Origin of the sequence: Bradyrhizobium canariense (genome assembly GCF_018130465.1) — a bacterium.
Classification (GTDB): domain Bacteria; phylum Pseudomonadota; class Alphaproteobacteria; order Rhizobiales; family Xanthobacteraceae; genus Bradyrhizobium; species Bradyrhizobium canariense_C.
In genome coordinates this window covers 108,462-163,556 of the sequence record NZ_JAFCKJ010000014.1, presented here as the reverse complement: position 1 = coordinate 163,556, position 55,095 = coordinate 108,462, and the positions used below count along the sequence as shown (strand labels likewise).

Sequence of the window (55,095 nt, the reverse complement as noted above, 5' to 3'; positions counted from 1 at the left end):
AACGTTTGAGCAAAGCCCGCGAAGGTGTTGATCGCGAAAAGCTTTATCCGCTGGCGGACGCCATTAAGATGGTCAAGGAACGCGCGAAAGCGAAGTTCGACGAGACCATCGAGGTCGCGATCAATCTCGGTGTCGATCCGCGTCACGCCGACCAGATGGTCCGCGGTGTGGTGACCCTGCCGAACGGCACCGGCCGTACGCTCCGCGTTGGCGTGTTCGCCCGCGGCGCCAAGGCCGACGAGGCCAAGGCTGCGGGTGCCGATGTCGTCGGCGCCGAGGACCTGGTCGAGAAGGTGCAGAACGGCACGATCGATTTCGACCGCTGTATCGCAACCCCCGACATGATGCCGCTGGTCGGCCGCCTCGGTAAGGTGCTCGGCCCGCGCGGCCTGATGCCGAACCCGAAGATCGGCACTGTGACCATGGACGTCACCGGCGCGGTGAAGGGTGCCAAGGGCGGCTCGGTCGAGTTCCGTGTCGAGAAGGCCGGCATCCTGCAGGCTGGCGTTGGCAAGGCCTCGTTCTCCGAGGAGAAGCTGGTCGAGAACATCAAGGCTCTGGCTGACGCTGTCTCCAAGGCCAAGCCGGCCGGTTCCAAGGGCACCTACATCCAGCGCGTTGCGGTGTCCTCGTCGATGGGCCCCGGCGTGAAGGTCGAGCCGGGCACTATTCTCGGCTAAGGTTCGTAAATTGCATGAGGCGAGGGGCGGAATTGGGCAACCAGTTCCGCCCCTCGTCGTTTGTGACGGCGTTCACTGGAAACAAGAACAATGACTGACAAGGTCCTGATCTACTCGCGCTTTCCCAAGACGATGATGGCGCGCTTCGCCGAGCGGTTCGAGCTGCTCGACACCGGCGGCAAGCCGGCGCGCGAGGTGTTTTCGGCCGACGAGCTCGGCGGCATCCGCGCGGTGCTCACCGCCGGCGGCACGCCGCTGGGCGCGGAGGCGATGAACCTGTTTCCGAAGCTCGGCGCCATCGTCTGCTACGGCACCGGCTATGACGGTGTTGACCTGAAGGCCGCTGCTGCCCGCAACATCGCGGTCGGGCATAGCCCCGGCGCCAATGCGGCCTCGGTCGCCGACATCGCGATGACCCTGATGCTTGCGGCGACGCGGCGGCTCCTGGTTGCCGACCAGTACGTCCGAAGCGGCGACTGGGCCGCGTCAAAACCCTCGCCGATGATGCGCCCGCAGGCCGGCATGCCGGGCCGCCGCATCGGCGTCTACGGCATGGGCGAGATCGGCCGCAAGATCGCGGCGCGCTGCGCGTCCTTCGAGAGCGAAGTCGGCTATTTCAGCCGCAGCAGGTACGATCTGCCCTATCAATATTTCCCGACGCTGGAGGCGCTCGCCGACTGGTGCAGCGTGCTGATGATCGCGGTCCGGGCAGGGGCCGAGACCCAGCATGCCGTCAGCGCCGATATCCTCAAGCGCCTCGGGACGGACGGCTATGTCGTCAACATCTCCCGCGGCTCGGTGATCGACGAGAAAGCCCTGGTCGCGGCGCTCACCGAGAAGACCATCGCCGGCGCCGGTCTCGACGTCTACGACAAGGAACCGCACGCCCCGGACGCGCTGACGGCGCTGCCCAACGTCGTGTTCGCTCCCCATCTCGGCGGCCACACCCTGGAATCACACGTCGCCATGCAGAACTGCGTGCTGGCGAATCTGACCGCGTTTTTCGAGGGCAAGCCGCTGCCTTACGGGGTCAAAGGAGCCTGAATCGGCCCTTGTCGGCCCGGGTCAAGCGCCAGCGGCAACGGATTGGAACTGGTGTGAATTTTGCTCTTGGCAAGCCGGCCCCGAGCGGTTAAAGAACCGCTTCCGGACGTGCCGGCCTCGGCTGGCGCGTTCGTGCACGCATTCCGAAAACAAGCGATGGAGATCATTCTTTTTCAGGGCGTCCGTGAGGATTTGCCGGAAAAGGAGGGAAACCCGTCGGGTGTGGGATGCGGGCAGAGGTCGGGCGGTTCGCCGGCTGACCTTGTCCTGTCCAAGACTGCAGGCGCCCGCGAGGAATTTCGATTTCTCAATGGCTTAATCGCATGGCCTGCATAGACGGGTGAAGACCGGATTTCACTTCGTGTCCGCCTTAGGGTCGGTTGCGGAATGGGTTTGGTTCGGACCTCGACACGCCGTGGGCTCTCAGGAGCTCCCGGAGGGCAGGCTTTGAATTGTCGTCTTGCCCGGCGTGTCCGATGGGTTTGGCCCTGAGGTTCAGGTTTGGGCGGGACGATGGGTGCAACCCGGCGGTCCCGCTTTCGCGATGACCGCCAACCGGAAAGAGCTTGCTGTGGAACGAGCGGCAAAAAAGGAAGCGGTCGAACAGCTCAATGGGGTCTTCAAGACCACGAGCGTCGCGGTCGTTGCCAAATATTCCGGCCTGACCGTTGCCCAGATGCAGAAGCTGCGCATGCAGATGAAGCAGGCTGGCGCCTCGGTGAAGGTCTCGAAGAACCGTCTCGCCAAAATTGCTCTTGAAGGCACTGACGTCGTTGCCATCGGCCCCATGCTGAAGGGACCGACCGTGATCGCCACTTCGGACGATCCGGTAGCGGCGCCAAAGGTCGCCGTCGAATTCGCCAAGGCGAACGAAAAGTTCGTCATCATTGGCGGCTCGATGGGAAAGACCGTCCTGAATGTCGACGGCGTGAAGGCACTTGCCTCGCTGCCGTCGCTTGACGAACTGCGCGCCAAGATCGTCGGCCTGCTTGTGGCCCCGGCGACCAAGATCGCTCAGCTCGCCAACGCGCCCGCGGGCAAGCTCGCGCGCGTCATCCAGGCTTATGCCTCAAAGGGCGAAGCGGCCTGACGCCCTTCGCAAAACTCAAACCCGAACCAGACTTACATTCAAGGAAACTGAACAATGGCTGACCTGCAGAAGATCGTTGACGACCTCTCGAGCCTCACCGTGCTCGAAGCTGCCGAACTCGCGAAGCTCCTCGAGGAGAAGTGGGGCGTTTCGGCTGCCGCGGCTGTCGCCGTGGCCGGCCCGGCTGGTGGTGGCGCTGCCGCCGCTCCGGCTGAAGAGAAGACCGAGTTCACGGTCGTTCTTGCCGCCGCCGGCGACAAGAAGATCGAGGTCATCAAGGAAGTCCGCGCCATCACCGGCCTGGGCCTGAAGGAAGCAAAGGACCTCGTCGAGGGCGCGCCGAAGCCTGTCAAGGAAGGCGTGAACAAGGACGAAGCCGAGAAGCTCAAGGCCCAGCTCGAGAAGGCTGGCGCGAAGGTTGAGCTCAAGTAAGCAACGCTTGCTGGCACGAGATCCCGGTGAGCATCAGCGCAACCGGGATCTCGGTCCACTCCCCAAAAGGGTGGGCCAGATGCAAAAGGCGTGCGACGGAACGACCCGACGCAGGCCGAACACGAAAAAGTGTGGGGATTTGAGGGTTTACCCCTCGAATCTGCACTAATGTCGCCCCATATCGGGTCGGCAGCACGAAAGCGCGGTGGGCAGGGATTCCGGATTTCCCTGTAAGCCGTTGGGAGAGCACGCTATTTCGGGCTTTTGCAGTCCGTGAAGAGGTTGGTTGTGACGGGCGGGCGCGCTACTGCGCCCCGCGCGTCGTTTTGCGTTTTGAAGGTCTGAAGAACAGATTCAGGACATTCCTACCTGAAACTGAGTCTCCGGCCCCCAAAGCGGGTTCGAAAAATTCAACCCGGGGAGCGGCGGTAGCCGCGTTCCGGAGGGCGCGCCCAGATCGGGCGACGAAAATGAGAGGCCACGATGGCGCAGCAGACATTCACCGGTCGCAAACGCGTTCGCAAGTTCTTCGGACACATCAAGGAAGTGGCCGAGATGCCGAACCTCATCGAGGTTCAGAAGGCATCCTATGACCAGTTCCTGATGGTCGACGAGCCCCAGGGCGGTCGGTCGGACGAGGGGTTGCAGGCGGTGTTCCGCTCGGTGTTCCCGATCTCCGACTTCTCGGGCACCTCGATGCTGGAATTCGTCCGCTACGAGTTCGAGCCGCCGAAATACGACGTCGACGAGTGCCGCCAGCGCGGCATGACCTTCGCGGCCCCCCTCAAGGTGACGCTGCGCCTCATCGTGTTCGATATCGACGAGGAAACCGGCGCGAAGTCGGTCAAGGACATCAAGGAGCAGGACGTCTACATGGGCGATATCCCGCTCATGACGATGAACGGCACCTTCATCGTCAACGGCACCGAGCGCGTCATCGTCTCGCAGATGCACCGTTCGCCGGGCGTGTTCTTCGACCACGACAAGGGCAAGACCCATTCCTCGGGCAAGCTGCTGTTCGCCGCCCGCGTGATCCCGTATCGCGGCTCCTGGCTCGACATCGAGTTCGACGCCAAGGACATCGTCTATGCGCGTATCGACCGTCGCCGCAAGCTTCCGGTGACGTCGCTGATGTTCGCGCTCGGCCTCGACGGCGAGGCGATCCTCAGCACCTTCTACAAGAAGATCCAATACAAGCGGATCAAGGAAGGCTGGCGTGTTCCGTTCGACGCCAATCGTTTCCGCGGCTACTCGACCATCAACGACCTGATCGACGCCGATACCGGCAAGGTCGTGCTCGAAGCCGGCAAGAAGCTCACCGTGCGCGGTGCGCGTCAGATGCAGGAGAAGGGGCTGAAGGCGCTGCGCCTGTCGGATGCGGAGCTGGTCGGCAACTACATCGCCGAGGACCTCGTCAATCCCAAGACCGGCGAGATCCACGCGGAAGCCGGTGAAGAGATCACCGACAAGTCGATGAAGGCTCTCAACGAGCAAGGCTACAAGGAACTGCCGCTGCTCGACATCGACCACGTCAATGTCGGCGCCTACATCCGCAACACGCTCTCGGCCGACAAGAACATGACGCGTGAGGACGCGCTGTTCGACATCTACCGCGTGATGCGTCCCGGCGAGCCGCCGACGCTGGATTCGGCGCAGGCGATGTTCCAGTCGCTGTTCTTCGACGCCGAGCGCTACGACCTCTCGGCGGTCGGCCGCGTCAAGATGAACATGCGCCTCGACCTCGATGCGCCCGACACCCAGCGCACGCTGCGCAAGGAAGACATCCTCTCCGTCATCAAGACGCTGGTGGATTTGCGCGACGGCAAGGGCGAGATCGACGACATCGACCATCTCGGCAACCGCCGTGTGCGTTCGGTCGGCGAGCTCATGGAGAACCAGTACCGCATCGGCTTGCTCCGCATGGAGCGCGCGATCAAGGAGCGTATGTCTTCGGTCGACATCGACACGGTCATGCCGCAGGACCTGATCAACGCGAAGCCGGCGGCCGCCGCCGTGCGCGAGTTCTTCGGCTCCTCGCAGCTCTCGCAGTTCATGGACCAGACCAACCCGCTGTCGGAGATCACCCACAAGCGCCGCCTGTCGGCACTTGGACCGGGCGGTCTGACCCGCGAGCGCGCCGGCTTCGAGGTGCGCGACGTGCATCCGACGCATTACGGCCGCATCTGCCCGATCGAGACGCCGGAAGGTCCGAACATCGGCCTGATCAACTCGCTCGCGACCTTCGCGCGCGTGAACAAGTACGGCTTCGTCGAGACGCCCTACCGCAAGGTCAAGGACGGTCGCGTCACCGACGAGGTCGTGTACCTCTCGGCGATGGAAGAGGGCCGCTACACGGTCGCGCAGGCCAACGTGCCGCTCGATCCGAAGGGCCGCTTCACCGAGGATCTCGTGGTCTGCCGTCACGCCGGCGAAGTCTTGCCGGTGACCCCGGACAAGGTCGACTACATGGACGTGTCGCCGAAGCAGCTCGTTTCGGTCGCAGCCGCGCTGATCCCGTTCCTCGAGAACGACGACGCCAACCGCGCGCTGATGGGCTCGAACATGCAGCGCCAGGCGGTGCCGCTGGTTCGCGCTGAAGCGCCGTTCGTCGGCACCGGCATGGAAGGCGTGGTTGCGCGTGACTCGGGTGCTGCGATCGCAGCGCGCCGTTCGGGCGTGATCGACCAGATCGACGCAACCCGCGTCGTCATCCGCGCCACGGAAGATCTCGATCCGACCAAGTCGGGCGTCGATATCTACCGGCTGATGAAGTACCAGCGCTCCAACCAGTCGACCTGCATCAACCAGCGTCCGCTGGTGAAGGTCGGCGACATCGTCAAGAAGGGCGACATCATCGCCGACGGTCCGTCGACCGATCTCGGCGAGCTCGCGCTCGGCCGGAACGTGCTGGTCGCGTTCATGCCGTGGAACGGCTACAACTTCGAAGACTCGATCCTGCTCTCCGAGCGGATCGTGAAGGAAGACGTGTTTACCTCAATTCATATCGAAGAATTCGAGGTGATGGCCCGCGACACCAAGCTCGGACCCGAGGAAATCACCCGCGACATTCCGAACGTCTCGGAAGAAGCGCTGAAGAATCTCGACGAAGCCGGCATCGTGTACATCGGCGCGGAAGTGCGCGCCGGCGACATCCTGGTCGGCAAGATCACGCCGAAGGGCGAAAGCCCGATGACGCCCGAGGAAAAGCTCCTGCGCGCCATCTTCGGCGAGAAGGCTTCCGACGTCCGCGACACCTCGCTGCGCGTTCCTCCGGGCGTGCAGGGCACCATCGTCGAAGTGCGCGTGTTCAACCGTCACGGCGTCGACAAGGACGAGCGTGCGCTGGCGATCGAGCGGGAAGAGATCGAGCGTCTGGCCAAGGACCGCGACGACGAGCAGGCGATCCTGGACCGCAACGTCTACAACCGTCTTGCCGAGCTGCTCGAGGGACGGCAGGGCATCGCCGGTCCGAAGGGCTTCAAGAAGGACACCAAGATCACCCGTGCGGTGCTCGAGGAGTACCCGAAGTCGCAGTGGTGGCTGTTCGCTTCGCCGAACGACAAGCTGATGGCCGAGATCGAGGCCATGCGGAAGCAGTACGACGAGTCGAAGAAGGGGCTGGAACAGCGCTTCCTCGACAAGGTCGAAAAGCTGCAGCGCGGTGACGAATTGCCGCCCGGCGTGATGAAGATGGTCAAGGTCTTCGTCGCGGTGAAGCGCAAGATCCAGCCCGGCGACAAGATGGCCGGCCGCCACGGCAACAAGGGCGTGGTGTCGAAGATCGTGCCGATCGAGGACATGCCGTTCCTCGAAGACGGTACGCACGCCGACATCGTGCTCAATCCGCTCGGCGTGCCCTCGCGCATGAACGTCGGACAGATCCTCGAGACCCATCTCGGCTGGGCCTGCGCCGGCCTCGGCAAGCGTATCGGCCAGACGGTCGATGCCTATTTGTCGAAGCAGGACATCAGGCCGCTGAAGGAAACCTTGAAGAAGGTCTACGGCGAGGACGAGACGATCAAGTCGCTCAACGACAACGAGTTGATCGAGCTCGGTCACAATCTGAGCCGCGGCGTTCCGATCGCGACGCCGGTGTTCGACGGCGCCAAGGAAGCCGACATCGAGGAGATGCTGAAGCTTGCCGGTCTCGACGCTTCGGGCCAGTCGACCGTCTATGACGGCCGCACCGGCGATGCCTTCGATCGCAAGGTGACGGTGGGCTACATCTACATGCTCAAGCTGCACCATCTCGTCGACGACAAGATCCACGCGCGTTCGATCGGTCCGTACTCGCTCGTCACCCAGCAGCCGCTGGGCGGCAAGGCGCAGTTCGGTGGCCAGCGCTTCGGCGAAATGGAAGTGTGGGCGCTCGAGGCTTACGGCGCGGCGTACACGCTCCAGGAGATGCTGACCGTGAAGTCGGACGACGTCGCCGGCCGTACCAAGGTGTACGAGGCGATCGTGCGTGGCGACGACACCTTCGAGGCCGGTATTCCGGAATCGTTCAACGTGCTGGTCAAGGAAATGCGCTCGCTCGGCCTCAACGTCGACCTGCACAATTCCAAGGTCGGACCGGGGACGGCGGAAGCGGCCGAGTAACACGACCCTCATGCCCGGCCTGAACGGCCGGGCATCGGCGCCCAGTCCCCGCGTCGCGAGGGCAGGGCGCCCCGCATAGTGATTTTCGAATTTGCTGCCGGAGGCGACCGGCACGCGAGGAGAAGACGATGAACCAAGAAATTATGAATCTCTTTAATCCGACGACGCCGGCTCAGGTCTTCGACCAGATCCGGATCTCGATCGCGAGCCCCGAGAAGATTCTGTCCTGGTCGTACGGCGAGATCAAGAAGCCGGAAACCATCAACTACCGCACCTTCAAGCCCGAGCGCGACGGCCTGTTCTGCGCCCGCATCTTCGGGCCGATCAAGGACTACGAGTGCTTGTGCGGCAAGTACAAGCGCATGAAGTACAAGGGCATCATCTGCGAGAAGTGCTCGGTCGAGGTCACGCTGTCGCGCGTCCGGCGCGAGCGCATGGGCCATATCGAGCTCGCAGCCCCCGTCGCCCACATCTGGTTCCTGAAGTCGCTGCCCTCGCGCATCGGCCTCCTGCTCGACATGACGTTGAAGGATCTCGAGCGAATCCTCTACTTCGAATACTACGTCGTGCTCGAGCCGGGTCTCACCGCGTTGAAGGACCGTCAGCTCTTGTCGGAAGACGAGTATCTGAAGGCGCAGGACGAGTACGGCCAGGATTCCTTCACCGCCATGATCGGCGCGGAAGCGATCCGCGAGCTGCTCAAGGGCATGGATCTCGAGAAGCTCGAGCTGACCTTGCGCGCGGAGATGCAGGAGACCGACTCCGACATCAAACACAAGAAGCTCGCCAAGCGCCTGAAGATCGTTGAAGCGTTCCGCCACTCCGGCAACAAGCCGGAATGGATGATCATGACCGTGGTGCCGGTGATTCCGCCGGACCTGCGTCCGCTGGTGCCGCTGGACGGCGGCCGCTTCGCGACCTCGGACCTCAACGACCTCTACCGCCGCGTCATCAACCGCAACAACCGCTTGAAGCGGCTGATGGAGCTGCGCGCGCCGGACATCATCATCCGCAACGAGAAGCGCATGCTTCAGGAGGCCGTCGACGCGCTGTTCGACAACGGCCGCCGCGGCCGCGTCATCACCGGCGCCAACAAGCGCCCGCTGAAGTCGCTCGCCGACATGCTCAAGGGCAAGCAGGGCCGCTTCCGTCAGAACCTGCTCGGCAAGCGCGTCGACTATTCGGGCCGTTCGGTGATCGTGGTTGGTCCCGAGCTGCGCCTGCATCAGTGCGGCCTGCCGAAGAAGATGGCGCTCGAGCTGTTCAAGCCGTTCATCTACTCGCGGCTTGACGCCAAGGGCCTGTCCACCACGGTGAAGCAGGCGAAGAAGCTGGTCGAGAAGGAGCGGCCCGAGGTCTGGGACATCCTGGACGAGGTGATCCGCGAGCACCCGGTGCTGCTCAACCGCGCGCCGACGCTGCATCGCCTCGGCATCCAGGCGTTCGAGCCCGTGCTGATCGAGGGCAAGGCGATCCAGCTTCACCCGCTGGTTTGCGCCGCGTTCAACGCCGACTTCGACGGCGACCAGATGGCCGTGCACGTTCCGCTGTCGCTCGAAGCGCAGCTGGAAGCGCGCGTCCTGATGATGTCGACCAACAACATCCTGCATCCGGCGAACGGCCAGCCGATCATCGTGCCGTCGCAGGACATCGTGCTCGGCCTCTACTACGTCTCCATCATGCGCGAAGGCCTGCCCGGCGAAGGCAAGATCTTCGGCGAGATGGCGGAGCTCGAGCACGCGCTGCACGCGAAGGTCATCCACCTCCACACCAAGATCAGGTACCGGTGGGAAGGCATTGACGAGACCGGCAAGATCTCCAAGCGTTGGATCGAGACCACCGCTGGCCGTGTCATGCTGGGCAATTTGCTGCCGAAGAACCCGCGTGTTCCGTACGAGATCATCAACAAGCTGATGACCAAGCGCGAGATCTCCGGCGTCATCGACCAGGTCTACCGCCACTGCGGTCAGAAGGAGACGGTGATCTTCTGCGACCGCATCATGGCGCTCGGCTTCTACAACGCGTTCAAGGCCGGCATCTCGTTCGGCAAGGACGACATGGTCGTGCCGCACTCCAAGTGGAAGATCGTCGAGACCACCCGTACGCTGGCGAAGGATTTCGAGCAGCAGTACAACGACGGTCTGATCACCCATGGCGAGAAGTACAACAAGGTCGTCGACGCCTGGTCGAAGGCCACGGAAGAAATCGCCAAGGCGATGATGAAGGAGATCTCCTCGACCAAGAAGACGGCGAGCGGGGCGGATGCCGACATCAACTCGATCTACATGATGGCTCACTCCGGTGCCCGCGGTTCGCCGGCCCAGATGCGCCAGCTCGCCGGCATGCGCGGCCTGATGGCAAAGCCGTCGGGCGAGATCATCGAGACGCCGATCATCTCGAACTTCAAGGAAGGCCTCTCGGTGCTCGAGTACTTCAACTCGACCCACGGCGCCCGCAAGGGTCTCGCGGACACCGCGTTGAAGACCGCGAACTCCGGCTACCTGACCCGTCGTCTCGTCGACGTCGCGCAGGACTGCATCATCACGCAGGACGATTGCGGCACCAAGCTCGGCATCAAGATGCGCGCCATCGTCGATGCCGGCACCGTGGTCGCTTCGCTCGGCTCGCGCATCCTCGGGCGCACGGCTTGCGAAGACGTGCGTGACAGCACGGGCAAGGTGATCTTCAAGCGCGGTACGCTGATGGAAGAAAGCCATCTGGATGCCATCCAGCAGGGCGGCGTCCAGGAGGTGAAGATCCGCTCGGCGCTGACCTGCGAGCTCGTCAACGGCATCTGCGGCAAGTGCTACGGCCGCGATCTCGCTCGCGGCACGCCGGTCAACCACGGCGAAGCGGTCGGGGTCATCGCGGCGCAGTCGATCGGCGAGCCGGGCACCCAGCTCACCATGCGCACCTTCCACATCGGCGGTGCGGCGCAGCTGAACGAGCAATCTTTCGTCGAATCCAACTTCGACGGCAAGATCGTGATCAGGAACAAGGCCATCGCCCGCAACAGCGAAGGCCACCTGGTCGCAATGGTCCGCAACATGGTGATCGCGATCGTCGATGCCGACGGCACCGAGCGTGCGACGCACCGTATTCAGTACGGTTCGCGCCTGCACGTCGACGAGGGCGACATGGTCAAGCGCGGCCAGCGTATCGTCGAATGGGATCCCTACACCCGTCCGCTCCTCACCGAGGTCGAAGGCACCATCGGCTTCGAGGATCTGGTCGAGGGACAGTCGATCTCGGAAACGCTCGACGAGGCCACCGGTATCGCCAAGCGCGTGGTCATCGACTGGCGCTCGATGCGCGGCGGCGGGGACCTGCGTCCCGCCATCGTGATCAAGGGCAAGGACGGCAAGGTGCTCAAGCTCGCCCGTGGCGGCGATGCTCGCTACATGCTGTCGGTCGACGGCATTCTGTCGGTCGATGTCGGAGCCAAGGTCCAGGCGGGCGACATCCTCGCCCGTGTCTCGACCGAAAGCGCCAAGACGCGTGACATCACCGGCGGTCTGCCGCGGGTGGCGGAACTGTTCGAGGCTCGGCGTCCGAAGGATGCGGCGATCATCGCCGAAATCGCGGGCACCATCCGGTTCGGGCGCGACTACAAGAACAAGCGTCGCATCTCGATCGAGCCGATGGACAAGACCGACGAGCCGCGCGAGTACCTGATCCCGAAGGGTAAGCACATCCACCTTCAGGACGGCGACGTCGTCGAAAAGGGCGACTTCATCGTGGAAGGCAATCCGGCGCCGCACGACATTCTGGCGGTCAAGGGCATCGAGGAACTCGCGGCCTATCTGGTCAACGAGATCCAGGAAGTCTACCGGCTCCAGGGCGTGCTCATCAACGACAAGCACATCGAGGTGATCGTCCGTCAGATGCTCCAGAAGGTGGAAGTCACCGACCAGGGCGACACGGACATGATCTCGGGCGAGCAGATCGACAAGATCGAGTTCGACCAGATCAACGAGAAGGCCAAGGAAGAGGGCAAGAAGATCGCCACGGGGACGCCGGTTCTGCTCGGCATCACCAAGGCGAGCCTTCAGACCCGCTCCTTCTTCTCGGCGGCCTCGTTCCAGGAGACCACCCGCGTCCTCACGGAAGCGGCGGTCAACGGCAAGGTCGATCCGCTCGAAGGCCTCAAGGAGAACGTCATCGTCGGCCGGCTGATTCCGGCAGGCACCGGCGCCTCCATGGCCAAGATCCGCGAAGTCGCCGTGAAGCGCGACAAGATGATCCTCGACGAGCGCGAGAAGCAGGCGGCCGTCGTGCCGCCGGCGCCGGAAGTGGAGCCGATGGCGCTGCCACCTGCGGAATAATCGTTCATCCGTAGGAATACCGAGGACAATGAAAAGGCCGGCGCAAGCCGGCCTTTTTGCTGCTTTGTTTCCCTGTTGCGGTGCAGGATCAACCTTTGTTCATCTTTCCTTCAGGCGCAAAAGCGCTTCTGTTATGAGAGCTTAGACCGGGTGGTCCCGTGAAGGGGGCGGGCCGGAGACCACGGAATTTTCATGCTTGATCTCGCAATCGTAGGCGGCGGGCCCGGCGGGCTGATGAGCGCTTGGTATCTGAAGCGCAAGCTCGGCGACCTCTGCCGCGTCACCATCTACGAGGCATCCGACCGGCTCGGCGGCAAGATCGTCACGCGCAAATTCGATTCCGCGCCCGCGATGTACGAGGCAGGCGTTGCCGAGATCTACGACTACTCGATGACCGGGCCGGATCCGTTGCGCGAGTTGATCCAGCATTTCGGCTTGCAGACCATTCCGATGGATGCCGAGCAGGTGCAGTTTGGCGGCGAGCTCCTCAACGACGTCGCGGGCATGCGCCGCAAATACGGCGCCAAGACCGCGGCCGCGATCGAGGGGTTCCGTAAGCGCTGCGCCGAGGCGATGACGCCGATCGAGTATTACGAGGGCGTCGGCGCGCACGACAACGAGAATCCCTGGGCCTACAAGACCGCCGAGCAGGTGCTCGACGAAGAGGTCGAGGACGAAACTGCAAAGCGATTCTTCAAGGTGATGGCGCGCTCGGACCTCGCGACCGAGAGCCACAACACCAACGGGCTCAACGCGCTCAAGAACTACCTGATGGATGTCGACGGCTATATCGGCCTCTATTCCATCCAGAACGGCAACGAGCAGCTCATCGAGTGCCTCCAGTCGGAGGTCAATGCCGACATCCAGCTCAATCACCGCGTGCTCACGGTCGGCAAGGCGCCGACCGGCCGCTATCAGCTCAAGATGATGAACGGCAAGGGGCCGGAGACGCGCGACTTCGACCTCGTGCTGGTCTGCCTGCCGCATTCCTGGCTCGGGACCGTCGGCTGGGAGGGCGAACAGCTCCGCAAGTCGATGGTCAAGCACGTCTCGTACTTCGACCGGCCCGCGCACTATTTGCGTGTCTCGATCCTGTTCGACACCCCGTTCTGGGGCGACAAGATCGCCGGCGCCTGGTTCATGTCGGAGGCCTTCGGCGGTTGCTGCGTCTATAACGAGGGCGCGCGCCATGATGTGGGCAAGCACGGCGTGCTGAACTGGCTGATTCCGGGCTCCGACGCGCTGGCCTTTGCGAATCTCTCCGACCAGGAGCTGATCGATGCCGCGCTGAAATCGCTGCCGGCATCGCTCGGCGATGCGCGCGCGCATTTCATGGAAGGCAAGATCCACCGCTGGCTGTCGTCGGTGAACGCGATTCCCGGCGGCTTGCCCGTGCGCGACGTCATGACCAATCACCGGCCCGAGCCGAAGGAACATCCCGGAATCGTGGTGGTCGGCGACTATCTGTTCGACTCGACGCTGAACGGCCTGCTCGATTCCTCGGACGCGGCGACCGACATCATCTTGACCGAGATGATGCGCCTGCGCCGCGAGCGTTCGCAGGACGACAAGCCGCTCTCGGACAAGATCGATCGCGACTATTTCGACAATTATCGCGGCCAGGGTCCTTACAGCGAAGCATGGCAACACTTCACGGATCCCGACTATCTCACAAAACTGATCGGCATCGTCTGGGGCAAGGCCAAAGGCACGAAGCTCCTGATCGCGGGCTCGGCCAGCGGCGAGCTCGTCGGCGCGCTGCGCGATCGCGGCATCGATGCCTGGGGCATCGAGAACAACCGCGCCATTCACGCCAGAACGCCGAAGGCGCTGAAGAAGTACAACAAGCTCGGTTCGATCACCGACATGCCGTTCAAGGACGGGGCGTTCGACTTCGTGTTCGAGACCAGCCTCTGCCATGTTTCCCCGAAGCAGGTGGTCCGTGCGATCAAGGAGCTGAACCGAGTGGTCAAGACCGGCCTTGTGTTCGGCTCGGTCACCTCGGACATGGCGCCGGCACTGATCGACCGCTACGACCTCCTGCGCGGGGTCAAGAAGCTCGGCACCTGGTGGGAATGGTCCGAACTGTTCTTCGGCAACGGCTTCGACCTGTCGATGCACCGCAAGGACTGCACCGACGCGCTCTGGGAGACGACGCTCGCCGCCAACAAGGGCCCGGGCCAGTGGTACGCCGACGCCGATTCCTTGCGCTATTCCTTTTTCGACAAGGTCGAGGACGAGGAAGACGACTAGCCGCTTGAAGCGGCCGCCTTCGCCAATTGTTTTGCCGAATTCATCCTGATCGCATAGAATCGATGCAATAGCGGTTGCCGCTATTTCCTGCTTTCTCTGCGGTCATGCCGGCCGTCAGCATCGGTTGGTTTCATGGCGTCCAAGCCCCTCCCGCCCGACAAACAGAAGCTCGCCGCGGAAGAGGCGGCCGAGCTCGACGACAAGCTCGTCCCTGCCGCCAAGCCGGACCTCGAAGACGACGAGGACGATGAAGACGAGGAGGATGGCGGGCTGGAGCTCGATGACGACGATGAGGACGAGGACCTCGTCGTCTTTACCGCGCGCGAGGCCGCCGGCGCGCTCGCGACCATCCTGGGTTTCGTCAAGCCCTTCCTGGTCAACTACAAGCGGATGCTGTCCTTCGTGGCGTTCGGCGTCTTCGTCGAGACGCTATTCAACGTCATCATGCCGCTCAGCCTGAAGTACTTGATCGACGACGCGCTCGGCGAGGAGGATTTCCAGGCGCTGTACAAGATCCTCGGCGTGCTCGCGGTCGCCGGCATCTTCACCTCGATCGTCGCGGTCTGGTACGAGCGCTGGGATGCGCGGCTTGCGGCCTGCATCATCTCGGACGTCCGCAAACGGCTGTTCGAGCACGTCCAGGACCTGCCGGCAGCCTATTTCGGCCGCACCAAGCGCGGCGAGATCCTGTCGCGCTTCTCGGTCGACCTCGCAGCCTTCGAGGGCTCGGTCAAGACCTTTGCCAACAGCGCGGCACTGCCGTTCCTGGAGCTGATCGCGGGCATCATCCTGATGGTGTTCCTGAACTGGCAGCTCGCGGTGGTTGCGCTGCTGGTGTTTCCGATCACGCTGATCGGTCCGCGCATGCTCACGCCGAAGGCTGTCCAGGCGAATTACGAGCAGAAGCTCAACGAGTCCGCATTGCTCGGCATGGTGCAGGAGAACGTGGCGGCGCAGGCCGTGATCAAGGCGTTCAGCCTGCAACGCAGGATGTTCGGCTTCTTCACCTTTCGCAACGACGAGACGCGAAACCGGATGGCTTCGGCGGCGTTCCTGTCGACCATGGTGGAGCGGACGGTCACCATCTCGGTGCTGCTCCTGCATCTCGTCGTGCTCGCGATCGGCGCGTATCTGGCGACGAAGGGGCAGATCACCATCGGCACCTTCGTCACCTTCGAGAGCGCGTTCTGGGAGGTGTCCTACAACATCGCCCATGTGATGCATTTCATTCCCGTGTCGATCTCCTCGGCAGCCGCGATTCGTCACATGCAAGAGCTGCTCGACGAGCCCACGCGCAGCGCCGATCGTGCCGGAGCGCCCGACCTGCCGCGCATCACCAACGACATCACCTTCGACCACGTGACGTTCCAGTACGAAGGCAGCCAGACGCCGGTGCTGGACAATCTCAGCCTCAAGCTCAATGTCGGCAAGCGCATTGCCATCGTCGGTCCCTCGGGCTCCGGCAAGAGCACGCTGCTGAATCTGATCCTGCGGCTCTACGTGCCGGACGAGGGGCGCGTCACCATCGACGGCGTCGACGTCCGCAAGGTGACGCTGGATTCCCTGCGCCGGAGCATGGCGGTGGTGTTCCAGGAGAATATGCTGTTCAACATGTCGATCCGAGAGAACATCCGGCTCGGCAAGGAGGGCGCGTCCGACGAGGAGGTGGAGGAGGCGGCCAAGAAGGCCGAGATCCACCGCTACATCATGAGCCTGCCGCAGCGATACGACACGCCGGTGGGCGAGCGCGGCGATACCTTGTCGGGCGGCCAGCGCCAGCGCATCGCGATCGCGCGCGCGGTCATCCGCAATCCCTCCGTGCTGCTGCTGGACGAAGCCACTTCGGCACTCGACCAGACCACGGAAGCTGCGATCAACCGCACGCTGCTGAAGGTTGCCAAGGGCCGCACCATGATCTGGTCGACCCACCGCCTGACCTCGGTGGTCGAGATGGACGAAATCATCGTGATTTCAGGGGGCAGGGCGATCGAGCGCGGCTCGCATGCCGAGCTGCTCGCCAAGAACGGCACCTATCGCAAGCTGTGGAACGACCAGATCCACCAACCGCATGGCGCGCCGGCTCACGTCGACGAGGACAGCGACGATGACGACGAGGATGAAGACGACCTCGACGAGGACGATGAGGAGGAGTGACCGAGGAAGTTCGGCTCCAGATGGAAGGCTTCTCCAAGCGGCCGCAATAGCCCCTGAACCGACCAGGCAATGAAGCGTGCCCAGCGCTGCGCCGTCCAATAAGGGCTCGTCGCAATCGAGACTGAGCGGAAGTCGAACGCCTTCGCCGCCGACCATTCGTCGCACTCGCGCTTGACCGGATCTGCGTAGAAGGCGGCGACCTTGCTTGTATCCATCCCGTCGGAGGCCAGCCACTGCGGGATGTAGAGGTTGCAGAGCCGCTCGACGTCGGTGAAGACCTTGTCGCACCCGGTGCCGGCGGCGGGGCAGGAGGTCGAGAAGGCATCGCCCACCAGCACGAGGCCGGGTTGGCCGCTTGCATCGTTCACATAGAGATCGACCGGGCGGATTTTCAGCTCACCGGGAATGTCGAATGGTCCGGTGATGCGCTTGAGCCGTGGCAGCGCGGCGTTCAGCGTCGCGGCGGGCGCGCGGCTCAACTCCCGCAGCCAGGGATCGTCGAAGCTGCGATAGACGAACAGGTTGGCGCGCATCCGCGTCCCGATCGGAAACAGCGTGAGGTAGGGGATGCGGTCGCTCGGCCGTTCCGAGAAATAGGTCAGCGCCGGGAAGTCGAACGAGTCCCGTCCCGCGGGCACCACGTCGAACCCGATCGAAATCGAATGGCAGGCACTGACGACTTTTCGCGCGATCCCCAGCTGGTGGCGCAGGCCGACGTTGAGGCCGTTGGCGAGCACGACCAGCCGGGCGGAGACCATCTCGTCGTTGGAGAGAGTGACTTTCTGCCGCTCCGCACTCGTCTCGACCAAGACGGCCTTGGCGCAGATGCGCTCGACGCCGGCAGGAATTTCGTCGCGGACAGCGTTGACGAGGGAGTCGTAGAGGATGTTGAACTGCCGGCTTGGCGCCTTGTCGAGAAGGTGGCCGAAGCGCGCGATCCAGTTCTCACCCACAAAGGTCGCGCGGCGCAGCACCGATTCGGCGATTCCCGTCTGCAAGAATCGCCCGACCTGAACGTGACCGCTGAGTTTTTCGACTCGAAAATCCGCCGAATAGCTCTCATGCGGATCGATCAGGATGGTTGAAATACCGGTACGGCCGAGCATCGCGGCGGCGGTCGAGCCGGACAATCCCCCGCCGATAATCGCAATGTCGGTGTACCGCATGGCGCAAATCTCCGCCGAAGGCGGCACATTGACGCTCCAACAGGAAAAAAAGCCTTAGCAAGGGTTATAAAAGTATATTTGACCCGGGTATAAATTGAGTTTGGCGTAGCGGAACCCGCTCTTCATTCCCATATCGGAAGGGCGCAGCGAGGCGGCCAGGAAGCGATTTCGACAGCTGCGGGAAGCGCTTCTGACTGTCGTTTCGCCTTGACTTGACCGACACCCACTTATAGAACCCCCCTCACTTAACGACAGGCGGTGAGCATCGCCAACGTCGGAACGGGCCACCCGTTTGATCCCTCTGGGGGTCGCCAGGACGGGCACCAACCTCGACGAATGCCGCTCAAACGCTGTCGATCATAGCTAGGCAATGCCAGTGCGATTTTAGGTCTCTTGAGCATGTTCTCTCGAGGTCGAATTCGGATGCATGACCTCGGTGCGCGGGCCGCAGCTTCAAGCTGACCGGTCCGAATACTGCGGTCCTCTGTGGCGTCGAAGCGCTTTCCGCTCGTTGATGGGTGGTTGGCGCGATTTCGCTTTGTGCGGATTGTTCCGCGGAAAGCGGCCTCGTCGGGCGGGTAGCTCGAAAGAATTTGCGGACCCGGTGACGGGCCGCGGCAGAACACAAAGGGTAATGCCAGGATGCCGACGATCAACCAGCTGATCGCTCAACCGCGGGAAGTGCAGAAGTCGCGCAAGAAGGTGCCGGCGCTGCAGCAGTCGCCGCAGAAGCGCGGTGTTTGCACGCGCGTTTACACCACGACCCCGAAGAAGCCGAACTCGGCGCTTCGTAAGGTTGCCAAGGTGCGCCTGACCAACGGCTTCGAGGTGATCGGCTACATCCCCGGTGAGGGCCATAACCTCCAGGAGCACTCGGTGGTCATGATCCGCGGCGGTCGCGTCAAGGACTTGCCCGGCGTGCGCTACCACATCCTCCGCGGCGTTCTGGATACCCAGGGCGTCAAGAACCGTAAGCAGCGCCGTTCGAAGTACGGCGCCAAGCGTCCGAAGTAAGCGGGAACCAGGTCCATGTCTCGTCGCCATTCTGCCGAAAAGCGCGAAGTCCTTCCCGATCCGAAGTTCGGGAACATCATTGTCACGAAGTTCATGAATTCGGTGATGTACGCCGGCAAGAAGTCGGTCGCCGAAGGCATCGTTTACGGTGCGTTCGGTCTCATCGAAACCAAGACCAAGCAGAACCCGCTCGGCGTGTTCGAGCAGGCACTCGAGAACGTCATGCCGACGATCGAAGTGCGCTCCCGCCGCGTCGGCGGCGCAACCTATCAGGTTCCGGTCGAAGTTCGCTCGGTGCGCCGTCAGGCGCTGGGCATTCGCTGGCTGATCTCGGCTGCGCGCGACCGCAACGAGAAGACGATGACCGAGCGGCTCTCTGCGGAGCTCCTGGATGCGTCGAACAACCGGGGTAACGCCGTCAAGAAGCGCGAAGACGTGCACCGGATGGCGGAAGCCAACCGCGCCTTCTCGCACTATCGCTGGTAACGGCGACACACGGAATCTAAGGAACACTCCATGCCCCGCGTTCATGCCATAGAGAATTACCGCAACTTCGGTATCATGGCGCATATCGATGCCGGCAAGACCACGACCACCGAGCGCATCCTCTATTACACCGGCAAGAGCCACAAGATCGGCGAAGTGCACGAAGGTGCCGCGACGATGGACTGGATGGAGCAGGAGCAGGAGCGCGGCATTACAATTACGTCGGCCGCGACCACCGCGTTCTGGGAAGGCAAGCGTCTCAACATCATCGACACTCCCGGCCACGTCGACTTCACCATCGAAGTCGAGCGCAGCTTGCGCGTGCTCGACGGCGCCGTCTGCGTGCTCGACTCGAACCAGGGTGTCGAGCCCCAGACCGAGACGGTCTGGCGCCAGGGCGACAAGTACAAGGTTCCGCGCATCGTCTTCGCCAACAAGATGGATAAGACCGGCGCTGACTTCTACAAGTGCATGCAGGACATCATCGATCGCCTCGGCGCAAAGCCGATCGCGATCCAGCTTCCGATCGGCTCCGAGAACAACTTCAAGGGTCTGGTCGATCTCGTCCGTATGAAGGGCGTGGTCTGGGAAGAAGAGAAGCTCGACGCCAAGTTCGTGGACATCGATATTCCCGAGGACATGGTCGAGAAGGCCAAGGAATATCGCGAGAAGCTGTTGGAAGCCGCCGTCGAACTCGACGACGACGTTCTCGCCGCTTACCTCGACGGCAAGGAGCCCGATGAGGCGACGTTGAAGCGCTTGATCCGCAAGGCCGTGCTGACTGGCGCGTTCTTCCCGGTATTGTGCGGCTCGGCGTTCAAGAACAAGGGCGTGCAGCCCTTGCTCGACGCGGTCGTGGATTATCTGCCGTCGCCGGTCGACGTGCCCGCCATCAAGGGCGTCGATGAAGACGGCAACGAGATCGTTCGCCTGCCGGACGACAAGGAGCCGCTGGCTCTGTTGGCGTTCAAGATCATGGACGACCCGTTCGTCGGCACCATCACCTTCTGCCGCATCTATTCCGGCACGCTGCTGTCGGGCACCGGCGTCATCAATTCGACGCGCGACCGCAAGGAGCGCATCGGCCGCATGCTGCTGATGCATGCGAACAACCGCGAAGACATCAAGGAAGCCTATGCCGGCGACATCGTTGCGCTGGCAGGCCTGAAGGAAGCGCGCACCGGTGACACGCTGTGCGATCCCGACAAGGCGGTGATCCTCGAAAAGATGGAATTCCCGGAGCCGGTCATCGAGATCGCGATCGAGCCGAAGTCCAAGGCCGACCAGGAAAAGCTGGGCGTGGCGCTGGCGAAGCTCGCCGCGGAGGATCCGTCCTTCCGCGTGTCGACCGACCAGGAGTCCGGCCAGACCATCCTCAAGGGCATGGGCGAACTCCATCTCGACATCAAGGTCGACATCCTCCGCCGCACCTACAAGGTCGATGCCAACATCGGCGCGCCGCAGGTGGCGTTCCGTGAGCGCGTCACCAAGAGGGCCGAGGTCAAGTACACCCACAAGAAGCAGACCGGCGGTACCGGTCAGTTCGCCGAGGTCTCGATCATCGTCGAGCCGAACGAGCCCGGCAAGGGCTACGAGTTCGAGTCCAAGATCGTCGGCGGTGCGGTTCCGAAGGAATACATCCCCGGCGTCGAAAAGGGCCTCAACAGCGTGATGGGCTCTGGTGTCGTCGCGGGCTTCCCCGTGGTCGACGTCAAGGTTCAGCTCGTCGATGGCAAGTATCACGACGTCGACTCGTCGGCGCTCGCCTTCGAAATCGCATCGCGTGCTGCATTCCGCGAAGCCTTGCAGAAGGGCAAGTCCGTCCTGCTCGAGCCGATCATGAAGGTCGAAGTGGTGACCCCGGAAGACTACACCGGCTCGGTCATCGGCGACCTGAATTCCCGGCGCGGTCAGATCCAGGGTCAGGACATGCGCGGCAACGCCAACGTCATCAACGCAATGGTGCCGCTCATGAACATGTTCGGTTACGTGAATAACCTGCGCTCGATGAGCCAGGGTCGCGCGACCTTCACCATGCAGTTCGACCACTACGCAGAAGCGCCGGCCAACGTGTCGGCAGAAGTCCAGAAGAAGTTTGCCTGATTGTCGTCGGTCTCGAACTGACGATTGAACGGAGAGTCAAATGGCCAAAGCAAAGTTTGAACGTAACAAGCCGCACTGCAACATCGGCACCATCGGTCACGTCGACCATGGCAAGACGTCGCTGACCGCGGCGATCACCAAGGTCCTCGCCGAAGCCGGCGGCGCGACGTTCACCGCGTACGACCAGATCGACAAGGCGCCGGAAGAGAAGGCGCGCGGCATCACGATCTCGACGGCGCACGTCGAATACGAGACCAAGAACCGCCATTACGCGCACGTCGACTGCCCCGGCCACGCCGACTACGTGAAGAACATGATCACCGGCGCCGCCCAGATGGACGGTGCGATCCTGGTCGTGTCGGCCGCTGACGGTCCGATGCCGCAGACCCGCGAGCACATCCTGCTCGCCCGCCAGGTCGGCGTTCCCGCGCTGGTCGTGTTCCTCAACAAGTGCGACATGGTCGACGATCCGGAGCTGCTCGAGCTCGTCGAGCTCGAAGTCCGCGAACTGCTCTCGAAGTACGAATTCCCGGGCGACACCATCCCGATCATCAAGGGCTCGGCGCTCGCCGCTCTCGAAGATTCCGACAAGACGCTCGGCCATGACGCCATCCTCGAGCTGATGAAGCAGGTCGACGCTTACATTCCGCAGCCGGAGCGTCCGGTCGACCTGCCGTTCCTGATGCCGGTTGAAGACGTGTTCTCGATCTCGGGCCGCGGCACCGTCGTGACCGGCCGTGTCGAGCGCGGTATCGTCAAGGTCGGCGAGGAAATCGAGATCGTCGGTCTGCGCGCCACGCAGAAGACCACGGTCACCGGCGTCGAAATGTTCCGCAAGCTGCTCGATCAGGGCCAGGCCGGCGACAACATCGGTGCGCTGCTTCGCGGTACCAAGCGCGAGGACGTCGAGCGCGGCCAGGTGCTGTGCAAGCCGGGTTCGGTCAAGCCGCACACCAAGTTCAAGGCTGAGGCCTACATCCTCACCAAGGAAGAGGGCGGTCGCCACACCCCGTTCTTCACCAACTACCGTCCGCAGTTCTACTTCCGCACCACCGACGTGACCGGTGTCGTGCATCTGCCGGAAGGCACCGAGATGGTGATGCCGGGCGACAACATCGCGATGGAAGTGCACCTGATCGTGCCGATCGCGATGGAAGAGAAGCTCCGCTTCGCGATCCGCGAAGGTGGCCGTACCGTCGGCGCCGGCGTCGTCGCCTCGATCATCGAGTAATTACGAGAATAGGGATCGGCGAATAGCGAATGTGACATTCGCTATTCGCTATTCGCCACCCCACTGAAGAAAGACCACGGCAATGAACGGCCAAAATATTCGTATCCGTCTCAAGGCGTTCGACCATCGTATCCTCGATACGTCGACCCGCGAGATCGTGAACACGGCGAAGCGCACCGGTGCGCAGGTCCGCGGACCCATTCCGCTGCCCACCCGCATCGAGAAGTTCACCGTCAACCGTTCGCCGCACGTCGACAAGAAGAGCCGCGAGCAGTTCGAGATGCGCACCCACAAGCGCCTGCTCGACATCGTCGATCCGACCCCGCAGACCGTCGATGCTTTGATGAAGCTCGACCTGGCCGCCGGTGTCGACGTCGAGATCAAGCTCTAAGATTTTTGGATCACGTTCGCGACTAGCGGACAGAAAGAACAGGAAGCACGCCGATGCGCTCCGGAGTGATCGCACAAAAGGTCGGGATGACGCGGGTCTTTACAGAGGCCGGCGAACATATCCCCGTGACCGTGCTGAAGCTCGGCAATTGCCAGGTCGTAGGCCACCGCACCGAAGAAAAGAACGGTTATGTCGCGCTCCAGCTTGGTTCTGGCAGCCGCAAGACCGTTTACATGCCCAAGGCGGAGCGCGGCCAGTTCGCGGTCGCCAAGGTCGAGCCGAAACGGCAGGTCGAGGAATTCCGCGTCTCTGCGGATCAGATGATCCCCGTCGGTGCCGAGATCCTGGCCGACCACTTTGTCGTCGGTCAGTTCGTCGACGTCACCGGTACCTCGGTCGGTAAGGGTTTTGCCGGCGGTATGAAGCGCTGGAACTTCGGCGGTCTGCGCGCCACCCACGGCGTGTCGGTCTCGCACCGTTCGATCGGTTCGACCGGTGGCCGTCAGGACCCGGGCAAGACCTGGAAGAACAAGAAGATGCCCGGTCACATGGGCGTCGACCGCATCACCACGCTCAACCTTCGGGTCGTTCAGCTCGATGTCGAGCGCGGTCTGATCCTCGTCGAAGGCGCCGTTCCCGGCTCCAAGGGCGGCTGGATCCGTGTGCGCGACGCCGTCAAGAAGCCGCTGCCGAAGGAAGCTCCGAAGCCCGGCAAGTTCAAGGTTGCTGGCGAAGCGGACGCTGCTCCGGCTGCGCAGGAGGCGTGAGATGGAATTGAAGGTCACGACCCTCGAAGGTAAGGAAGCCGGCTCGGTCCAGCTTTCCGACACCATTTTCGGCCTCGAGCCGCGCCAGGACATCATTGCACGTTGCGTGCAGTGGCAGCTCAACAAGCGCCAGGCCGGTACACACAAGGCCAAGGGCCGCGCCGAGATCTGGCGCACCGGCAAGAAGATGTACAAGCAGAAGGGCACCGGCGGTGCTCGTCACGGCTCGGCGCGCGTGCCGCAGTTCCGCGGCGGTGGCCGTGCCTTCGGTCCGGTGGTGCGTTCGCACGCCACCGACCTGCCGAAGAAGGTCCGTGCGCTCGCCCTTAAGCATGCGCTCTCGGCCAAGGCCAAGGACGGCGATCTCGTCGTGATCGACAAGGCCGCGCTGGAAGCTGCCAAGACCAAGGCGCTGCTCGGTCATTTCTCCGGTCTGGGCTTGACCAACGCGCTGATCATCGACGGCGCCGAGCTCAACAACGGCTTCGCCGCTGCGGCCCGCAACATCCCGAACATGGACGTGCTGCCGATCCAAGGCATCAACGTCTATGACATCCTGCGCCGTCGGAAGCTTGTTCTGACCAAGGCCGCCATCGATGCGCTGGAGGCGCGCTTCAAATGACGAAGAACATCGAGCCTCGCCATTACGACGTGATCCTGTCGCCGGTCGTGACCGAAAAGGCCACGATCGCCTCGGAGCACAACAAGGTGCTGTTCAAGGTGGCTGCGAAGGCGACCAAGCCGCAGATCAAGGAAGCGATCGAGAAGCTGTTCGACGTCAAGGTCAAGAGCGTCAACACGCTGGTCCGCAAGGGCAAGACCAAGATCTTCCGCGGCAATCTCGGCTCGCAGTCGAACTCAAAGCGCGCGATCGTGACTCTCGAAGAGGGTCACCGGATCGACGTGACCACCGGTCTGTAAGGTCGTACGACGATGGCACTGAAGACATTCAATCCCACGACGCCGGGCCAGCGCCAGCTGGTCATGGTCGATCGTTCGGCCCTCTACAAGGGCAAGCCGGTCAAGGCGCTCACCGAAGGCAAGCACTCCTCTGGCGGCCGCAACAACACCGGTCGCATCACCGTGCGCTTCCGCGGCGGCGGTCATAAGCGGACGCTGCGTACCGTCGACTTCAAGCGCGACAAGGTCGATGCGCCCGCGACGGTCGAGCGGCTGGAATATGATCCGAACCGCACCGCGTTCATCGCGCTCGTCAAGTACGAAGACGGCACCCAGGCCTATATCCTGGCGCCGCAGCGCTTGGCCGTCGGCGATTCCGTCGTTGCCGGCAACTATGTCGACGTGAAGCCGGGCAATGTCATGCCGCTCGGCAACATGCCGGTCGGCACGATCATCCACAACATCGAGGTCAAGATCGGGAAGGGCGGCCAGCTCGCCCGTTCCGCGGGCACCTACGCCCAGCTCGTCGGTCGCGACCAGGACTACGTGATCATCCGCCTGAATTCGGGCGAACAGCGCCTGGTGCACGGCCGTTGCCGCGGCACGATCGGCGCGGTGTCGAACCCGGATCACATGAACACCTCGATCGGCAAGGCCGGCCGCAACCGTTGGCTGGGCCGCAAGCCGCACAACCGCGGCGTTTCGATGAACCCGATCGACCATCCGCACGGCGGTGGTGAAGGTCGTACCTCGGGCGGTCGCCACCCGGTTACTCCGTGGGGCAAGCCGACCAAGGGCAAGAAGACCCGCTCCAACAAGTCGACCAACAAATTCATTCTCCTAAGCCGCCACAAGCGGAAGAAGTAAGGAACGCCGGACATGGTTCGTTCAGTCTGGAAAGGCCCGTTCGTCGAGGGTTCTCTGCTCAAGAAGGCAGATGCCGCGCGTTCGTCCGGCCGTCACGACGTCATCAAGATCTGGAGCCGTCGCTCGACGATCCTGCCGCAATTCGTCGGCCTGACCTTCGGCGTCTACAACGGTCAGAAGCACGTGCCGGTGGCCGTCAACGAGGAAATGGTCGGTCACAAGTTCGGCGAGTTCTCGCCGACCCGGACCTTCCATGGCCACTCCGGGGACAAGAAAGCCAAGAAGGCTTGAGGATTAAACGATGAGCAAACCTAAGCGCGAACGGAGCCTTGCCGAGAACGAGGCCAAGGCGGTCGCCCGGATGCTGCGGGTGAGCCCGCAGAAGCTCAACCTGGTCGCCCAGCTCATTCGCGGCCGGAAGGCGGCTTCTGCGCTCGCCGACCTGCAGTTTTCGCGCAAGCGGATCGCGGTTGACGTGAAGAAGTGCCTGGAATCGGCTATTGCCAACGCCGAGAACAACCACGACCTCGACGTGGACGATCTCGTCGTGGCGCAGGCCTTCGTCGGCAACGGCCTCGTGATGAAGCGCTTTGCCGCCCGCGGCCGTGGCCGTTCGGGTCGCGTCTACAAACCATTTTCACAGCTGACGATCATCGTTCGTCAGGTCGAAGCCGAAGCAGCGGCTTAAGGGACGCAGGAGAACACGATGGGTCAAAAGATCAATCCGATCGGTCTGCGTCTTGGCATCAACCGGACTTGGGATTCCCGCTGGTACGCCGGCAAGCAGGAATACGGCAAGCTGCTGCACGAAGACGTCAAGATCCGTGAGATCCTGCACAAGGAGCTCAAGCAGGCGGCTGTCGCCCGCATCGTGATCGAGCGTCCGCACAAGAAGTGCCGCGTCACCATCCACTCGGCTCGTCCGGGCGTGGTGATCGGCAAGAAGGGCGCCGACATCGACAAGCTGCGCAAGAAGGTCGCGGACATCACCTCGTCCGACGTCGTCATCAACATCGTCGAGATCCGCAAGCCGGAGCTCGATGCGACGCTGGTGGCCGAGTCGATCGCGCAGCAGCTGGAGCGCCGCGTGGCGTTCCGCCGCGCCATGAAGCGCGCCGTTCAGTCGGCGATGCGTCTCGGCGCGGAAGGCATCCGCATCAACTGCTCGGGACGTCTGGGCGGTGCGGAAATCGCGCGCATGGAGTGGTACCGCGAAGGTCGCGTGCCGCTGCACACGCTGCGCGCAGACATCGACTACGGCGTTGCGACCGCGTTCACGACCTTCGGCACCTGCGGTGTCAAGGTCTGGATCTTCAAGGGCGAGATCCTCGAGCACGATCCGATGGCCCAGGACAAGAGAATGGCCGAAGGTGAGACTGGTGGCGGCGGCGATCGCGGCGGCCGGCAGCGCCGTGACAACGCTGCGGCCTGACGCCAGCACAGAGAATTTGAGGGCTTGAAGCCATGATGCAACCTAAGAAAACGAAGTTCCGGAAGGCGCATAAGGGCCGTATCCACGGCGTTGCGTCTTCGGGCGCGACGTTGGCGTTCGGCCAGTTCGGCCTGAAGGCGACCGAGCCTGAGCGCGTCACCGCGCGCCAGATCGAGGCCGCTCGCCGCGCGCTGACCCGCCACATGAAGCGCGCCGGCCGCGTCTGGATCCGCATATTCCCCGACGTTCCCGTGTCGAAGAAGCCTGCCGAAGTCCGCATGGGCTCCGGCAAGGGCGCGCCGGAATTGTGGGTCGCGCGCGTCAAGCCGGGCCGGGTGCTGTTTGAGATCGACGGCGTCAACACCCAGACGGCGCGTGAAGCGCTGACCCTGGCGGCAGCCAAGCTGCCGATCAAGACGCGCTTCGTCGAGCGCATTGCGGAGTAATGGCCATGGCCCAGATGAAGATCGAAGACATCCGCGCGTTGAGCCCCGATCAGCAGGATGACGCCATCCTGAACCTGAAGAAGGAGCGCTTCAACCTGCGCTTCCAGCGCGCCACCGGGCAGCTCGAGAACACCTCGCGCCTGCGCGAGGCCCGCCGTGACATCGCCCGGATCAAGACCGTCGCCGCGCAGACGCGCGCGAAGAAGAAGTAAGAGGCTTACGAATATGCCGAAACGTACTTTGCAGGGCGTGGTCGTCAGCGACAAGCAAGCCAAGACCATCGTGGTGCGCGTCGATCGCCGCTTCACACACCCGATCTACAAGAAGACGATCCGCCGTTCGAAGAACTACCACGCGCACGACGAGAGCAACGAATTCAAGCCGGGCGACATGGTGTGGATCGAGGAATCGAAGCCGATTTCGAAGTTGAAGCGCTGGGTCGTGATCCGGGGCGAACACAAGAAAAGCGCCTGATCTGTCGGCTTTAGCCGACTGACTTCAGGGAAATGTTGAGCGCCGGCTGGGCTGGCGCAAAGAGAAGAGGACGAGGTGCATCAATGATTCAGATGCAGACCAACCTCGACGTGGCCGACAATTCTGGCGCACGCCGTGTCATGTGTATCAAGGTGCTCGGAGGCTCCAAGCGCCGCTACGCCACGATCGGCGACATCATCGTCGTTTCGATCAAGGAAGCGATTCCGCGTGGCAAGGTGAAGAAGGGCGACGTGATGAAGGCCGTCGTGGTGCGCGTCCGCAAGGACATCCGCCGCGCTGACGGTTCGGTCATCCGCTTCGACCGCAACGCCGCCGTTCTGATCAACAACCAGTCCGAGCCGGTCGGCACCCGTATCTTCGGGCCCGTACCGCGCGAGCTGCGCGCCAAGAACCACATGAAGATCATCTCGCTCGCGCCGGAGGTGCTGTGATGGCTGCGAAGATCCGCAAGGGCGACAAGGTCGTCGTGCTGACCGGTCGCGACAAGGGCCGCACCGGCGAAGTGTTCGAAGTGCGTCCCGTCGCCGGCACCGCGCTCGTGCGCGGCATCAATATGGTCAAGCGTCACCAGAAGCAGACGCAGGCCCAGGAGGGCGGCATCATCTCGAAGGAGTCGCCGATCCAACTGTCCAACATCGCGTATGTCGGCAAGGACGGAAAGCCGACCCGCGTGGGATTCAAGATTCTGGCGGACGGCAAGAAGGTCCGCATCGCCAAGAGCTCGGGAGCTGAGATCGATGGCTGAGGCCGCTTACACGCCGCGCCTGCGCGCGGAATACGACGCGAAGATCCGGACGGAAATGACCGAGAAGTTCGGTTATGAGAACGTCATGCAGGTTCCGCGTCTGGACAAGGTCGTGCTGAACATGGGCGTTGGCGATTCCGTCAACGACCGCAAGAAGGCCGAGACCGCCGCTGCAGAATTGACCCAGATCGCCGGCCAGAAGGCGATCGTGACCTATTCGCGCATCGCCATCGCGACCTTCAAGTTGCGTGAGAACCAGCCGATTGGCTGCAAGGTCACGCTGCGCAAGGCCCGCATGTACGAGTTCATCGATCGCCTGGTGACGGTCGCGCTGCCGCGCGTCCGCGACTTCCGCGGCTTGAACCCGAAGAGCTTCGACGGCCGCGGCAACTACTCGCTCGGCCTCAAGGAGCACATCATTTTCCCTGAGATCGACTTCGACAAGGTCACGGAAGCTCGCGGTATGGACATCACCGTCTGCACCACGGCCAAGACCGACGACGAGGCGAGGGCCTTGTTGACCGCTTTCAATTTCCCGTTCCGGCAGTGAGACGCTGACCTAAAGCCTCTCAAACGCGGATACCCAGGAGCCAAGCATGGCAAAGAAGAGTTCAATCGAGAAGAACAACCGGCGCAAGCGGATGACGAAGAACGCCGCCCCGAAGCGCGAGCGGTTGAAGGCGATCATCGCCGACAAGACGTTGCCGATGGAGGAGCGGTTCGCCGCGACCCTGAAGCTGGCGGAAATGCCGCGCAACTCGTCGGCGACCCGCATCCGTCTGCGTTGCGAGCTGTCGGGCCGTTCGCGCTCGAACTATCGCTTGACCAAACTGTCCCGTATCGCAATGCGGGACCTTGGCTCCAAGGGCATGGTCCCGGGCCTCGTGAAGTCCAGCTGGTAAGGGGGGTCGTTTAGATGTCTACGCACGATCCAATCAGCGATCTGATCACCCGCATCCGCAACGCGCAGATGCGCTCCAAGAACAAGGTCTCCACGCCTGGCTCGAAGATGCGCGAGAACGTGCTCGAGGTGCTGAAGAGCGAAGGCTACATCCGCGGTTACGCAACGCTCGAGCACTCCTCGGGCCGCAGCGAGATCGAGATCGAGCTGAAGTATTTCGACGGCGAGCCCGTTATCCGCGAGATCGAGCGTGTCTCCAAGCCCGGGCGTCGTGTTTACGCCTCGGTGAAGAACCTGCCGCGGGTCAATAACGGACTCGGCATTTCGGTGTTGTCGACACCGAAGGGAATCATGGCCGACCACAGTGCGCGTGAAGCGAACGTGGGCGGTGAAGTTCTCTTCACGGTGTTCTGAGAAGGATTTTTGATCCATGTCACGTGTTGGCAAAAGGCCGGTTGCGGTGCCGTCGGGTGTGACCGCGACCGTCGACGGGCAGACCGTCAAGATGAAGGGGCCGAAGGGCCAGCTTCAGTTCGTCGTCCATAACGACGTCGAGGTGAAGCTCGACAACGGCCAGGTCAAGGTGAACCCGCGGGTCGAGACCAACCGCGCGCGGGCCCTGTACGGGACCGCTCGCGCCCAGGTCGCGAATCTGGTCGAAGGCGTCACCAAGGGCTTCGAGAAGAAGCTCGAAATCACCGGCGTCGGTTACCGCGCCGCGCTGCAGGGCAAGAACCTGCAGCTCGCGCTCGGCTACAGCCACGATGTGGTCTACGCGATCCCGGAAGGGATCACGATCACCGTGCCGAAGCCGACCGAGATCACGGTGACCGGCAGCGACATCCAGCGCGTCGGCCAGGTCGCCGCCGAGATTCGCTCCTATCGTCCGCCGGAGCCCTACAAGGGCAAGGGCGTGAAGTATGTTGGCGAATTCATCTTCCGCAAGGAAGGCAAGAAGAAGTAACGGAGCCGGTCATGTCGAAAGCCAAGGTTACGAATGCCCGGCGCAAGCGCAGTGTACGGCTGAAGCTGCGCCGCTCGGGTGGCGGCCGTCCGCGCCTGTCAGTGTTCCGCTCGTCCAAGCACATCTACGCCCAGGTCATCGACGACCTGAAGGGCGAGACGCTGGCCTCTGCCTCATCGCTCGAGAAGTCGATGCGCGATGGCGGCAAGACCGGCGCCGACATCGATGCGGCGAAGGCGGTCGGCAAGCTGCTGGCCGAGCGCGCCGCCGAGAAGGGTGTCAAGGAAGTCGTGTTCGATCGCGGCAGCTATCTCTATCACGGGCGCGTCAAGGCTCTTGCCGACGCGGCGCGTGAGAGTGGGCTGAGCTTCTAACAGAATTTGAGGATTGAGGCGTAAGCCTCTGAAGGACTGGAAAAACCATGGCAGAACGCGAACAACGTGGTGGACGCGATCAACGCGGCGGCGGACGTGAACGCAGGGAGGAGCGCGACAGCGAGTTCGTCGACAAGCTCGTCCACATCAATCGCGTGGCCAAGGTCGTCAAGGGCGGCAAGCGCTTCGGTTTCGCAGCGCTGGTCGTGATCGGCGACCAGAAGGGCCGCGCCGGCTTCGGTCACGGCAAGGCGCGCGAAGTGCCTGAGGCGATCCGCAAGGCAACCGAGTCCGCCAAGCGCAACCTGACCCGCGTGTCGTTGCGCGAGGGCCGTACGCTGCATCACGACATCGCTGGCCGTCATGGCGCGGGCCGTGTTTACCTGCGCGCAGCTCCGGCCGGTACCGGCATCATCGCGGGTGGTCCGATGCGCGCCGTGTTCGAGACGCTCGGCGTCCAGGACGTGGTTGCGAAGTCGATCGGCTCGTCGAACCCGTACAACATGGTTCGCGCGACCTTCGATGCGCTGAAGCATCAGGATTCGCCGCGCTCGGTCGCTGCCCGCCGCAACATCAAGGTGTCCACCCTTCAGTCCCGCCGTATCGGTGGCGACGCTGAGGCGGCTGCCGAATAACGGAAGCTTTTCGGAGTAGACTCCCATGGCCAAAAGTGCCGTTACGACCGCAAAGACGATCAAGCTCGAGCAGACCGGCAGCGCGATCCGCCGCCATCACTCGCAGCGTTCGACGCTGATCGGGCTCAAGCTCAACAAGATCGGCCGCACCAGCGAACTGCCGGACACCCCGGCGGTCCGCGGCATGATCCTGAAAGTTCACCATCTCGTTCGCATCGTCGACGAGAAGTAAGCAAAGGCGCACGATCCCGAAAAGCGGGAACCCGTTTTCGGTGAAGGTCATGCGCAAGAAACAAGGAGCAGGGCGATGAAGCTCAGCGATATCGCCGACAATGCCGGCTCGCGCAAGAAGCGTATGCGCGTCGGCCGCGGCATTGGTTCGGGCAAGGGCAAGCAGGCCGGCCGCGGTGGCAAGGGCCAGACCGCGCGTTCGGGCGTGCGCATCAAGGGTTTCGAAGGCGGTCAGATGCCATTGCATCGCCGTCTGCCCAAGCGCGGCTTCAACAACATCTTCCGCATCGAGTTCGCCGAGATCAATCTCGACCGGCTCCAGGACGCGGTCGATGCCAAGAAGATCGACGCCGGCAGCGTTGTGAACGTCGAATCGCTGGTCAAGGCCGGCGTGCTGCGCCGCGCCAAGGGTGGCCTGCGGCTGCTCGGCCGCGGCGAGTTCAAGGCCAAGCTCAACATCGAAGTGCACGGCGCCTCGAAGACCGCGATCGCGGCAGTCGAGAAGGCCGGCGGCTCGGTGAAGATCCTCGCGCCTGCCAAGGAAGAAGGCGAGGCGGCGTAACAACTGCGTCATTGGCCCGCGGCTCGCGGGCCTTTACGCATGCGGGACGATGGACTTATCGAAGCCGTAGCCCCAGATAATGTCCGGTGTCCGGTATAATGTAGCCCGGCCGCGGGCATAACGGCGCAAAAGGCGGCGGGAGAAAGTCCAAGATGGCCTCTGCAGCGGAACAACTGGCAGCCAATCTCAATTTCGGTGCGTTTGCCAAGGCCGACGAACTGAAGAAGCGCATCTGGTTCACCCTGGGCGCGTTGCTCGTTTATCGGCTCGGGACCTACATCCCGCTGCCCGGCATCGATCCCAACATCTGGGAGCAGGTGTTCCGGTCCCAGGCGGGCGGCATCCTCGGCATGTTCAACATGTTCGCCGGCGGCGGCATTCACCGCATGGCGATCTTTGCGCTGAACATCATGCCGTACATCTCGGCCTCGATCATCATCCAGCTCCTGACCACCGTCTCGCCGCAGCTCGAGGCGCTGAAGAAGGAAGGCGAGTCCGGCCGCAAGCTGCTGAACCAGTACACCCGCTATCTCACGGTGATCCTGGCCGCGTTCCAGTCCTACGGCATCGCGGTGGGCCTCGAGGGCGCCGGCAACGTCGTCAGCGACCCCGGCATGTTCTTCCGCCTGTCCACGGCGATCACGCTGACCGGCGGCACCATGTTCCTGATGTGGCTGGGCGAGCAGATCACCTCGCGCGGCATCGGCAACGGCATTTCCCTGATCATTCTGTCCGGCATCGTCGCCGAGCTGCCCGCAGCGCTCGCCAACATGCTCGAGCTTGGCCGTCAGGGTGCGATGTCGACCGGCCTGATCCTGGTCGTCATCATCATGGCGGTGGCCGTGATCGCCTTCATCGTGTTCGTGGAGCGCGCCCAGCGCCGGCTCTTGATCCAGTATCCGAAGCGCCAGGTCGGCAACAAGATGTTCGAGGGCCAGTCCTCGCATCTGCCGCTCAAGCTCAACACCTCGGGCGTGATCCCGCCCATCTTCGCGTCCTCCCTGCTGCTGCTGCCGACCACGGTTGCGAACTTCAACGCGGGCAGCGGGCCGGAATGGTTCCAGTGGATCAACACCCAGCTCGGCCACGGCCGTCCGCTGTTCCTGATCATGTATCTGGCGCTGATCGTGTTCTTCGCGTTCTTCTACACCGCGATCGTGTTCAACCCGACCGAGACCGCGGACAATCTGAAGAAGCACGGCGGCTTCATTCCGGGCATCCGTCCCGGCGAGCGCACCGCGGAATATATCGACTACGTGCTGTCGCGGATCACCGTGCTCGGCGCGGTCTATCTGGCGATCGTCTGTTTGATCCCGGAAATCCTGATCTCCTACGCGTCGGTGCCATTCTACTTTGGCGGCACCTCGCTGCTGATCGTCGTCAGCGTCACCATGGACACGGTGGCGCAGGTGCAGGGCTATCTGCTGGCGCATCAGTACGAAGGCCTGATCCGGAAGTCGAAGCTGCGCGGCCGCCGCCGTTAAGCGCGGCGTCCTCGCGGGCGGCGCAACTGCGCCGCCGATTCGCCGCGCGAGCAACGCGCGGCGCCCGTGGGGGCGGCGAGCCGGTTATTCGGTCGCATCGGCAGAGCCGCTCTCACCGTAGCGCAATCACTGATCTCAAAGGCCTTCTTGGCGTGCGGCCATTTGCTCCCCTATGATATGGGTAGCGGTGCGGCGCTGATTATGATTTGCACTGTAATCGGACTTCAAAACACAGGTGCGCGACGAATCGCTCACCAATCCGGGGGCGTACGCCGATGAGAATTATACTTCTGGGACCGCCGGGATCGGGCAAGGGGACCCAGGCGCAACTGCTGTTGCAGCGCTATGGTATCGTCCAACTCTCGACCGGCGAGATGTTGCGCGCGGCCGTGGCGGCTGGAACGCCGGTCGGGCTCAAAGCCAAGGAGATCATGGCCAGCGGCGGCCTCGTGCCCGACGATGTCGTGGTCGGAATCATCTCCGACCGCATAGATCAGCCGGATGCCAGAAACGGTTTCATCCTCGACGGTTTCCCGCGCACCGTGCCGCAGGCCGAGGCGCTGGATGAGCTGCTCAAGCACAAGCACCTCAAGCTCGACGCCGTGATCGAGCTCCGCGTCAACGAGAGCGCGCTCCTGAACCGTGTCGAGACTCGCGTCGCCCAGATGCGGGAGCGCGGGGAGGAGGTCCGGCTCGACGACACTCCGGAGGTCCTGACCAAGCGACTCGCCAGCTACCGCAACCAGACGGAACCGCTGATTCACTACTATTCCGAGCGGCGGAAGCTCTCGACCATCGACGGCATGATGGCCATCGACGAGGTCACCCGCGCCATCCATCGCCTGCTCCTGGCACTCGGGGCGGTCGAGCCCAAGACGCATGGCAAGACCCGGAGCGCGGCCAAGGCGGACCCAGCCAAAAAGGGCAAGACGGCGAAGGAATCGGCCAAAAAGCCGGCGAAGACGGCCAAAAAGGCTGCCAAATCCAAAAAAGTGGCCAAGAAAGCCGTGAAGGGTGCCACAAAGGCGGCCAAGAAAACGGTGAAGAAAGCCGTCAAGAAGGCGGGGAAGAAGAAGGCAGCCAAAAAGACCGCCAGGAAGGCTGTCAAAAAGGGTGCCAAAAAGGCCGCAAAAAAGGTCACGAAAAGGCGAGCTAAGCGCTAGCAGCGGTTGACGAAAGCCCCCTGAATCCCCTAATAAGCCCCGCATCCAAGTCGGATAGTTTCAAACGATGCCGGGCCCCAGGAAGACTAGGGGTGGGCGTCGTGTTCGCGTTTGTGAACACCTGCCCGAGAAACCAAGCACTTAAAGCCCGATTCCTGACGAGGGATCGGCGACAGGAGAGAAGGCCGTGGCCCGTATTGCCGGCGTGAACATCCCGACCAACAAGCGCGTGCTGATCGCGCTCCAGTACATCCATGGCATCGGCCAGAAGATCGCCGGTGAGATCATGGAGAAGGTGAAGATCCCAGACGATCGTCGCGTCAATCAGCTCAGCGACGCTGAAGTGCTTCAGATCCGCGAAGTGATCGACCGCGACTATCTCGTCGAGGGCGACCTGCGTCGTGAGGTCGGTATCAACATCAAGCGTCTGATGGACCTCGGCTGCTACCGCGGCCTGCGCCATCGTCGCGGCCTGCCGGTGCGCGGCCAGCGGACCCACACCAATGCGCGCACGCGCAAGGGCCCGGCCAAGGCCATCGCCGGCAAGAAGAAGTAAGTTTTCGAATCCAAATCACGGCGTGTGGCGAAAGGGGATGACCCGTTCGCCACGCGCCTTTCGTTCCACAGGTGTAGCCGCTGGCATTACGGCGGCGTTTGAGATCTTCAGGAAAGGTAGTCTATGGGCAAGGAAGCCACCCGCGTTCGTCGTCGTGAGCGCAAGAACATCGCCTCCGGCGTCGCGCACGTGAACTCGTCGTTCAACAACACGACCATCACCATCACCGACGCGCAGGGCAACACGATTGCCTGGTCCTCCGCCGGCACGATGGGCTTCAAGGGCTCGCGCAAGTCGACCCCGTATGCCGCGCAGGTTGCCGCCGAGGACGTGTCCAAGAAGGCGCAGGAGCACGGCATGCGCACGCTGGAAGTCGAAGTCGCCGGTCCGGGTTCGGGCCGCGAATCGGCGCTCCGGGCGCTCCAGGCCGCGGGCTTCACCGTCACCTCGATCCGCGACGTGACCACGATCCCGCACAACGGTTGCCGTCCCCGCAAGCGTCGGCGCGTTTGATACCAGATTGCGGGCGCATTGGCGCCCGCGATGACTTTTTGCAAAGCCGTGGGAATGATCTGCGGCCTTTCTCCAACGCCAGTGCCTGCAACAGCAGTTTGACTGGCCTGTATGGGTGAAACAGTGACGATCCAGAAAAATTGGCAAGAACTGATTCGGCCGAACAAGCTCCAGGTGCAGCCCGGCAGCGATCCGAACCGTTTCGCGACCATCGTCGCCGAGCCGCTCGAGCGCGGCTTCGGCCAGACGCTCGGCAACGCGCTGCGCCGCATCCTGCTGTCCTCGCTCCAGGGCGCGGCGGTGCAGTCGGTGCACATCGACGGTGTGCTGCACGAGTTCTCCTCGATCGCGGGCGTCCGTGAGGACGTCACCGACATCGTGCTCAACATCAAGGACATCTCGATCAAGATGCAGGGCGAAGGCCCCAAGCGCATGGTCGTCAAGAAGTCCGGCCCGGGCGTCGTCACCGCCGGCGACATTCAGACCGTCGGCGACGTCGTCGTGCTCAACCCGGACCTGCAGATCTGCACGCTCGACGAGGGCGCCGAGATCCGCATGGAGTTCACGGTCGCCACCGGCAAGGGCTACGTGCCCGCCGAGCGCAACCGCCCCGAGGATGCGCCGATCGGCCTGATCCCGGTCGACAGCCTGTACTCGCCGGTCCGCAAGGTCTCCTACAAGGTCGAGAACACCCGCGAGGGCCAGATCCTCGACTACGACAAGCTGACCATGACGATCGAGACCAACGGCGCGCTGACGCCGGATGATTCCGTGGCCTACGCTGCGCGCATCCTGCAGGATCAGCTCAACGTGTTCGTCAACTTCGAAGAGCCGCGCAAGGAAGTCGCCCAGGAGATTATCCCGGACCTCGCCTTCAACCCGGCCTTCCTCAAGAAGGTGGACGAGCTCGAGCTGTCAGTGCGTTCGGCCAACTGCTTGAAGAACGACAACATCGTCTACATCGGCGACCTCGTGCAGAAGTCGGAAGCCGAAATGCTCCGCACTCCGAACTTCGGCCGCAAGTCGCTGAACGAGATCAAGGAAGTGCTGGCTCAGATGGGTCTGCACCTCGGCATGGAAGTGCCGGGCTGGCCGCCGGAGAACATCGACGAGCTCGCCAAGCGCTTCGAGGATCACTACTGATCTGAACGACAACAGGTTAAGGCGCGAACTCCTCGCGCCTTAACGGGCGAACGCAGGCAGCCCACCTGAGCAACAAGTCCGACGAACCGTCGCGACGAATGGAATTCAAGGAATAGAAAAATGCGTCACGGCAAGGTTCATCGTAAGCTCAACCGCACCGCCGAGCATCGCCGCGCGATGTTCGCCAACATGTGCGCCGCGCTGATCAAGCACGAGCAGATCGTCACTACGCTCCCCAAGGCGAAGGAATTGCGCCCGATCGTGGAGAAGCTGATCACGCTCGGCAAGAAGGGCGGGCTGTCCATGCGCCGCCAGGCCATCTCCGAGATGCGCGACAAGGATCAGGTCAGGAAGCTGTTCGACGTATTGGCGCCCCGCTACAAGGATCGCCAGGGTGGCTACACCCGCATCATCAAGGCCGGCTTCCGCTACGGCGACAACGCCGCGATGGCCGTGATCGAGTTCGTCGATCGCGACGTCGATGCCAAGGGCCAGGACTCCGGTCCGGTGCAGGAAAAGGAAGCCGAGGCGGCGTAAGCCGACCGGCAGAGAGTTTTCAGAAAGCGGCGCCTTCGGGCGCCGCTTTTTTGTATGGCGCGGCGACATCTCATGTCGCGCATCGTTTCGTTGAACGCGATTCCGGCCGGGGGGCTCTCGATGAGGATTGTGTCAGGGATTGCGCTGGCGCTGCTGATGTCGCCGGCATCTGGCGAGACGCTGGTCGAGCGCGGCGCCTATCTCGTCAACAGCGTGATGGTTTGCCACAACTGCCACACGCCGCGAGGGCCGCAAGGGCTCGATCTCTCGCGCGCGCTCTCCGGCGGCAGCCAGGTTTTTGATGAGCCCGCCTTCAAGGTCTCTGGCTCCAACATCACGCCGGACAAGGACACGGGCATCGGCAGCTGGAGCGATGCCGAGTTGAAGCGGTTCCTCGTCAGCGGCATCAGGCCGAACGGAACCAGGGTCGCGCCGATCATGCCGACCGCGTTCTACACGGTGCTCACGGCGCGCGATCTCGATGCGCTCGCGGCTTATTTGCGTTCAGTGCCGTCGGCGCATCACGAGACGCCGGCGCCGGAATACCGGATCGCGCTGAAGCCGGAGACGCCGACCTATGCCGGCAAGCAGGCGAGCGAATCTGAACTGGCCGACAGGCTCGCACGCGGCCGCTATCTCCTGACCATCGCCCATTGCCTGGAATGCCATACGCCGGAGGGCCCGTCCGCCGTGCACAATTTCACAGCAGCGAGCGGCAAGGGCGGTCGGACATTCAAGGGGCCGTGGGGTGAATCCGTCTCTCCCAACATCACCGCGGATACAGCCGCGGGCCTCGGCGGGTGGAGCGACGACGAAATCAAACGTGCGATTACGCAAGGCATCGCACGCGACGGCCACAAACTGAAGCCGCCGATGGCCTATGCTGCCTATGCCAACATGACGGCCCAGGATCTCGATGCCATCGTCGCGTTTCTCAGGACGCTTCCGCCTCGCAACTGAATCCTCACGCGTGGGTGAGGAGCGATTGCACGCGCCCTTGCAGCGCACGATATCTCCGTCAGCTCTAATGGAGACATAGCATGAAGATCGACCTTTCCGGAAAGACCGCCCTGGTGACCGGCTCGACCGCCGGCATCGGCCACGCCATCGCAAAAGGCCTTGCCGGCTCGGGTGCGAGCGTCGTGATCAACGGACGCGGCCAGGACAAGGTCGATGCGGCCGTGCGCAAGCTGGAGGCTGTGGGCGGGAAGGTCCGCGGCATCGCCGCCGATGTCTCGACCGCTGCGGGCTGCAAGGCGCTGGCCGCGGCGCTGCCAGACGTCGACATCCTCATCAACAATGCCGGCATCTTCGAGCCGAAAGACTTTTTCGACATTCCGGACGAGGACTGGAGCCGCTTCTTCGAGGTCAACGTGATGAGCGGCGTGCGTCTCTCGCGCGCGTACATGAAGGGCATGCTCAAGCGCAATTGGGGCCGCATCGTCTTCATCTCCTCGGAGTCCGGCCTCAACATTCCCGTCGAGATGATCCACTACGGCATGAGCAAGACGGCGCAGCTCTCGGTCGCGCGGGGCATCGCGCAGCTCACCCGCGGCACGGGCGTCACCGTCAATTCCGTGCTGCCGGGCCCGACAATGTCGGAGGGCGTGGAGACGTTTGTGAAGGATCTTGCCAAGCAGAACGGCCAGTCAGTCGATGAGGCCGCCGCCAATTTCGTCAAACAGCATCGCCCAAGCTCGCTGCTGCAGCGCTTCGCCAACGTCGACGAAATCGCCAACATGGTGGTTTATATCGCGTCCAAGGAAGCGTCCGCGACCAACGGCGCGGCGTTGCGTGCCGAGGGCGGCATCGTCAACACCATTGCCTGAGGCCTGCGCATGCCGGCCTATGTGATCTCCGAGGTCGAGGTGCGCGACAGAGCCGCGATGGAGGCCTATCGCACGCTGGCCGCAGCAACCATCGCGCACTATGGCGGCCGTTATCTCGTGCGCGGCGGCGCCGCCGAACTCGCCGAAGGCAACCTCCCGGCCAAGACCATCATCATCGTCGAATTTCCTTCGATGGCGCGGCTCAAGGAATGGTATGCCTCGGCCGAGTACGCCGAAGCGCTGAAGCTGCGGCGGACGGCGCTGGAGCGCCGGCTGCTGTTTGTCGAGGGCGTGTTGCCGTCGTAGGCCAGCGCGCGAGCAGGACGAGAGTATTGTCGGTTCTGATTGAATCAGAACCGACGCTTTAGATCCTTGTTGACGCGTCTTCTTCACGCGAGCCGGTAGCCGCTTCGCTCGATAACCCCTCTAGTCTTCCTTGATTCCCGCCGTCTGCGCGATCTGCTTCATCTCCGCGGTCTCCTTGTTGATCGCGGAGGCCCAGTCGCTGTAGCGCGCGAAGCCCGGCTCGAATCCGACTTTGGTGAAGCGCTCGACCACGGTGGGGTTGTTGATGGTGGCTTCCAACGTGGCCGTCAGCTTGTCCCGTATGGCCGGCGGAAGTCCCCCTTCGGCGTGACGACAGCTCCCCAGGACGCGAAATCGATGCCGGAATAGCCGAGCTCCGCGAGGGTCGGCACATCAGGCAGGTAGGGCGTCCGCTTGGCCGAGAACACCGCGAGCACACGCACGGTGCCGGCGTCGGGCTGCGGCTTGACCGCGATCACGGTATCGACGTGATACTGGATGTGCTTGCCGATCAGATCGTTCATCGCGGGCGCGCTGCCCTTGTACGGCAGGTGCACCATCTTGATGCCTGCACTCGACTTGAACAGCTCGCCTGCGAAGTGCGACACCGTCGCGGCACCGAAGGACGCGAGCGACAGCTTGTCCGGATTGGCCTTGGCTTCCGCGACAAGCGCGGCCAGATCCTTGATCGGATTGTCCTTGTAGGTGACCAGCGCCAGAGTGATCTTGCCGACTTGCCCCAGCGGCTCGAAATCCTTGGCCGCATCGTAAGGCACGATTTCCTTGACGGCCGCTGGCAGGGTAAAGGTCGAGTTGGAGCTGAAGAACAGAGTGTAGCCGTCGGGCGCGGCGCGGGCGACCTCCTTGCCCGCGATCGTGGTGCCGCCACCCGGACGGTTCATGACGATGACGGGCTTGCCGAGCCGGGCCTCGAGCTCGCCGCCGATGATGCGCGCGACGACGTCGGAGGCGCCCCCAGGAGGAAACGGCACGACCAATTGCAGCGGCCTTTCGGGATAGTCGTCGGCAAGAGCCAGGTTTGCTCCGCCGAACATCGCGGCAGCCGCGAATGCAGCCGCAAAAATCGTTGTTTTCATCCAGAAGCTCATTCAGCTCACCCCTGACAATCGTCGCCCGGGACAACGGGTGGCGGATCGTAACAGAGCGGGCCGGCCGCTTGGAAGCGGCCGGATGCTGAAAACTACCACCCCTCCAGCACGATCTTGCCGCGCGACTTGCCGCTCTCGAGCAGCGCATGCGCACGCTTGAGGTTGGCCGCGTTGATCGTGCCAAAGGCCTGGTCGAGCGTGGTGCGCAGCACGCCCTTGTCGATGAGGTCGGCGACGTCGTTGAGCAGATGATGCTGCGCGATCATGTCGGCCGTCTGGAACGAGGAGCGCGTGAACATCGATTCCCAGTGCACCGAGATCGCCTTGCCCTTGAACGCGCTCATGGTGAATTCCGGGGGATCGTCGATCAGGCCGAACTTGCCCTGCGGAGCCATGATATCCGCGATCGCCTTGTAGTGCTGGTCGGTGAAGGTGAGGCTCGCCACCAGCGCGACCGGCGGCAGCTTCTCGATCTGCTCCTTCATTGGCTTGCCGTGGTCGATCACCGCATGCGCGCCGAGATCGAGGCACCATTTTTGCGATTCCGGCCGCGTCGCGGTCGCGACCACCGTCAGCCCGGTGAGGCGGCGGGCGAGCTGAATCAGGATCGAGCCGACGCCACCGGCGCCGCCCGTGATCAGCAGCGTGCGCGGATCGACACTCTTGCCGGGCACCGCACCGAGCCGATCGAACAACAGCTCCCAGGCGGTGATGGAGGTGAGGGGAAGAGCCGCGGCTTGCGCGAACGACAGGCTCTTCGGCTTGTTGCCGACGATACGCTCGTCGACCAGATGGAATTGTGAATTGGTACCCTGGCGCAGGATCGAGCCGGCGTAAAATACCTCGTCGCCCGGCTTGAACAGCGTGACGTCGGGACCGACGGCGTCGATCACGCCGGCCGCGTCATAGCCGAGAATCTTCGTCTCGCCCTCGGGCGGGACGGCGCGCTTGCGCACCTTGTAATCGACCGGATTGGCCGAGATCGCCTTCACGGCGACGCGGATGTCGCGCCCCTTGGGCTCGGGTTTTGCGGTCTCGAAATCGATCAGCGCGTCCTGATCCTCGATCGGAAGCGACTTCTTGTAGCCGACGGCCTTCATGGTTTGTCTCCATCAGATGGCGTGCTCGCCTGCCGCTCTAACTGTCGCCATGGCCCCGATTTGGCAAGTACTGTAAATTCGGGGATATAGTCCCTGTTTGGATACTATTGGGAAAAGGCGCATGAAACGGCGGAACTTTGCCCGTCGTCCCGGCTGCTCGGTCGAGGCGACGCTGGATCTGATCGACGGCAAGTGGAAGGGCGTGATCCTCTATCACCTTCAGAGCGGCACCCGGCGCTTCGGCGAATTGCGCCGGCTGATGCCCGCCATCACCCAGCGTATGCTGACCAAGCAGCTTCGCGCGCTGGAGGAGGACGGGCTGATCATCCGTAAGGTCTATGCGGAAGTGCCGCCCCGGGTGGAGTATTGCCTCTCCGAACTCGGCGAGAGCCTGCGGCCGGTGATCGATATTCTCAAGGCCTGGGGCGAGAGTCATCAGCAGCGGCTGTCCTGCGCGCCGGCGTCTGACGCGGAGCCGATCAAGAAGCCGAAGCGCGCGGCGTGATTTCCGGGAGCGGACCGTGCCGCTCCCGGAAGAGATCGTCAGAACGCAAACTGCGTGCGCATTGCGACTGCGTCGAACTTCGAGCCGACATCGGCGGTCGAGGTCGGCGAGGCCTGCTTCGACACCGTGCCATGCAGATAGTCCAGCATGAAGCGGACGTTGCCGTTGGCGTACCAGTTCAGCGCCGCCGTGTAGACGGTCTGACGGCCGCCTGCGATGCCGGTGGCGGTCCCGAGCTGATCGTTGAGGTCGATCGTGGAGAAGCGTCCCGCGATTTCCCAAGCGCCCCAGCCGCCGCCGTCGAGCGAGAACGGGTGCGCCGGCTTGACGCCGCCATAGGCCGCATTCGCCGCGTTATAGCTGCGTCCCTCGCCCGTCAGCACGTAGCCGGCCTGCGCGTAGCCGCCCTGGAATTTGAGGCTCGGCGCACCCAGTGGCGGCAGGCCGGTATTGGCGCTGCGATCGATGTTGTACCAGAAATACTCGCCTTGCAGGATCAGCGGTCCATAGGTGGCGGCCGCTTCGACGCTGTAGACCTGCGCGCCGGAGGCATTGGCGATTGCGCCGGTCGTAGCCAGTGCCGTGGGATCGATGCGCAGTTCCGGACGATCGTTCAGCGCCACCGTCTGCGCGCCTGTCACCAGATTGCGCGTCGGCTGGATCAGCCATTCGGCATTGCCGCCGAGATGGACTGAGTAGTCTTTGCCGCTGACGACCTGGCCGGCGACACGGGCGACCGCGCCGTATTGTTCCGTGGTGCCGTTCGGTGCAACGCTCGAGGCGGAGTGGATCGCACCGGTGGCGGGACCGGTGACATAGGCGCCGGCCCAGAACACGTCATTGTACCAGCGCGTGCCGATCGCCGAACGGAAGTCGCCCGCAGCGATGCTGGTGGCGACGATGCCGGCCGAGGCGCGCTCCATGAACATGATGTCGTTGGAGCTCGTGGCCTCATCGAGGGTGTAGGGCAGGTCCATGATGCCGCCTTCGATGGCCATCTTGCCGCCGAACGGTTTCAGGCCGGTATAGCTGAGATAGGCGTTCTCGACGCCGGAGACGCCGCCGCCGGGCAGCGAACCCGGGGCTGCGCCGCCAAACCCGTCGGAGGAGCCGCCGAAGTCGTAGACCAGCGCGAAATTCCAGTCGTTGAAGAACTTGCCGGCGAGACCGATGCGCGCGCGGCGGACATTCTCGCCGCTGTCGAGCTTTTGCGGCACGGTTGCCGCCGTGTTGGGCCGATAGTCGTAGCCGCCGACGTCCCAATGCACGCGGCCTGTGATCCCGACGCAGTTTGCCCCATCGGCAGTGCAGATGGTCGGCCGGTTGTTCGGCATCGTCACGACGACGCCGGAAGCGGGCGCCGGTCCCTTGAGCGGGATCGCCGCGTTGGCGTTTGCGACGATTGCCTTCGCTTCCGAACGCGCTTCGGCTTTCGCCTCCGCCTTCGCTTCGGTCCTGGCCTTCGCCGTGGCCGCGGTATTCGCGGCGGTCTGGCTCTGGAGCTTGTCGAGCTTCTGCTCCAGCATCTTCAACTGCTGCTTCAGGAGCGCGATCTCCTGGTCGCTGCTGCTCGCTGATTGGGCCTGGGCCTGCGAGGCTGCCAGCGCGCCGGCGAGACCAATCGCCGCGGCCGCAATTCTTGTCCTGCTCACGTCATGACTCCATCGTTTGACGAACTTCCCCAAGTCGCTGGCGGGGAGCCTAGGTATGATCGATGACTGCCCCGCGACGCTGCGCCCGGTTGCGCGGTTCCCGCTGATGTAAATTCGCCGCAACCGAATCCGCCTTGCACCACCATGCAAGATGACGCACATCATGCCAATCCACAGCCCAGGCAAATTGCTATTTCGCACGCAGAGCTTGCAGGCCGGACACACCAAAAGGGGGCTGAATATGCCGCCCGGCGCCCTTCTATTAGGGGGCGAACGCGCCTATATTCCGGCGTCTTTTCCAAGAGGTAGGAATGTTTCGATCGACCTGGACCGCCGTCGTCACGGCACTGTGCATAGCCTTTTCGGCCAACTTCAATCCGGCCGCCGCGCAGGATCGCCGTGTCCCGTCCTCGCCCGCCGAACTGCGGCTGTCCTATGCGCCGATCGTGCAGCGGGTGCAGCCGGCGGTCGTCAACGTCTATGCCGCCAAGGTGGTGCAGAACCGCAACCCGCTGCTCGACGACCCGATCTTCCGCCGCTTCTTCGGCGTGCCCGGCCAGCAGCAGGAGCAGGTGCAGCGCTCGCTCGGTTCGGGCGTGATCGTCGATGCGTCCGGGCTCGTTGTCACCAACGTCCATGTCATCGAAGGCGCCGACCAGGTCAAGGTGTCGCTGTCCGACAAGCGTGAGTTCGAGGCCGAGATCGTGCTGAAGGACTCTCGCAGCGATCTCGCGGTGCTGCGTCTGAAGGACACCAAAGAGAAGTTTCCGGCTCTCGAATTCACCAATTCGGACGAACTGATGGTGGGCGACGTCGTGATGGCGATCGGCAATCCCTTCGGCGTCGGCCAGACCGTGACGCACGGCATCATCTCGGCCTTGGCGCGCACGCAGGTCGGTATCACCGACTACCAGTTCTTCATCCAGACCGACGCGGCGATCAATCCTGGCAATTCCGGCGGTGCGTTGGTCGACATGAACGGCAGGCTCGCGGGCATCAACACCGCGATCTATTCGCGCTCCGGCGGCTCGCAGGGCATCGGCTTCGCGATCCCCGCCAACATGGTCCGCGTCGTCGTCGCCTCCGCCAAGGGCGGCGGCAAGGCGGTGAAGCGGCCCTGGCTCGGCGCGAAATTGCAGGCGGTGACGCCCGAGATCGCCGAGAGCCTCGGCCTGCGTTCGCCGACCGGTGCGCTGGTCGCAAGCGTCGTTCCGAACGGACCGGCGGCCAAGGCCGGGCTGAAATCCTCCGACCTGATCGTCTCGATCGACGGCCAGACCGTGGATGATCCCAACGCTTTCGACTATCGCTTCGCCACACGGCCGCTCGGCGGCACGGCGCAGATCGACGTGCAGCGCGGCGGCAAGCCGGTCAAGCTGACGGTGGCGCTGGACGCCGCGCCCGATATCGGCCGCAATGAGCTCGTCATCACCGCGCGCTCGCCTCTCCAAGGCGCGAAGGTCTCGACCATCACCCCGGCGCTCGCGGACGAGCTGCATCTGGACGCCGATACCGAAGGCGTCGTGGTCACCGATCTCGGCGGCGACAGTGCGGCCGCGAATGTCGGGTTCCAGAAGGGCGACGTCATCCTGGCGGTCAACAACCAAAAGATCGGCAAGACCAGCGATCTCGAAAAGGCGGCGGCCGAGCGCCAGCGCATCTGGCGCATCACGCTGGTGCGTGGCGGCCAGCAAATTAACGTCACGCTGGGCGGATGAGTCCGAAGCGACCACAGGAGACGCCAACTCTCTTCGCCGCGGCGGGGCTCGATCACGAGGCTCCGCATCCGCTGCCGGATCGGCTGCGGCCGCGCGCTCTCTCGGAGGTCGTCGGCCAGGATCACATCCTGGGTCCCGACGGCGCGCTGACGCGCATGCTGGAGACGCGCACGCTGGGCTCGCTGGTGTTCTGGGGCCCGCCCGGCACCGGCAAGACCACGGTCGCGCGGCTGCTCGCGGATGCCACCGATTTGCATTTCGAGCAGATCTCCGCGGTGTTCTCCGGCGTCGCCGATTTGAAGAAGGCCTTTGAGGCCGCGCGTGCGCGCCGCGAGATGGGCAAGGGCACGCTGCTGTTCGTCGACGAGGTGCATCGCTTCAACCGCGCCCAGCAGGATTCGTTTCTGCCCGTCATGGAAGACGGCACGGTGGTGATGGTCGGCGCCACCACCGAAAACCCATCCTTCGAGCTCAACGCGGCGCTTCTGTCCCGGGCGCGCGTGCTGGTGTTTCGCTCGCTCGACGCTGCCGCGATCGAAAAACTGTTCGCGCATGCCGAGGAGGTCGAGGGCCGCAAGCTGCCGCTCGACGCCGAGGCGCGCGCCGTGCTGGTGCGCATGGCCGATGGCGACGGCCGTGCGTCGCTGACGCTCGTCGAGGAAGTCTGGCGCGCCGCGCGCAAGGACGAGATTTTCGACGCCGTGCAGTTGCAGGAGATTTTGCAGCGCCGCGCCCCGATCTACGACAAGTCGGCCGACGGCCATTACAATTTGATCTCGGCGCTGCATAAGTCGGTGCGGGGCTCCGATCCCGATGCCGCGCTGTATTATCTCGCGCGCATGCTCGATGCCGGCGAGGACCCGCTGTTTCTGGCCCGCCGCGTCGTGCGCATGGCGGTGGAGGACATCGGCCTTGCCGATCCGCAGGCGCTGGTCATCGCCAACGCCGCCAAGGACGCCTTCGACTTCCTCGGCCATCCCGAAGGTGAGCTCGCGATCGCGCAGGCCGTGGTCTATCTCGCCACCGCGCCGAAATCGAACGCCGTCTACACCGCCTTCGGCATGGCGATGCAGGTCGCAAAGCAGGCCGGCTCGCTGCTGCCGCCAAAACACATCCTCAATTCCCCGACCAAGCTGATGAAGTCGGAAGGCTACGGCGCATCTTACGAATACGACCACGACACCCCCGAGGCCTTCTCCGGCCAGGACTATTTCCCGGAAGCCCTGGGCCGCCAGACCTTCTACGACCCGCCCGAGCGCGGTTTTGAGCGCGAGATCCGTAAGCGGCTGGATTACTGGGCGAAGCTGCGCAAGGAGCGGGGCGGCTGAAGCCAAAATCGCCATTTCGCCGTGACGTGAGGTCGCTTTTGGGCTAGGCAGGCACCCATGAGCCGCCGCATCAAGAGAATGAACCCAAAGCCCCGTTCGCGTGACGAGCGCGACGATTCGCGTCCGTTCAAGGCGCGCAGCGCGAAGACGGCTGGGCCGCGGCCGGGCGGCAAGCCCGGCGCGAAGCCGCCGCGCTTTGCGAGCGAGCGCGCCGAGCGGCGCGCGCCCAAAGCTGAGCCGGAAAAGGCTGCGCCGGCAAAGCCCGTCGAGGTCCTGCTGCCGACCAAGGTGCAGACCGTCAAGGTGACGGCCGACGAGAACAACATGCGCGTCGACCGCTTCCTCGAAGCGCGCTTTCCCGGCCTGTCGTTCTCCCACATCCAGCGCGTCGTTCGCAAAGGCGAGCTGCGCGTGGACGGCAAGCGCGTCGACAGCAAGGACCGCCTGGAGGAGGGCCAGAGCGTTCGCATTCCGCCGCTGAAGCTCGACACGCCGAAGGCCGCCAGCCCGCAGTCGGAGGCAGCGCAAAAGACGCTTGCCGCGCTGAAGGAGATGACGATCTACGAGGACGACGACGTTCTCGTGCTGAATAAGCCCCTCGGCCTCGCCGTGCAGGGCGGCTCGGGCATGACGCGACACATCGACCAGATGCTGGAGGTGATGCGCGATTCCAAGGGCCAGAAGCCGCGCCTCGTGCATCGCATCGACAGGGAGACGTCGGGCTGTCTCCTGGTCGCCAAGACCCGCTTTGCTGCCTCGCATCTGACCGGCGCGTTCCGTTCGCGGTCGGCGCGAAAAACCTACTGGGCGCTGGTGCCGGGGCTGCCGAAGCCGAAGCAGGGCCGCATCTCGACCTTCCTCGCGAAAGAGGAGAGCGAGGACGACACCATCATGCGCATCGCCCAGCATGGCGACGAGGGCGCAAGCCACGCGGTGACCTACTACGCGGTGGTCGAGACCGCCGGCAACAAGCTGACCTGGGTGTCGCTGAAGCCGGTGACGGGGCGCACCCACCAGCTGCGCGCCCACATGGAACATATCGGCCACCCCATCGTCGGCGATCCCAAATATTTCAACATCGAGAACTGGCAACTGCCGGGCGGCCTGCAAAACCGGCTGCATCTGCTCGCGCGCCGCATCGTCATTCCGCATCCGCGCGGCGGCGTGATCGACGCCACCGCACCGCTTCCGCCGCACATGCAGCAGTCGTGGAACTTGCTCGGGCTCGATGCAAGCAGATTTGATCCGATCGAGGACGCGCCGGAGGAGTAGGTATTTCCGCGACGTCGTCCTGGCGAAAGCCAGGACCCATTATCCCAAGATTCCGTGAGACGGTTGGTATTGGCCGCGGTGTTTTCTCGATAGATCACGCGGTATGGGTCCTGGCTTTCGCCAGGACGACGCCGAGTGTCTGATCGGCAGTTTGGCCCCACTCAATTCCGAAACTGCTCCAGAAACATCCGCAAGCTGTCGTGCGGGCTCTCGATATCAGTGATCAGCCAACCCTCGGGCCCGTTGACCACGATGAAGTTCAGCGTGACCCGCCGGCCGCGGTTGTCGAAATTCACCGCGACATAGGTCTTGTCGTATTGCCTGCGAATGACCGCGATCGCGACGGGGCCGAGCTTCCAGCTCGGGCTCTGCACCAGGAAATCGTAGGGCTCGACCCGCGGCGCGGACCACATCTTGCGTAAGGAGGGGTCGAAGAATTGCCGGGCGGTGGCGGCATCCCGCGGCAGGCCTTTTGAAAGCTCCGGCGCGCCCTGGCCGTAATGGGCGTAGACGTTGCGGACCACCGATTCCGGGGTCCGAAAGCCGGCCTCCGCCGCGGCCGGCCAAAACCCGGCCAGCAGGGCCGCAATGCCCGCAAGTTCCCTCATACCTGCCGCTCGCTTTATCGGCCGCCGGTCTTACCTTACAAGCCTAGCATTGAGTGATCGGGGCCGAAAACCAGATGCGCGAATTGTTCGACGAGATGGCGGGGCGATCCCCGCTCGATCCGCAGGAGGCGGTCCGCCAGGCCGCGCGCACGCCGCGGCGCAAGCGCTTCTACAAGGAGGTGGGGGTCGCGGAGGCCGAGGGCGGCTTCGCCATCACGCTCGATGGCAAGCCGATCCGCACGCCGTCCAGGCGCCAGGTGCTCATCCCTTCGCGCGCGCTAGCCGACGCAGTGGCCGCGGAATGGGCGGCCCAAGGCGAGACGATCAATCCCATGACCATGCCGCTGACACGGATCGCCAACAGCGTGGTCGAGGGCGTCGTCGAGCGCGTCGATCTCGTCAGCGAGGACCTCGCAAAATACTTCCAGACTGACCTGCTGTTCTACCGCGCCGGTGATCCAGAGGGGCTGGTTGCCCGCGAAGCTGCGCACTGGGACCCCGTGTTGTTCTGGGCCGCCGAGACGCTGGGGGCGCATTTCATCCTGTCCGAGGGCATCATACACGTGACGCAGCCGGACGAGGCGGTCCAGGCCGTGCGCGCCGCGCTGCCCGGCGATGCCTGGTCGGTCGCGGCGCTTCACGTGGTGACGACCCTGACCGGCTCGGCGCTGCTGGCGCTGGCGCTGGCCCACGGCGTGCGCGATGCCGGCCAGGTCTGGGCCGCCGCTCATGTCGACGAGGACTGGAACGCCGAGAAGTGGGGCGTGGACGAGGAGGCGGCCGGCCGCCGGGCCGCCCGCCTGCGGGATTTCGAGGCCGCCGTGGCGGTTTTGACCGCGGTGCAGCCGTCCGTGATCGAAGGTCCTTAACGAGAGGTTTACGAGGGCGGCCTTAGGGTGGGGCCAGCGCTCCCCGGGCCCCTCGCGATGCCGACGCCGATAAACTCGATCCTTCCCGTCAGTGCTGCCAGCCCTGTTGCTGACGCGGCGACGCCGGATCTTGTGCTGCAGGCCGGCAGCGTGGTCGACGCAAGAGTCGTCAGCGTGCTCGCCGACAATCTAGTGCGGATCGCGATCGCCAATCTCTCGATGGATGTGATGTCCGAGGTGTCGCTGACACCAGGACAAAATCTCCAGCTTGCGGTGTCGCAGAACGGCGGCACCATCCGGCTCGCCGTTATGGGCGGGGCAGGCGAGGCGGCCGCCGATCAGGTCACGCTGACGCCGGCTGCGGCCTCGCTGGTGGACAGCCCTTCGCTGGCGCCGTCAGTGGGCGCGGCCCGCAACACACTCACACCGACCGAGCAGGTCGCCGTCACAGCCGCCTCGGCCGAGGCCGTGACGAAGCAGGGCAGCCAGGCGCCGCTGTTCGCCAATCTGGCCGCGGTCGTCACCGGCAGCGATCTTCCGGCGGGGCTGAAGCAGGCCATGCTGGGCGTGCTGGCGCAGCAGACGCCGCTCAACACCGGACTCGATGGCGGCGACATCGAATCCGCCTTCCAGAAGTCCGGGCTGTTCCTCGAGGCCTCGCTCGCCGCAGGCGCGACGCCGTCCTCCGGCACGATGCCGGACCTGAAGGCGGCATTGCTGGTGCTGCGCCAGACGCTGACGACGCTCGAGACCGCCGCGCCACAGGGGGCCGCGATTTCCGCTGGTACTCCCGGGACACCGCAGGTTGCCGCCGCACCGGCTCCGGCAGCGGGAGAGGCCGCGCCGGCCGCATTGCCGTCAACCGAACCCGAGATCGCCCAACCGCCGCAAATGTCGCGCAGCGCCAATCTCGCGGCCTCTGTGTTGGCGGACATCGCTGGCGGTGCTCCGCAGGCCGCGATGTCGCGGACGATGACCGCAGGCCTTGCCGCGAGCCTCCTGCAAGAGATCACGCAAGAAATCACGCAAGACCTGCCGCGCATGACGGGCAACGTGCCGGGTTCGAACAAGGCCGTGCCTGACGGACATGTTTTCGAAGCCGCAGCGCACGCGACGCCACCGCCGGTTCGCGGCGCGCTGCCGTCGCTGCAATCCATCGCCTCGCCGTCACTCGTACCGAATGCGCCGCTCGCGGCGACCGTGCAACGCCTGCTCGACGACACCGATGCCGCGATCGCGCGCCAGACCTTGCTCCAGGTCGCTTCGCTCCCCGATCGCACTGACGCCAGCGGTCACAGGATCGATCCGACGGTGCCGCAGTGGAATTTCGAGATTCCGTTCGCAACGCCGCAGGGCACCGCGATGGCGCAGTTCGAGATCTCGCGCGACGGCGGCAATGAATCCGCCGATCCCGCCAATCGCGCCTGGCGCGCGCGGTTTACGCTCAATGTCGAGCCGGCCGGCCCCGTGCACGCCTTGATTACTCTGAACGGCGACAAGACTTTCGTGCGGATGTGGGCGGAGCGGCCGGCGACCGCACAGCAGCTCCGCGCCGGAATCGGCGAGCTCAACCAGGCCCTGACCAGGGCCGAGCTCAAGCCCGGCGATATCCTTGTCCGCGATGGCACCCCGCCACAGCCCGCACCGGCCCGCGCCGGCCACTTCCTGGATCGCGCCACATGAGCGACCCGTCGAAGCTTGCGATTGCGCTGCACTACGAGAAGGGCAGCAACGCGCCTATCGTTGTCGCCAAGGGCAAGGGCACGATCGGCGAAAAAATCGTCGAGATCGCCAAGGCCAACGACATCCCGATCGAGGAGAACGAGATCCTGGCCGGTGCGCTGTCCAAGGTCGAGCTCGGCGAGGAGATTCCGCCCGACCTCTACAAGGCCGTCGCCGAAGTGCTGGTGTTCGTGCTGCGGCTGTCGGGCCAGGGGCGGTAACGCGCTGTCATCGTTTCACCACGATAATTGCTGCATGGTCGCGGCCACTTTCATCGTTCAACGGACATCGCCCTTGCTTACCCGCCGTTCCGCTCTCGGCTTTCTCGCGGCAGCCGCCACCGTGCCGTCCCGCGCGCTTGCTCATGTCGCCCCGCCACGCAACGAAATCAGCGAGAGCCTCGCAAAGCGCTTCACCGACCTCGGCACGGCCGGGACCTTCGTCGGCTACAAGGTCGAGGATTATCTGATCGTTGCGAGCGACAAGGAGCGTTCGGGCGAGGCGAAGCTGCCGGCCTCGACCTTCAAGATTCCGAACTCGCTGATCGCGCTGGAGACCGGCGTGGTCGCTGACCCCGACAAGGACGTCTTCCCGTGGGACGGCGTCAAGCGTCCGATCGAAGCCTGGAACAAGGATCACACCCTGCGCAGCGCGATTCTCGTGAGCGCGGTGCCGGTCTATCAGGAGATCGCGCGCCGGATCGGGCAAGAGCGCATGCAGAAATATGTCGATCTGCTCGACTACGGCAATCGCGATATCGGCGGCGGCATCGACCAGTTCTGGCTCACCGGCGCCTTGCGCATCGATCCGGTCGAGCAGGTCGATTTCGTCGACAGGCTGCGCCGCCGCGCGCTGCCGATCTCCAAACGCAGCCAGGATCTCGTCGCTGACATCCTGCCGGTGACCAAGGTCGGCGACAGCGTCATTCGCGCCAAGTCCGGGCTGCTTGGCGCCGAGCGCGGCGAGCCGTCGCTTGGCTGGATGGTGGGCTGGGCCGAGAAGGGCGAAGCGCACACCGTGTTCGCGCTGAATATGGATTGCAAGGAGCCGCGTCTGGTCGGCGAGCGCATGCCGCTGACGCAAGCCTGCCTTTCCCAGATCGGCGCGATCTAGCGCTATCGCGTTGGCGCCGCTCGACTAGCATCCTCCGGTCAAGAAAAACCGGGAGGACAACATGAACTCAACGCCGCTCTGGCTGTCGTCGCTCACGCTTGCCGCCGCAGGCGGCTGGCTCGCCGCCACGATGTTTGCCGGTCCCGCCACCAGCAGGGAGCCGCGCTTTCCGCAGCTCACCATGGACCAGCTCGACGCGAAGCAGAAGCCGCTCGGCGAGCAGATCATGAAGGTCTCGAGTGTCGGCATCGGCGGTCCCTACAATCCGATGATCCGCAGCCCGGTGCTCGGCCAGCGCCTGTTCGACCTGTTCCACTATCTGCGCTGGGAAACCTCGGTCCCGACCAAGCTCAACGAGTTCGCGATCCTGATCATCGGGCGGCAATGGCGCTCGCAGGTCGAGTGGTACGCCCATGCGCCGCTGGCGGCGAAGGCGGGCCTGTCGGCGGACATCATCGCGGAGCTGAAGGCCAACAAGCGGCCTGCGAACATGGCCGAGGACGAGGCCGTCGTCTACGACTTCGTCACCGAGCTCACCACGACCAGGAAGATCGGCGACGAAACCTACGCGCGCGCCAAGAAGGTCTTCAATGACCAGCAGATCGTCGACATCACTGCACTCGCCGGCAATTACGTGATGGTCGCGATGCTGCTCGCAATGGCGGAGGAGACCGTGCCGCCGGACAAGCAGGAGCCGTTCAAGCCCGGCGAGCCGTAGGGCGGGCAGCTTCTTTGCGGCCATCCTTCGAGACGCCCGCTTCGCGGGCTTCTCAGGATGAGGTCTTGTTTCGCGGCGGGATATCAGACCCTCATGGTGAGGAGCGCCGCCTTACGGCGCGTCTCGAACCATGAAGGCCAAGCTGGTTCGGCTATCCCAGCTTGAACAGCGCCTGCAAAAACTCCTCCACCGCCTTGCGCGACTCGGCGGCAGTCGTTGGATTGCCGCCGACATGCGGATTGAGCTCGACGCAGGAATCCTTGTACGTGAACGGCGCTTTCGTGTCGGCGTTCATGAGCACGCCGCCGTCGCCTTCCTTGATCTGGCAGTTGCGCACGGTCTGCGCGCCCGTGGACACGGCGACCGTGTTGACGCCGAGCAGCCCACTGTCAAAGCCGTGCGCGCTGTCGGGGTATTCGGTCAGAACCACGTCGCGACCGGCCGCCTTGAGCCGCTCGACGAAAGCCTTGCAGCTCTTGACGGGATTGTAGTCGTCGGGCGTGCCGTGGAAGATGCGGATCGGGCGCGCGGCGATGTCCGTGTCGCTCTGGTAGGTCGTCGAGCAATCCGGATAGAACGGAATGTAGGCGGCGAACTGGATGCCGGACTTGTTCCAGAGCTTGTGGAAGCGGTCGAGGCTCGCATAGAGCGTCGCCTGTCCGCCGCGTGAAAAGCCCATCAGCACGATGCGATCAGGATCGACGCGGGGATGTTTTGCGAGGATCTCCAGCGAGCGGTAGATGTCGATGACGAGGTTGAGGCGGCCGAGCAGCGCCTGGTTCGGCCCCACCACCGTCAGCCCGCGGCCGGTAAAGCCGTCGATCACGAAGGTCGAGATGCCCATGGCGTTGAATGCGTGGACCCAGGCCTCGGTCGTTGCGCCAACGCCGCTCGAGCCGTGCATCAGCACGACGACGGGGAGCTTTCCGCTGCCTTGCGCCACGCGGAATTCGCCGGCGACCGTCACCGGCTTGCCTGCCGCGGCGTCGCCGCTGAGGAATTGCTGGTCGGAGAGGGTGAGCGAGGGGATCGGGTAGATTTCGGCGCGGGTGGCGACTTCCCTGGGAAGCGATTGTGCGTTGGCGCCAATGCCAGCGAACAGCGTTGAAATGCAGAGCGCCATCGCGACGCGGAATGCCGTCGGCATCGGATCCTCCCTTGTGATTTTTGTTGAGTAGAACAATCCGACCGCGCGCTGTCAATTTGGCTAGCGCCCGCCTCAGGCGGGATCGGCCTTCTTAACCGTCAGCGCCTGGTCGATCGCAAAACCGCCGATCTCGCTCATCGCCTGCGAGATCACGTCGCCCTTGCGGGCAAAGCCTTCGGAGAGGAAATCGAACTGGGTGCGTGCCAGCCGCAGCACCTCGATCGGCACGGAGATGACGGTCTCGTTGAAACTGTCGACCGAGGCGTGCAGCGTCTCCAGCTCGCTTGTGAGCTTGCCGATATGGCTCTCCGCATGCTGCATCAGGCCGAGCAGGTTGCCGCGCTCGGCATCGAATGCCGCGCGTTCGGCCGCCGCGGCCGCGGTGACCTCGGCAAGCTGGCTGCGCAGCCCGTCAA

The 55,095-nt window shown here is 63.7% G+C and carries 59 protein-coding genes (2 of these 59 running past the window's edge); 51 read left to right on the top strand and 8 right to left on the bottom strand.

The window, feature by feature from the left end; genetic code table 11:
- The 8 genes from rplA to JQ591_RS29225 all read left to right on the top strand — a co-directional run.
- Positions 1-680, top strand: the 3' portion of a protein-coding gene (gene rplA, locus JQ591_RS29260) for a 50S ribosomal protein L1 (protein WP_211399445.1). 13 nt of this gene lie to the left of the window's left edge; the window shows 680 of its 693 coding nt (coding positions 14-693); its start codon lies off the left edge, out of view; it ends in the stop codon at positions 678-680.
- 90 nt (positions 681-770) lie between these two features.
- A complete protein-coding gene (locus JQ591_RS29255; RefSeq protein ID WP_211399444.1) occupies positions 771-1,724 on the top strand; it encodes a 2-hydroxyacid dehydrogenase in 954 nt (317 codons plus the stop codon).
- A 571-nt stretch (positions 1,725-2,295) separates the two neighbouring features.
- Positions 2,296-2,814, top strand: a complete 519-nt coding sequence (rplJ, locus tag JQ591_RS29250; RefSeq protein ID WP_211399443.1) for a 50S ribosomal protein L10 — start codon at positions 2,296-2,298, stop codon at positions 2,812-2,814.
- A 54-nt stretch (positions 2,815-2,868) separates the two neighbouring features.
- Positions 2,869-3,246 carry a 50S ribosomal protein L7/L12 gene (rplL, locus tag JQ591_RS29245; protein ID WP_007602994.1) on the top strand — a complete coding sequence of 126 codons (378 nt, stop codon included), beginning with the start codon at positions 2,869-2,871 and terminating at the stop codon, positions 3,244-3,246.
- A 483-nt stretch (positions 3,247-3,729) separates the two neighbouring features.
- On the top strand, positions 3,730-7,845 hold the full coding sequence (gene rpoB, locus JQ591_RS29240; RefSeq protein ID WP_007602996.1) for a DNA-directed RNA polymerase subunit beta: 4,116 nt from the start codon (positions 3,730-3,732) through the stop codon (positions 7,843-7,845).
- 128 nt (positions 7,846-7,973) lie between these two features.
- Positions 7,974-12,170, top strand: coding sequence for a DNA-directed RNA polymerase subunit beta' (gene rpoC / locus JQ591_RS29235; RefSeq protein ID WP_211399442.1), 4,197 nt, complete (start codon positions 7,974-7,976; stop codon positions 12,168-12,170).
- A gap of 192 nt (positions 12,171-12,362) precedes the next feature.
- Complete coding sequence (locus JQ591_RS29230; protein WP_211399441.1) at positions 12,363-14,423, top strand: FAD-dependent oxidoreductase; 2,061 nt, start codon at positions 12,363-12,365, stop codon at positions 14,421-14,423.
- 132 nt (positions 14,424-14,555) lie between these two features.
- Complete coding sequence (locus tag JQ591_RS29225; protein WP_211399440.1) at positions 14,556-16,577, top strand: ABC transporter ATP-binding protein; 2,022 nt, start codon at positions 14,556-14,558, stop codon at positions 16,575-16,577.
- On the opposite strand, the gene JQ591_RS29220 is transcribed toward JQ591_RS29225, so the two are convergent.
- Positions 16,505-17,743, bottom strand: a complete 1,239-nt coding sequence (locus tag JQ591_RS29220) for an FAD-dependent oxidoreductase (RefSeq protein WP_211399439.1) — start codon at positions 17,741-17,743, stop codon at positions 16,505-16,507. The two genes, JQ591_RS29225 and JQ591_RS29220, sit on opposite strands and share 73 nt — an antisense overlap.
- Positions 17,744-18,385: 642 nt before the next feature.
- Here JQ591_RS29220 and rpsL point away from each other — a divergent pair.
- The 34 genes from rpsL (at position 18,386) to JQ591_RS29050 (ending at position 39,818) form a co-directional block, all read left to right on the top strand.
- Positions 18,386-18,757: a 30S ribosomal protein S12 gene (gene rpsL, locus JQ591_RS29215; RefSeq protein WP_007603006.1), complete on the top strand. Its 372-nt coding sequence runs from the start codon at positions 18,386-18,388 to the stop codon at positions 18,755-18,757.
- A 15-nt stretch (positions 18,758-18,772) separates the two neighbouring features.
- Positions 18,773-19,243: a 30S ribosomal protein S7 gene (rpsG, locus tag JQ591_RS29210; RefSeq protein WP_211399438.1), complete on the top strand. Its 471-nt coding sequence runs from the start codon at positions 18,773-18,775 to the stop codon at positions 19,241-19,243.
- Between the two features lie 30 nt (positions 19,244-19,273).
- Positions 19,274-21,346 carry an elongation factor G gene (fusA, locus tag JQ591_RS29205; RefSeq protein WP_211399437.1) on the top strand — a complete coding sequence of 691 codons (2,073 nt, stop codon included), beginning with the start codon at positions 19,274-19,276 and terminating at the stop codon, positions 21,344-21,346.
- Between the two features lie 40 nt (positions 21,347-21,386).
- Positions 21,387-22,577: an elongation factor Tu gene (tuf, locus tag JQ591_RS29200; RefSeq protein WP_018456453.1), complete on the top strand. Its 1,191-nt coding sequence runs from the start codon at positions 21,387-21,389 to the stop codon at positions 22,575-22,577.
- 82 nt (positions 22,578-22,659) lie between these two features.
- The gene (gene rpsJ / locus JQ591_RS29195; protein WP_002712302.1) at positions 22,660-22,968 is read left to right on the top strand and encodes a 30S ribosomal protein S10; all 309 of its coding nucleotides are present in this window, start codon (positions 22,660-22,662) and stop codon (positions 22,966-22,968) included.
- A 53-nt stretch (positions 22,969-23,021) separates the two neighbouring features.
- Positions 23,022-23,735: a 50S ribosomal protein L3 gene (rplC, locus tag JQ591_RS29190; protein WP_007603016.1), complete on the top strand. Its 714-nt coding sequence runs from the start codon at positions 23,022-23,024 to the stop codon at positions 23,733-23,735.
- A 1-nt stretch (position 23,736) separates the two neighbouring features.
- The gene (gene rplD / locus JQ591_RS29185; RefSeq protein WP_211399436.1) at positions 23,737-24,357 is read left to right on the top strand and encodes a 50S ribosomal protein L4; all 621 of its coding nucleotides are present in this window, start codon (positions 23,737-23,739) and stop codon (positions 24,355-24,357) included.
- Positions 24,354-24,656, top strand: a complete 303-nt coding sequence (locus JQ591_RS29180; protein WP_007603019.1) for a 50S ribosomal protein L23 — start codon at positions 24,354-24,356, stop codon at positions 24,654-24,656. Before rplD ends, JQ591_RS29180 begins: the two co-directional genes overlap by 4 nt.
- Before the next feature lie 12 nt (positions 24,657-24,668).
- Positions 24,669-25,502, top strand: a complete 834-nt coding sequence (gene rplB / locus JQ591_RS29175) for a 50S ribosomal protein L2 (protein ID WP_007611609.1) — start codon at positions 24,669-24,671, stop codon at positions 25,500-25,502.
- A 12-nt stretch (positions 25,503-25,514) separates the two neighbouring features.
- Positions 25,515-25,793 carry a 30S ribosomal protein S19 gene (gene rpsS / locus JQ591_RS29170; protein WP_007603021.1) on the top strand — a complete coding sequence of 93 codons (279 nt, stop codon included), beginning with the start codon at positions 25,515-25,517 and terminating at the stop codon, positions 25,791-25,793.
- Between the two features lie 10 nt (positions 25,794-25,803).
- On the top strand, positions 25,804-26,190 hold the full coding sequence (gene rplV, locus JQ591_RS29165; protein ID WP_092034894.1) for a 50S ribosomal protein L22: 387 nt from the start codon (positions 25,804-25,806) through the stop codon (positions 26,188-26,190).
- Positions 26,191-26,208: 18 nt separating this feature from the next.
- A complete protein-coding gene (gene rpsC, locus JQ591_RS29160) occupies positions 26,209-26,934 on the top strand; it encodes a 30S ribosomal protein S3 (protein ID WP_007611608.1) in 726 nt (241 codons plus the stop codon).
- 32 nt (positions 26,935-26,966) lie between these two features.
- The gene (gene rplP, locus JQ591_RS29155) at positions 26,967-27,380 is read left to right on the top strand and encodes a 50S ribosomal protein L16 (protein ID WP_007603024.1); all 414 of its coding nucleotides are present in this window, start codon (positions 26,967-26,969) and stop codon (positions 27,378-27,380) included.
- A 5-nt stretch (positions 27,381-27,385) separates the two neighbouring features.
- Positions 27,386-27,592: a 50S ribosomal protein L29 gene (rpmC, locus tag JQ591_RS29150; RefSeq protein ID WP_007603026.1), complete on the top strand. Its 207-nt coding sequence runs from the start codon at positions 27,386-27,388 to the stop codon at positions 27,590-27,592.
- Between the two features lie 13 nt (positions 27,593-27,605).
- Positions 27,606-27,854 (top strand): 30S ribosomal protein S17, encoded by a 249-nt coding sequence (gene rpsQ / locus JQ591_RS29145; protein WP_007603028.1) that lies wholly within the window; start codon positions 27,606-27,608, stop codon positions 27,852-27,854.
- Positions 27,855-27,937: 83 nt separating this feature from the next.
- The gene (rplN, locus tag JQ591_RS29140; RefSeq protein ID WP_007603030.1) at positions 27,938-28,306 is read left to right on the top strand and encodes a 50S ribosomal protein L14; all 369 of its coding nucleotides are present in this window, start codon (positions 27,938-27,940) and stop codon (positions 28,304-28,306) included.
- Positions 28,306-28,620: a 50S ribosomal protein L24 gene (rplX, locus tag JQ591_RS29135; protein WP_211399435.1), complete on the top strand. Its 315-nt coding sequence runs from the start codon at positions 28,306-28,308 to the stop codon at positions 28,618-28,620. The genes rplN and rplX overlap by 1 nt, the downstream gene beginning before the upstream one ends.
- Entirely contained in the window at positions 28,613-29,170 is a 558-nt protein-coding gene (gene rplE, locus JQ591_RS29130) for a 50S ribosomal protein L5 (RefSeq protein ID WP_211399434.1), read from the top strand. The genes rplX and rplE overlap by 8 nt, the downstream gene beginning before the upstream one ends.
- Positions 29,171-29,216: 46 nt before the next feature.
- Complete coding sequence (gene rpsN, locus JQ591_RS29125; RefSeq protein ID WP_007611604.1) at positions 29,217-29,522, top strand: 30S ribosomal protein S14; 306 nt, start codon at positions 29,217-29,219, stop codon at positions 29,520-29,522.
- Positions 29,523-29,536: 14 nt separating this feature from the next.
- Positions 29,537-29,935, top strand: a complete 399-nt coding sequence (gene rpsH, locus JQ591_RS29120; protein ID WP_007603034.1) for a 30S ribosomal protein S8 — start codon at positions 29,537-29,539, stop codon at positions 29,933-29,935.
- Between the two features lie 16 nt (positions 29,936-29,951).
- Complete coding sequence (gene rplF, locus JQ591_RS29115) at positions 29,952-30,485, top strand: 50S ribosomal protein L6 (RefSeq protein WP_007603035.1); 534 nt, start codon at positions 29,952-29,954, stop codon at positions 30,483-30,485.
- An 11-nt stretch (positions 30,486-30,496) separates the two neighbouring features.
- A complete protein-coding gene (gene rplR / locus JQ591_RS29110) occupies positions 30,497-30,859 on the top strand; it encodes a 50S ribosomal protein L18 (RefSeq protein ID WP_007603036.1) in 363 nt (120 codons plus the stop codon).
- A gap of 47 nt (positions 30,860-30,906) precedes the next feature.
- Complete coding sequence (rpsE, locus tag JQ591_RS29105; protein ID WP_211399433.1) at positions 30,907-31,494, top strand: 30S ribosomal protein S5; 588 nt, start codon at positions 30,907-30,909, stop codon at positions 31,492-31,494.
- A 25-nt stretch (positions 31,495-31,519) separates the two neighbouring features.
- The gene (rpmD, locus tag JQ591_RS29100; protein ID WP_211399432.1) at positions 31,520-31,726 is read left to right on the top strand and encodes a 50S ribosomal protein L30; all 207 of its coding nucleotides are present in this window, start codon (positions 31,520-31,522) and stop codon (positions 31,724-31,726) included.
- Positions 31,727-31,801: 75 nt separating this feature from the next.
- Positions 31,802-32,287 carry a 50S ribosomal protein L15 gene (rplO, locus tag JQ591_RS29095; protein WP_007611602.1) on the top strand — a complete coding sequence of 162 codons (486 nt, stop codon included), beginning with the start codon at positions 31,802-31,804 and terminating at the stop codon, positions 32,285-32,287.
- A 152-nt stretch (positions 32,288-32,439) separates the two neighbouring features.
- Positions 32,440-33,771, top strand: coding sequence for a preprotein translocase subunit SecY (secY, locus tag JQ591_RS29090; protein ID WP_007611601.1), 1,332 nt, complete (start codon positions 32,440-32,442; stop codon positions 33,769-33,771).
- Between the two features lie 275 nt (positions 33,772-34,046).
- Positions 34,047-34,934 (top strand): adenylate kinase, encoded by an 888-nt coding sequence (locus tag JQ591_RS29085; protein ID WP_211399431.1) that lies wholly within the window; start codon positions 34,047-34,049, stop codon positions 34,932-34,934.
- Positions 34,935-35,121: 187 nt separating this feature from the next.
- The gene (gene rpsM / locus JQ591_RS29080; protein ID WP_007611599.1) at positions 35,122-35,490 is read left to right on the top strand and encodes a 30S ribosomal protein S13; all 369 of its coding nucleotides are present in this window, start codon (positions 35,122-35,124) and stop codon (positions 35,488-35,490) included.
- Positions 35,491-35,613: 123 nt separating this feature from the next.
- Positions 35,614-36,003 (top strand): 30S ribosomal protein S11, encoded by a 390-nt coding sequence (gene rpsK, locus JQ591_RS29075; RefSeq protein WP_007603045.1) that lies wholly within the window; start codon positions 35,614-35,616, stop codon positions 36,001-36,003.
- Positions 36,004-36,114: 111 nt separating this feature from the next.
- The gene (locus tag JQ591_RS29070; RefSeq protein WP_211399430.1) at positions 36,115-37,146 is read left to right on the top strand and encodes a DNA-directed RNA polymerase subunit alpha; all 1,032 of its coding nucleotides are present in this window, start codon (positions 36,115-36,117) and stop codon (positions 37,144-37,146) included.
- 120 nt (positions 37,147-37,266) lie between these two features.
- Complete coding sequence (gene rplQ, locus JQ591_RS29065; protein WP_211399429.1) at positions 37,267-37,683, top strand: 50S ribosomal protein L17; 417 nt, start codon at positions 37,267-37,269, stop codon at positions 37,681-37,683.
- 120 nt (positions 37,684-37,803) lie between these two features.
- Positions 37,804-38,643 (top strand): c-type cytochrome, encoded by an 840-nt coding sequence (locus JQ591_RS29060; protein ID WP_211399428.1) that lies wholly within the window; start codon positions 37,804-37,806, stop codon positions 38,641-38,643.
- An 80-nt stretch (positions 38,644-38,723) separates the two neighbouring features.
- Positions 38,724-39,512, top strand: coding sequence for an SDR family NAD(P)-dependent oxidoreductase (locus JQ591_RS29055; protein ID WP_211399427.1), 789 nt, complete (start codon positions 38,724-38,726; stop codon positions 39,510-39,512).
- 9 nt (positions 39,513-39,521) lie between these two features.
- Positions 39,522-39,818 (top strand): DUF1330 domain-containing protein, encoded by a 297-nt coding sequence (locus JQ591_RS29050; RefSeq protein WP_211399426.1) that lies wholly within the window; start codon positions 39,522-39,524, stop codon positions 39,816-39,818.
- A gap of 120 nt (positions 39,819-39,938) precedes the next feature.
- Here the strand turns inward: JQ591_RS29050 and JQ591_RS35490 are convergent, their stop codons facing one another.
- The 3 genes from JQ591_RS35490 to JQ591_RS29040 all read right to left on the bottom strand — a co-directional run bounded on the left by JQ591_RS35490 (position 39,939) and on the right by JQ591_RS29040 (position 42,027).
- A complete protein-coding gene (locus tag JQ591_RS35490) occupies positions 39,939-40,097 on the bottom strand; it encodes a hypothetical protein (RefSeq protein ID WP_249137868.1) in 159 nt (52 codons plus the stop codon).
- A gap of 8 nt (positions 40,098-40,105) precedes the next feature.
- A complete protein-coding gene (locus tag JQ591_RS29045; protein ID WP_249137866.1) occupies positions 40,106-40,915 on the bottom strand; it encodes a Bug family tripartite tricarboxylate transporter substrate binding protein in 810 nt (269 codons plus the stop codon).
- A gap of 104 nt (positions 40,916-41,019) precedes the next feature.
- Entirely contained in the window at positions 41,020-42,027 is a 1,008-nt protein-coding gene (locus tag JQ591_RS29040) for a zinc-binding alcohol dehydrogenase family protein (RefSeq protein ID WP_211399425.1), read from the bottom strand.
- 121 nt (positions 42,028-42,148) lie between these two features.
- Between JQ591_RS29040 and JQ591_RS29035 the strand changes: the two genes are divergently transcribed.
- Positions 42,149-42,532: a winged helix-turn-helix transcriptional regulator gene (locus tag JQ591_RS29035; protein ID WP_211399424.1), complete on the top strand. Its 384-nt coding sequence runs from the start codon at positions 42,149-42,151 to the stop codon at positions 42,530-42,532.
- Between the two features lie 38 nt (positions 42,533-42,570).
- On the opposite strand, the gene JQ591_RS29030 is transcribed toward JQ591_RS29035, so the two are convergent.
- Positions 42,571-44,184 (bottom strand): OprO/OprP family phosphate-selective porin, encoded by a 1,614-nt coding sequence (locus JQ591_RS29030; protein WP_211399423.1) that lies wholly within the window; start codon positions 44,182-44,184, stop codon positions 42,571-42,573.
- Between the two features lie 311 nt (positions 44,185-44,495).
- On the opposite strand from JQ591_RS29030, the gene JQ591_RS29025 reads away from it, so the two are divergent.
- The 3 genes from JQ591_RS29025 to JQ591_RS29015 are packed head-to-tail and all read left to right on the top strand — an operon-like array spanning position 44,496 to position 48,502.
- Entirely contained in the window at positions 44,496-45,902 is a 1,407-nt protein-coding gene (locus JQ591_RS29025; protein ID WP_211399422.1) for a DegQ family serine endoprotease, read from the top strand.
- The gene (locus tag JQ591_RS29020) at positions 45,899-47,230 is read left to right on the top strand and encodes a replication-associated recombination protein A (protein WP_211399421.1); all 1,332 of its coding nucleotides are present in this window, start codon (positions 45,899-45,901) and stop codon (positions 47,228-47,230) included. The genes JQ591_RS29025 and JQ591_RS29020 overlap by 4 nt, the downstream gene beginning before the upstream one ends.
- Before the next feature lie 57 nt (positions 47,231-47,287).
- Entirely contained in the window at positions 47,288-48,502 is a 1,215-nt protein-coding gene (locus tag JQ591_RS29015; RefSeq protein ID WP_211399420.1) for an RluA family pseudouridine synthase, read from the top strand.
- A gap of 161 nt (positions 48,503-48,663) precedes the next feature.
- Here JQ591_RS29015 and JQ591_RS29010 read toward each other — a convergent pair whose 3' ends face one another.
- Complete coding sequence (locus tag JQ591_RS29010; protein WP_211399419.1) at positions 48,664-49,110, bottom strand: hypothetical protein; 447 nt, start codon at positions 49,108-49,110, stop codon at positions 48,664-48,666.
- 74 nt (positions 49,111-49,184) lie between these two features.
- Between JQ591_RS29010 and JQ591_RS29005 the strand changes: the two genes are divergently transcribed.
- From JQ591_RS29005 to JQ591_RS28985, 5 genes are all read left to right on the top strand, one after another.
- Positions 49,185-49,979, top strand: coding sequence for an ATP12 family chaperone protein (locus JQ591_RS29005; protein WP_211399418.1), 795 nt, complete (start codon positions 49,185-49,187; stop codon positions 49,977-49,979).
- A gap of 57 nt (positions 49,980-50,036) precedes the next feature.
- Positions 50,037-51,662: a flagellar hook-length control protein FliK gene (locus JQ591_RS29000; protein ID WP_211399417.1), complete on the top strand. Its 1,626-nt coding sequence runs from the start codon at positions 50,037-50,039 to the stop codon at positions 51,660-51,662.
- Positions 51,659-51,922: an EscU/YscU/HrcU family type III secretion system export apparatus switch protein gene (locus JQ591_RS28995; protein WP_211399416.1), complete on the top strand. Its 264-nt coding sequence runs from the start codon at positions 51,659-51,661 to the stop codon at positions 51,920-51,922. The genes JQ591_RS29000 and JQ591_RS28995 overlap by 4 nt, the downstream gene beginning before the upstream one ends.
- Positions 51,923-51,956: 34 nt before the next feature.
- On the top strand, positions 51,957-52,814 hold the full coding sequence (locus tag JQ591_RS28990; RefSeq protein ID WP_249137864.1) for a penicillin-binding transpeptidase domain-containing protein: 858 nt from the start codon (positions 51,957-51,959) through the stop codon (positions 52,812-52,814).
- A gap of 61 nt (positions 52,815-52,875) precedes the next feature.
- Positions 52,876-53,532 (top strand): carboxymuconolactone decarboxylase family protein, encoded by a 657-nt coding sequence (locus JQ591_RS28985; protein WP_211399415.1) that lies wholly within the window; start codon positions 52,876-52,878, stop codon positions 53,530-53,532.
- 151 nt (positions 53,533-53,683) lie between these two features.
- Here JQ591_RS28985 and JQ591_RS28980 read toward each other — a convergent pair whose 3' ends face one another.
- Positions 53,684-54,679, bottom strand: coding sequence for a dienelactone hydrolase family protein (locus tag JQ591_RS28980; RefSeq protein ID WP_211399414.1), 996 nt, complete (start codon positions 54,677-54,679; stop codon positions 53,684-53,686).
- Positions 54,680-54,751: 72 nt separating this feature from the next.
- Positions 54,752-55,095, bottom strand: the 3' portion of a protein-coding gene (locus JQ591_RS28975) for a hypothetical protein (protein ID WP_211399413.1). It continues 250 nt past the right edge of the window; 344 of the gene's 594 nt are visible here — the last part of the coding sequence; its start codon lies beyond the right edge, outside the window — the gene reads right to left on this strand; it ends in the stop codon at positions 54,752-54,754.

Bases quoted from the DNA above. Each gene is read 5' to 3' on its own strand.
- JQ591_RS29255 (WP_211399444.1), top strand. From the start codon at position 771: ATGACTGACAAGGTCCTGATCTACTCGCGCTTTCCCAAGACGATGATG.
- rplL (WP_007602994.1), top strand. From the start codon at position 2,869: ATGGCTGACCTGCAGAAGATCGTTGACGACCTCTCGAGCCTCACCGTG.
- rpoB (WP_007602996.1), top strand. From the start codon at position 3,730: ATGGCGCAGCAGACATTCACCGGTCGCAAACGCGTTCGCAAGTTCTTC.
- rpoC (WP_211399442.1), top strand. From the start codon at position 7,974: ATGAACCAAGAAATTATGAATCTCTTTAATCCGACGACGCCGGCTCAG.
- JQ591_RS29230 (WP_211399441.1), top strand. From the start codon at position 12,363: ATGCTTGATCTCGCAATCGTAGGCGGCGGGCCCGGCGGGCTGATGAGC.
- JQ591_RS29225 (WP_211399440.1), top strand. From the start codon at position 14,556: ATGGCGTCCAAGCCCCTCCCGCCCGACAAACAGAAGCTCGCCGCGGAA.
- JQ591_RS29220 (WP_211399439.1), bottom strand. From the start codon at position 17,743: ATGCGGTACACCGACATTGCGATTATCGGCGGGGGATTGTCCGGCTCG.
- rpsL (WP_007603006.1), top strand. From the start codon at position 18,386: ATGCCGACGATCAACCAGCTGATCGCTCAACCGCGGGAAGTGCAGAAG.
- rpsG (WP_211399438.1), top strand. From the start codon at position 18,773: ATGTCTCGTCGCCATTCTGCCGAAAAGCGCGAAGTCCTTCCCGATCCG.
- fusA (WP_211399437.1), top strand. From the start codon at position 19,274: ATGCCCCGCGTTCATGCCATAGAGAATTACCGCAACTTCGGTATCATG.
- tuf (WP_018456453.1), top strand. From the start codon at position 21,387: ATGGCCAAAGCAAAGTTTGAACGTAACAAGCCGCACTGCAACATCGGC.
- rpsJ (WP_002712302.1), top strand. From the start codon at position 22,660: ATGAACGGCCAAAATATTCGTATCCGTCTCAAGGCGTTCGACCATCGT.
- rplC (WP_007603016.1), top strand. From the start codon at position 23,022: ATGCGCTCCGGAGTGATCGCACAAAAGGTCGGGATGACGCGGGTCTTT.
- rplD (WP_211399436.1), top strand. From the start codon at position 23,737: ATGGAATTGAAGGTCACGACCCTCGAAGGTAAGGAAGCCGGCTCGGTC.
- JQ591_RS29180 (WP_007603019.1), top strand. From the start codon at position 24,354: ATGACGAAGAACATCGAGCCTCGCCATTACGACGTGATCCTGTCGCCG.
- rplB (WP_007611609.1), top strand. From the start codon at position 24,669: ATGGCACTGAAGACATTCAATCCCACGACGCCGGGCCAGCGCCAGCTG.
- rpsS (WP_007603021.1), top strand. From the start codon at position 25,515: ATGGTTCGTTCAGTCTGGAAAGGCCCGTTCGTCGAGGGTTCTCTGCTC.
- rplV (WP_092034894.1), top strand. From the start codon at position 25,804: ATGAGCAAACCTAAGCGCGAACGGAGCCTTGCCGAGAACGAGGCCAAG.
- rpsC (WP_007611608.1), top strand. From the start codon at position 26,209: ATGGGTCAAAAGATCAATCCGATCGGTCTGCGTCTTGGCATCAACCGG.
- rplP (WP_007603024.1), top strand. From the start codon at position 26,967: ATGATGCAACCTAAGAAAACGAAGTTCCGGAAGGCGCATAAGGGCCGT.
- rpmC (WP_007603026.1), top strand. From the start codon at position 27,386: ATGGCCCAGATGAAGATCGAAGACATCCGCGCGTTGAGCCCCGATCAG.
- rpsQ (WP_007603028.1), top strand. From the start codon at position 27,606: ATGCCGAAACGTACTTTGCAGGGCGTGGTCGTCAGCGACAAGCAAGCC.
- rplN (WP_007603030.1), top strand. From the start codon at position 27,938: ATGATTCAGATGCAGACCAACCTCGACGTGGCCGACAATTCTGGCGCA.
- rplX (WP_211399435.1), top strand. From the start codon at position 28,306: ATGGCTGCGAAGATCCGCAAGGGCGACAAGGTCGTCGTGCTGACCGGT.
- rplE (WP_211399434.1), top strand. From the start codon at position 28,613: ATGGCTGAGGCCGCTTACACGCCGCGCCTGCGCGCGGAATACGACGCG.
- rpsN (WP_007611604.1), top strand. From the start codon at position 29,217: ATGGCAAAGAAGAGTTCAATCGAGAAGAACAACCGGCGCAAGCGGATG.
- rpsH (WP_007603034.1), top strand. From the start codon at position 29,537: ATGTCTACGCACGATCCAATCAGCGATCTGATCACCCGCATCCGCAAC.
- rplF (WP_007603035.1), top strand. From the start codon at position 29,952: ATGTCACGTGTTGGCAAAAGGCCGGTTGCGGTGCCGTCGGGTGTGACC.
- rplR (WP_007603036.1), top strand. From the start codon at position 30,497: ATGTCGAAAGCCAAGGTTACGAATGCCCGGCGCAAGCGCAGTGTACGG.
- rpsE (WP_211399433.1), top strand. From the start codon at position 30,907: ATGGCAGAACGCGAACAACGTGGTGGACGCGATCAACGCGGCGGCGGA.
- rpmD (WP_211399432.1), top strand. From the start codon at position 31,520: ATGGCCAAAAGTGCCGTTACGACCGCAAAGACGATCAAGCTCGAGCAG.
- rplO (WP_007611602.1), top strand. From the start codon at position 31,802: ATGAAGCTCAGCGATATCGCCGACAATGCCGGCTCGCGCAAGAAGCGT.
- secY (WP_007611601.1), top strand. From the start codon at position 32,440: ATGGCCTCTGCAGCGGAACAACTGGCAGCCAATCTCAATTTCGGTGCG.
- JQ591_RS29085 (WP_211399431.1), top strand. From the start codon at position 34,047: ATGAGAATTATACTTCTGGGACCGCCGGGATCGGGCAAGGGGACCCAG.
- rpsK (WP_007603045.1), top strand. From the start codon at position 35,614: ATGGGCAAGGAAGCCACCCGCGTTCGTCGTCGTGAGCGCAAGAACATC.
- JQ591_RS29070 (WP_211399430.1), top strand. From the start codon at position 36,115: ATGGGTGAAACAGTGACGATCCAGAAAAATTGGCAAGAACTGATTCGG.
- rplQ (WP_211399429.1), top strand. From the start codon at position 37,267: ATGCGTCACGGCAAGGTTCATCGTAAGCTCAACCGCACCGCCGAGCAT.
- JQ591_RS29060 (WP_211399428.1), top strand. From the start codon at position 37,804: ATGAGGATTGTGTCAGGGATTGCGCTGGCGCTGCTGATGTCGCCGGCA.
- JQ591_RS29055 (WP_211399427.1), top strand. From the start codon at position 38,724: ATGAAGATCGACCTTTCCGGAAAGACCGCCCTGGTGACCGGCTCGACC.
- JQ591_RS29050 (WP_211399426.1), top strand. From the start codon at position 39,522: ATGCCGGCCTATGTGATCTCCGAGGTCGAGGTGCGCGACAGAGCCGCG.
- JQ591_RS29045 (WP_249137866.1), bottom strand. From the start codon at position 40,915: ATGAAAACAACGATTTTTGCGGCTGCATTCGCGGCTGCCGCGATGTTC.
- JQ591_RS29040 (WP_211399425.1), bottom strand. From the start codon at position 42,027: ATGAAGGCCGTCGGCTACAAGAAGTCGCTTCCGATCGAGGATCAGGAC.
- JQ591_RS29035 (WP_211399424.1), top strand. From the start codon at position 42,149: ATGAAACGGCGGAACTTTGCCCGTCGTCCCGGCTGCTCGGTCGAGGCG.
- JQ591_RS29025 (WP_211399422.1), top strand. From the start codon at position 44,496: ATGTTTCGATCGACCTGGACCGCCGTCGTCACGGCACTGTGCATAGCC.
- JQ591_RS29020 (WP_211399421.1), top strand. From the start codon at position 45,899: ATGAGTCCGAAGCGACCACAGGAGACGCCAACTCTCTTCGCCGCGGCG.
- JQ591_RS29015 (WP_211399420.1), top strand. From the start codon at position 47,288: ATGAGCCGCCGCATCAAGAGAATGAACCCAAAGCCCCGTTCGCGTGAC.
- JQ591_RS29010 (WP_211399419.1), bottom strand. From the start codon at position 49,110: ATGAGGGAACTTGCGGGCATTGCGGCCCTGCTGGCCGGGTTTTGGCCG.
- JQ591_RS29005 (WP_211399418.1), top strand. From the start codon at position 49,185: ATGCGCGAATTGTTCGACGAGATGGCGGGGCGATCCCCGCTCGATCCG.
- JQ591_RS29000 (WP_211399417.1), top strand. From the start codon at position 50,037: ATGCCGACGCCGATAAACTCGATCCTTCCCGTCAGTGCTGCCAGCCCT.
- JQ591_RS28995 (WP_211399416.1), top strand. From the start codon at position 51,659: ATGAGCGACCCGTCGAAGCTTGCGATTGCGCTGCACTACGAGAAGGGC.
- JQ591_RS28990 (WP_249137864.1), top strand. From the start codon at position 51,957: ATGGTCGCGGCCACTTTCATCGTTCAACGGACATCGCCCTTGCTTACC.
- JQ591_RS28985 (WP_211399415.1), top strand. From the start codon at position 52,876: ATGAACTCAACGCCGCTCTGGCTGTCGTCGCTCACGCTTGCCGCCGCA.
- JQ591_RS28980 (WP_211399414.1), bottom strand. From the start codon at position 54,679: ATGCCGACGGCATTCCGCGTCGCGATGGCGCTCTGCATTTCAACGCTG.